We start from the raw sequence: 57,671 nt of genomic DNA on the forward strand, positions 1-57,671 counted from the left end.
AAATCATACCCACCGACCTGATCAAAGGGCGCAGCTAACTAATTCATAAATATCTGGAGTTGTCCCCTTGACAACTCCAGGTAACAGGTAATTATTTTTGATTATAGGGCATGTCGCTGATTAATCTCTGCACAATTTTTTCGTCTGAAATAAACGTGCGAAAGGCCCTGGAGGCAAGACTTTCTTTATCAGGGCGGTTCCAGGCCAGGTAAAACTCGTAGCTTAAATTTACCCCGTGCATTTTAATCTCTCCCAGGTCGCCTTTATTTAGTAATTCACCCGCCGCCCAGCTGGAAACAACCCCGATCCCGAGTCCCAGCCGCACTGCATTTATAACTGCCTGGGCGCTGCCCAATTCCAGGACGCTGGTGAACTGATCCAGCGTTATATTATGCTTCAAAAATTGTTGTTCCAGGGCCTGCCTGCTGCCCGCCCCCACTTCACGCACAACTATGGATTCGCTGGTCAGCGCAGTGATGGGAACCTCCTCCCCGCATAACGGGTGCCACGGAGGTGTTATCACCAGCATCCGGTCGGTCAGCCAGGGCTGGCACTCCACTCCGTCGGCTTTAACCGGATACCCGACAATGCCGATTTCAACATCCCTGTCTTTAATCCACCGGGTAACCTGAGCGCTGCCCCCTATCTGCAGGCTTACTGTCACAGCCGGGTGCTGTTCCCTGAAACCCCCGATAATCACGGGCAGCAGGCATTCTCCCGCCACGGGCACAGCGCCCAGCTGCAAATGACCCGCTTTGACTTCCCTTAAATCATCGATACCGGCCTTAATCTTGTTATATTGCCGGATCATCTGCATGGCCACCGGGAAAAGCAGCCTGCCCGCTTCAGTTAACACCACCTTCTTCTCCGCCCGTTCAAAAAGGGTGATATTTAATTCTTCTTCCAGGGATTTAATTTGAAAGCTTATGGCCGGCTGGCTCATATCCAGCTGGGCTGCAGCTCTGGTGAAATTTTTTAGCTGGGCGATAAGCAGAAAAGCCTCTAATTGTTTTATATTCAATATTGACCACCACTGTTTCGTTTATTTGCTAATATACTGCCTATAATACCATAGAAATAATAAAAAAACAGGCGAATGGAAGGGGATTACATCCATTCGCCGCTACACGGGATCATTTTCCGGCCGGTTTAATGTACTAATGTACCCCGGCCGGTTTATATTAATAGAGGTCAAGAGACCTGCCAAGGCAAATAATATTATGCGGTATACTTAATGGCCTTCTTTTCTTTAATCAACGGTTTTGCACCGGTTTGATGGCTGTGCACAATGTTAAAGTTTTCTACAATAAACAGGTACCCCAGCACACCGATCGCCACCAGCCCGATACTCACCGCCCATTCAATAAATGATGGGAAGTAAAAGCCGCCTGCAGCTTTAGCCATACCGGTGAAAACCACGTTCATCCGGTTGATGATGACACCGGCCACCACTAAAACGCTGAAGGTGGTTAAACCGGCTGATGTTTTGCGCAGGCTGGGAGTAAAGCAGATAATCAACGGTATGATGACGCCTGCCACCATTTCCAGCAGGAACATATTGCCTTCGAGATTACCGCTGAACATCAGGCCGGCTGCGCCGCGATAATATAAATCGACAATCTTGAGCACCAGATAAACCAGCATCAGGTAACCGGAAACTTTGATCAGAGACTGCAGCACTTCCGAGTCTACCTTATGTCCGTGAGCCCGTGAGCCCAATAGCGTTTCCACGGTAACCATAGCAGGGCCGACAAAAAAGGACGACATCAGGAAAAACACAGGCAGCAGCATCGACCACCAGAGGGGATACAGTTTGCCCACCTCGATCACATAAAGGGAACCGAGCGAAGACTGGTGCAGCGTGGGCAGCACAATCCCGATGATAAACAGCACCGGCATGATTTTTTTGAAAAAACCGTGCCAACGTTTTTGCACTTTTTCAGTGCCAATCTCGCCGAACTCCAACAATTGAATCATTGTATAAATGGAAACACACCAAAAAACTTCAAACAGGACGCTGGTATAGCCCCACGATACAAATGGGCGCCAGAAGTTGAACCAGCGGCCGATATCCATAAAAAGACCGGCCATGACCAAAAGATAACCGATTAATGAGGTAAGCATGGCGCTTCTGGCAATGGGGGTAAATTTCTTAACCCGCAATACATGCACCAGCAGACAGGTGCTGTAGCCGCCACCGGCGAGAGCCACACCGGTCAATACGTCAAATCCGATCCAAAGGCCCCACGGCCATTGGTCATTAAGGTTAGTGGCGCTGCCCAAGCCAAATGCCAGCCTGTACAGCATCAGCGCCGCTCCAAGTAGGCCAAGCGCGGCCAGTACATACCTGGTCGGTGTCATTTTAAAAGTCCATTTATTTTCCACGGTATTAACAGCGGACATCCATAAAACCTCCCCAGCAGTTTATCTTTTCCCTTTTTCTTCTCTGGCAATTTCATTTCTCCGCCTGTTGTACACGTAAAGGCCTGTAAGCACGGCACCCCAGCCCAAACCGACAGCGGGAGTCAGCCTTAGAATGCTTTCCGAGTACTGGGGCAGCGGCTTAGTTGTAATATTGGTTCTAAAGCCAAGCTGCTCAAAGGGCACGTCGGATAGATACAGCCATGAGGTACCGCCCGCTTCCTTTTCGCCAAAGATGTGGTTTATGTACCCACCTGCGCTGATTCTTTCCCTGGCCACTTTAATCATTTCTTCATGTTCACCGTAGGTTAATGCTCCAGCCGGGCATACTCCCACGCAGGCCGGTTGTTCACCTTTGGCGACCCGGCCGGCGCACATCTGGCACTTGCGTACCCGGGGAAAAGTTTTATCCCATTCATATTTGGGAATGCTGAAAGGGCAGGCCAGCATACAATAACGACAGCCTACACACAGTTTTTCATCATAGACAACGGGGCCTTCCTTGGTTTTTTTAATGGCCTTGGAAAAACAAGCCGAAGCACAGGCGGGCTCATCACAGTGTAAACACTGCTCTTTAACAAACCGCCATACTTTTTCGCTTTCTTTTTGGGATTCCACTTTTTTTACCGCAGTCCAGTTTTCCGCTGCCAGTACCGCTTCACTCCCGGTCGCCGGGGCATCCTCATCCTTACTGTACTCCAGTTTGTTCCACAGCTTACAGGCCACCACACAACTTCCACAACCCACACAGCGGGTAATATCCACTAAAACAGCTTTAGACACTGTACCTCACCTCCTAAACCCTTCCGGCTGCTTTGGCTGAAGCTGCCAGTTGATTATATGTTTTACTTCGGTCAACGTATTTTGTATGCAGCAATTCCTCGGCCAGTTCACTCATCGGATGTTGGAGGAAATTTTGATACAGCGCCAAAATTTCCGAATTTTCGTGACTTTCACGCCACTCCATTTTAGCGTCTGCCTGGTACAGGCTATTGATCCTTTGCATCCGCACTTGATCGGAAGGGGGCACTGCTGATCTGGGTTGTCCTCCCCCACTGATACAGCCGCCGGGACACGACATAAACTCAACAAAATGCCAGGGCGACTCGCCTTTGCGCACCGCTTCGAGTATCTGCCTGCCGTTGCTCATGCCATGGCAGACAGCGACTTTTACCGAACCGACACCAGGCACATCCACCGCAGCTTCTTTTACTCCGGTCAGACCGCGAACAGGTGTTAATTGAAGTAAATTGGCCGGCGGTTCTTTTTCCGTAATGAAGAAATACGCCGTGCGCACCGCAGCTTCCATTACCCCCCCGGTGGCTCCGAATATCACCGCCCCACCGGTGCTTTTGCCCAGCAGCGGGTCGTATTTTTCCTCAGGCAGACTGGTTAAATCAATATTTTGCTGTTTTATCATCCGGGCCAGTTCTCTGGTGGTCAGCACGGCGTCCATATCTATCAAAGCGGGATTTTCCCAATACCGGCCACTGCTGTTCATCTCCGGGCGGGTAACCTCGAATTTTTTGGCCGTACAGGGCATAATGGCCACGGAGAATATTTTCTCAGGCTTGATATTGGCAGCCTTGGCATAATACGTTTTAGCCAGCGCTCCCAGCATCTGCTGGGGAGACTTGCAGCTGGACATGTGGGGTAAGAGATCGGGGTAGAAATATTCGCAAAATTTAACCCAGCCCGGGCTGCAGGAAGTAAATTGAGGCAGTGGTTTTTTGATGTCCCCCTTAATCCGCTTAATTAATTCTGTGGCTTCTTCCATAATGGTCAGGTCGGCAGTGAAGTTTGTGTCAAAAACAGCGTTAAAACCCAACCGCCTGAGAGCCGCCACCTGCTGACCCATTACCCAGGTGCCGGGGGGCAAACCAAATTCCTCGCCCAGGGCAACTCTGGTAGCCGGGGCTGTCTGTACAACAACAAAGGTATCAGGGTCATCAAGAGCTTTTTTAACCCTTTGGGTATCGTCACGCTCGGTAATAGCCGCGGTCGGGCACCACAGGGCGCACTGGCCGCAATTAATGCACACGGTTTCATCCACCAGAGGGAAGCCGTAATAGCCAAAAACCGTCTGCGTATTTTTACATACCTCCAGGCACTGGCCACAGAGTACACATTTTTCGTCATCCCTGACTATAGAGGGATTATCCGGATCAATGGGCACCCTACCCCGCACCTGGGCCGGCCAGGTGCCCGGCACCTGGTATTGCTGCGGCAGCCAGCCTTCGCCACCGGCTTGTCCGGCAACGGAAACCGCACCGCAGCCTGCCAGGCTTGCTGTTACACCTGCGAGACCAAGTCCTCCCATCATGCGCAGAAAGGAACGCCTCGTCACTTTCTTGTCCATCTTAAGTTGGTCTTCCATTTTTGCTCCTCTCCCCGTAAACAACTATTTAGCTGGAACCATCAAGTCTCTGGCCCTCTTCATCAACCTTTTAATCGGGGCCAGTATGTTTAACGTCCTACCGGATTTTTTCAGTCCCATGGCCCATTCGGTAACGCGAACCACTGTGGCGCTGATTTCATACAACAGGTAAATAGGTGAAGCGAAAAGCAGCACGGTGAATATGTCAGGACTTGCAACTACCGCTGAAGCAATTATCACCGCTGCCAGGATAGCAAATTTTCTGCCTTTGATCATGGTCCGGTAGGAGATGATTCCCAACCTCGCCAGAAAATAGCTGGCCAGAGGCATCTCGAAAATTAAACCGAAAGGAAGTAAAAAATTAAGGGTAAAAGATACATAATTGCCTATGGTGAGCATTGGTATCAGCTGCGCACCGCCGTAGCGCATCAAAAAGGATACGCACATTTTAAACACAACCAAAAAACCAAAAGCTATACCACCAATAAAAAGAATGAATGAAGTAAAAACGAAAAAGGTAAAATACACTCGCTCAACTTTACGTAAGGCAGGTATAATGAAACCCCAAAACTGCCAAAGGGTCACGGGCAGGGAAGCCAAAAATCCAAGAAAAAATGCCAGTTTAATTTTTGTAAAAACAGCTTCCGTAACCCCGATATAAATTATCTTATTGCCTGTTCCAGTAACGGGTTCGAGCAGGATTTTTAGAAATGCGTCGCTGAAAAACCAGCAAACCACTGCCATGACAAAAGTCGAAACAATGGAAATGATCAGTAACCGGCGCAATTCTTCAAGATGCTCTACCACTGTCATTTCTTCATGTCCGGATATTTGGCTCTCCCCCTTCCCCCGTATAAGAAATTTAAGGTTTCTGTCTAACTAGTTGACTTGTTTTGATGTATTGATAGAAGCATTTGAAGCATCGGCAGCAGCGGCAGCGGTTGCAGCAGCAACTCCGTCAATCCCGTCGCTCTTCTTTTGGGCCTGTTCTTCACCCTCTTCTCCTGAAAAAGCGTTTTTCATATCCCGCGCCGCATTACCCAGAGCTTTACCAACTTCGGGTAATTTCCCGGGCCCAAAGATAATAAGAACCACTACCAGGATTAAAATCAGGTGAGTTGGCTGAAAAAGGCCGTTAAACATAATAACTTCCCTCCTTTAATAATTTTTTTAATATAGCTTTGAAGCGGGTCATAAATAAATTTAATTAAAAGCAACGCAACTTGATAAGTCATACTTATTAAATTCAATTAATTTTTTTTATTAATATTATTGCTTTTTTTCACAAAAATCAATATAATTTTAAAAAAAATACATTTAAGAACGCAGAAGCCTGACCGTCAGGGTTTAATGCCAACCGGAAGGGCTGATACTGCTCTAACCCTGCGGCAACAGGCACTCAGTTACTGTGGTCAAGGGGCAATGAGTCATTAGCATTGCCTTGTCACGACCTGTTTTGCTCAGCAGACAGGTCGTTATTTTTTAAGGAGTTGATGAATTTTGGCCAAGGAGCAGCGCATCGGGGTGATCGGCATTGTCATTGAAGACAGGTCCCAGGCCCAGCGGATTAACAGCATTTTAAGCGCCCACGGCGACGTTATAGTAGGGCGCATGGGCGTCCCCTACCGGGAAAGGGGGCTTTCGGTTATCTCACTGATTGTTGATGGGAATACTGACGAAATAGGGGCCTTAACCGGTAAACTGGGTACTGTTAACGGGGTTAAAGTTAAAAGTGCCCTGGTTACCAGGTAATCGGTTAATAAAGAAGACTTGGTTCAGGTGGGGTTTTGACTCCATCTGAACCTTAGTCGCACTTATTTCGAGCTTACAGCCTGTTAATCCCCGACCGATGAAGGCGGGGTCTTACAGGCTGTGCGAAGATAAAAGGGTGATTGCAATGACAGATACCAGAGTGGAAAAAGATTTACTGGGTGAGCTGCCGGTGCCTGCCCGTGCTTATTACGGCATACATACCATGCGGGCTTTGAAAAATTTTAACGTTAGCGGGTGTACTGTCCACCCCCAGCTGGTGCGGGCACTGGCCGAAGTAAAATGGGCCGCCGCCCGGGCCAACCACCGGGCCGGTCTGCTTTCCGCCGCTATTACCGAGGCTATTTGTACCGCCGCCAGGGAAGTGGCCGGGGGGAAACTCGCCGACCAAATCGTCGTAGACGCTTTTCAGGGCGGGGCCGGGACATCTACCAATATGAACATCAACGAAGTCCTGGCCAACCGGGCCATTGAACTGCTGGGCGGCCAAAAAGGCGATTATCAAATGGTCCACCCGCTCAATCACGTTAACCTTTCGCAGTCCACCAATGACACTTATCCCACCGCCCTCCGCGTCGCCGCCATCAGGTTGGTGCTGGACCTGAGCGAAGCGATGGCGGAACTGCAGACAGCCCTGCAGGAAAAAGAGGCGCAGTTTGCCGGAACGCTCAAGCTGGGGCGCACTGAATTACAGGACGCTCTGCCGGTGACACTGGGGCAGGAATTCAGTGCTTACGCCGAAGCCGTCGCCCGGGACAGGTGGCGGCTGTACAAGGTGGAAGAGCGCCTGCGACAGATAAACCTTGGCGGAACGGCTGTTGGCACGGGACTAAACGCCCCCCCCAAATATATTTATCAGGTAGTGGAGGAACTGCGTCAAATAACCGGCATGGGTTTGGCCAGGGCTGAAAACATGATTGATCTGACGCAGAATGCCGATGTTTTTGCCGAGGTGTCGGGACTGGTAAAAGCAGCCGCAGTGAACCTGAACAAAATTGCCGGAGATCTGATGCTGTTATCTTCCGGCCCGGCCGGGGGGCCTGCGGAAATCAATTTACCGCCACGGCAGGCAGGATCTTCTATTATGCCGGGCAAGGTAAATCCCGTTATTCCTGAAATGGTAAAACAGGTGGCCTGGCAGGCCATGGGAGCAGATCAGGTAATTTGCCAGGCCTGCGGGTCCGGCTGGTTGGAGTTGAACTCTTTTTTGCCGCTGGTGGCTCATAACCTTTTACATACCCTGGAGATGCTGGCCAAAACCGCCAGAATCTTTGCCTATGACTGCATTGCCGGCATCAGCGCCAACGAGCGGCGCTGCCTGCGCTGGCTGGATGAAAGTTTAACCATGGTAACAGCGCTGGTGCCTTACATCGGCTACGAGCAAGCCACGGATTTGGCTAAAAAAGCTCATCACAGCAGAAAAACATTAAAAGAATTGGTTATAGCAAAAGGACTTTGTTCCGAGGAAGAATGGCAGGAAATATTTAAGCCGCGCCACCTGACCCGGCCCGGCATTGCCGGGGCGCGCAAGCTGGCGGGCCGGCTGGAGAGAAAAAAATCGGGGGGAGATGAAAACTGATGCATGAAACACCTCGCAGCGGCAGGCTTCATATAGCCCTGTTCGGCAGGCGGAACGCCGGCAAATCAAGTTTAATCAATGCCCTTACCGGGCAGGAACTGGCCATTGTCTCGCCGGTGGCAGGAACCACCACCGACCCGGTATATAAATCAATGGAAATACTGCCCATCGGCCCCGTGGTCTTAATTGACACCGCCGGGCTTGACGATGAAGGCGAACTGGGAGCAAAGCGAATCGCCAAAAGCATGGCGGTGCTCGCCAAAACCGACCTGGCTCTGCTGGTAATAGATCCGCAGCAGGGAATTAATCAAACCGAGCTGGAACTGGTTGAAGCGATCAGACAAAAACAGCTGCCGGTAATAGGCGTTATTAATAAAACCGACCTTGGTGAGGCAGTTTCCGATTTTTCCCGGCAGCTGCCCGGTATCCCTGTTGTCAAGGTAAGCGCCCGAACGGGGCGCGGCCTGACTGAACTGAAGCAGGCGATAGTGCAGCTGGCCCCCAAAGACTGGACAGCGCCAACTATTGCCGGGGACCTGGTGCCCCCGGGGGAACTGGCGCTGCTGGTTGTCCCCATCGACCTGGCCGCGCCGAAAGGACGGCTGATATTGCCCCAGGTGCAGACAATCAGGGATATGCTGGACCACGACTGCCTGACCATGGTGGTAAAGGAACGAGAGTTAAAAGTCGCCTTAAACAAGCTGCAAAAGCCCCCGGCGCTGGTAATCACAGATTCGCAGGTTTTTTTAAAGGTGGATGCAGATACGCCGCCCGGCGTACCCATGACTTCCTTTTCCATCCTGTTCGCCCGCTATAAAGGGGACCTGGCCACTCTGGTCTCCGGCGCACTGGCTGTGGAAGACCTGGAACCGGGTGATAAAGTTTTAATTGCCGAGGCCTGCACCCACCACCGGGTGGCCGATGATATCGGCACAGTCAAGATCCCCCGCTGGCTGCGCCAGTCAGTGGGCGGTGAGCTTGATTTTCACTGGTCCAGCGGCATCGAACTGCCCTCCGACCTGGAGAGCTACAAACTGATTGTGCACTGCGGCGCCTGCATGATCAACCGGCGGGAAATGTTATCCAGAATGATGGCCGCCGGTGCCGCCAGGGTGCCGATTGTTAATTACGGGGTACTGATTGCCTATGTGCTGGGCATTTTGCGCAGGGCCCTGGAACCTTTTCCCGATGTGCTGGCACTGCTGAATGAGCGCAGTTAATAAAAAACGCGCGCTTAATCAGTTCCCTTAGCGCGCGCGTTTTAATACTTTATACCTTAGCCCTTGCCATATATATGGCAAGTATAATTTCCTAAAGTGTTAGAGAACGGAGCTAAGTTATTGATGCATAATTTCGCAAGCGCCCTGGCTAAAGCAAAAGCCGGGACAATACTTGACCGGCAGGCAATCGGTGCGTTGCTGGCAGCCGGTCCGGAAGAATCACAGGAACTATTTAACGCCGCCAACCAAATAAGGCACGACCATGTCGGCGACAAGGTGCACCTGCGGGCAATTATTGAGTTTTCCAATTACTGCCGCAAAAATTGCCTGTACTGCGGGCTGCGCCGGGATAATCATTCAATTCAACGTTACCGCTTAACTGAGCGGGAAATACTGAACGCTGTAAAAACGGCCCGGGAACTGGGTTTTCGCACCGTTGTGCTGCAATCCGGCGAAGACTTATACTATGATGCCCCAACTATAGCCAGGCTGGTGGAAACGATCAAAAAACGGCACGACCTGGCCGTGACACTATCCCTGGGGGAGCGCGGCAGGGACGATTACCGGGACTGGCGGGAGGCGGGCGCCGACCGCTACCTGTTAAAACAAGAAACCGCGGATGAACACCTGTTTAGCATCATCAAGCCGGACGGGAGTTTACAGCAGCGGGTTCAGTGCCTGCGGTGGCTCAAAGACCTGGGTTATCAAACCGGGTCCGGCAATATGGTGGGCCTGCCGGGGCAAAGCCTGGCAACACTGGCGGAAGACATTAGCCTTATGCGCGAGCTCGATGTGGAAATGGCGGGCATCGGCCCCTTCCTGCCCCACCATGCCACACCATTGAAAGCCGCAGCATCCGGGGACCTGGTCTTGACCTTAAAAACACTGGCTGTTACCAGACTATGCCTGCCGCAGGCACACCTGCCCGCCACAACTTCACTGTGCACACTGACACCGGACGGGCGCAAGCTGGCGCTAAATTGCGGAGCCAACGTGATTATGCCCAACCTTACCCCGGCCGGTGTGCGCGATAAATACCTGATCTACCCGCAAAAAGCGGACATAATTGAACAACCCGAAGCAGCGCTAAAATCCATTCAGGCGCTGCTGGCCGAACTGTCAAGGCCGCTGGCTCAAGATTACGGCCATGCTAAAAAAACACCCGGAAGGAGTTTTTAATCATGGAAACCAATCAGGAAAACATGCGTGCCGATTTCATCAACGAGGAACAAATTAATGCCTGGCTGTCCGAAGCCAGGGAAGCCGGGAAAGAAGAAGCCCGGGCGATTATCGAAAAAGCCGGCGGCGCCGAAGGACTGACACCCTATGAATGCGCCGTACTCCTTCATCTTGAGGACGAAGAGCTGCTGGAAGAGATGTACCGTACCGCATATAAAATTAAAGTAAAGATTTACGGTCGCAGACTGGTACTCTTTGCCCCCCTTTACATCAGCGACTATTGCGTTAATAACTGCGTCTACTGCGGGTACCGCACGGATAACAAGTTTACCCGGCGCCGGCTGAGCGCGGAGGAAGTGCGGGAGGAAGTTAAAATTTTGGAATCTTTGGGCCATAAACGGCTGGCGCTGGAAGCCGGTGAAGACCCCCAAAACTGCCCCATTGAATATGTTCTGAATACAATCAAAACAATCTACGAAGTCAAGGAAGCCAACGGCAGCATCAGGAGAGTCAACGTCAACATAGCCGCCACCACAGTGGGTAACTACCGGAAATTGAAAGAAGCCGGCATCGGCACCTATATTTTATTCCAGGAAACCTATCACCGGGGAACTTACGCCGCCGTGCACCCAACCGGCCCCAAAAGGGATTACGACTACCACACAACAGCCATGGACAGGGCCATGCAGGGCGGCATTGACGATGTTGGTATCGGCGTGCTGTTCGGACTGTATGACTATAAATATGAAGTGGTGGCTATGCTGCTGCATGCCTTGCACCTGGAAGAAGCTTTCGGCGTGGGGCCCCATACCATCTCCGTGCCCCGGATCAGGCCCGCTGAAGGCGTGGATTATCACCATTTGCCCAACCTGGTCAATGACAGGGATTTCAAAAAAATAATAGCGGTGCTGCGCCTGGCCGTACCATATACCGGTATGATCTTATCCACCAGGGAAAGACCGGAATTTAGAGACGAGCTGATTAATGTAGGCATATCACAAATCAGCGCGGGATCATGTACCGGGGTGGGCGGCTATAAGCAAGAACATGCTGATGTAGCAGCCTGTGACGCCGGCTGCGATGAGGCACCTCAGTTCCAGGTGGAAGACCACCGCAGTCCGGACGAAGTACTGCGCAGCGTCTGCAATTCAGGCTATATCCCAAGTTTTTGCACCGCCTGCTACCGCAAGGGGCGCACGGGCGACCGCTTTATGCCGCTGGCCAAAAGCGGCCAGATTCAAAATGTCTGCCAGCCCAATGCCATCCTGACTTTTAAAGAGTATCTGGAAGATTACGCCTCGCCGGAGACCAGGGAAGTAGGACACCGGACAATTGCCAACCATCTTAACGAGATCAGCAATCCCCAAACCCGTCAACTAACTGAGGAACGACTCAAACTAATCGAACAGGGGCAGCGGGATTTATATTTTTAAACATGCCGCAACTGATATAATTATCATCCAGGACGTAAAAAGAAGCCTCTCTAAACCAGAGGCTTCTTTTTAGTTGTCGGTAAATAAATCTTTTACATTAAAAATTTTGCCAGATAAAATAATAAATAGTAATATTATAAAAAGTACCCGGCAGTAAAATTAATGGGTTAAAATTAAAAGAGATGTAGTGACTACATCTCTTTGGATTGCAACAAAAAAGCTGGTTTTGAAGGTGTAACAGATGAAAAAAGCAGTTCTAATTTTTAGATACATTGTCATAGTACTGGTTTATTTAATTCTAGTATCTATCTTTTATAATAATTATCAAAATACTGTTCAAATTATTCGATCTGAAGATCAGGTCCAGCATCAGTTAATTGAGGAAAGTATCTATAATAACATTAAATATGCCAATATCAGCATTCAAGTTGTTGAGGAAGAACTTAATGCCCGGATGCAGGAATATTCTTTAGTGATGCTTAAAAAATATCAGCAGGAACCTGATATATTAAACTGGAACTTTGAAGAATTGAAAAACCGGTTTGGCAATTGTGAAATTTATATAATTGATCAAAATTTTAAGGTAGTCGATACAACTTTTGAACAGGACCGTGATTTGGATTTTAAAAATTTTCCTAGTTTCTGCAAATTACTAGCAGCACGTCTCCAAGGAAACACTTTTGAATCCGACCGTATGGACCTATCAACGAACACAGGTGAATTAATGAAATATAGCTATATACCCACACCTGACCATAAATACCTGTTAGAACTAAGTATTAACATAGGTCAACGGTTTCCAGCATTAAATAGTTTAGATACCTTTTCAGCCGTAGATATTTTAAAAAACCAGTACCCCTGTGTTAAAGATATTTCTATTTACAAAAGTGATCAAAATGGAAGTGTTGTCCTAAAGGTATCAAAAAATAAGCCTTTTTATAGTAAAGTTACAGATAAAAATAAGGTCACCCACATAGAAAAAGCCCTAAGGTTAAATCAGGTTCAAATAAGAGCTGAAAATGGTTCTTCTTTAGGGGTTACATATATCTATAAATATATTCCTTACCTTCCATCTCAAAGTGCCGGTAATTTAAGTTGGTGGAATTCGAATGTTATCGAAATAGTTTATGATAACGGATGGCTAATAAAAGACATTAATAATGAAAGAGAGTCATTTTATACAAATATTGCGATAATTACTGCAGTTTATTTTGCTTTTGTCTTTATTATCATTTTTTTACTTCATAGATCTGAATATATAGCCTACCATGATCACCTTACAGATTTACCAAATAGAAAATTATTTAACGAACTAATCAAAAACAATATATCCAGCATTAAAAAAAGTGGGGGTAAATTGGCAGTATTATATCTTGATCTTAATAACTTTAAATCGATTAACGACACGCTGGGACATCATGTAGGAGATAATTTGCTTCATAAAGTAGCTCAAATGTTTAAAGATAATTTACGAAAAAGTGATAACGCAGCAAGAGTAGGTGGTGATGAATTTATTATCCTATTGCCAGGGATCTATTCACAGGATACAGCTATTAACGTAGCTATGAAATTGAACAACATTTTTAAAATCCCCGTTAAAATTGATGAGCATGAGCTTACTGTTAAATTAAGCACCGGTATTAGTATTTATCCAGACCACGGCAGTGACCCGGAGGAACTTATTAAAAAAGCTGATATTGCTATGTATCACGCTAAGAAGCATAATCTTAACTATATGTTATATAGCGCTGATCTTGAATAGCTGCTGGTACTTGCAGCTACCTCAAGCAAAGCAAATACAACAAACGCCAGGCCTTTTTCCTGGCTTGTTGCTTATCTTGGCCATACTCTTTATACAGTTGCCTAACCTTTAGCCAACCTGCTGGTTTGAGAAGGTCCTGCACCCCAATTATGCTAATTTAAATTTCATAGACAGTGCTTCCAACTCTTCAGCTAAAACAGTCAAGTTTTGTGTAGTTGAAGAAACCTCATCCATTACGGCTGTTTGTTCTTCGGTTGTTGCTGCAACATTTTGTACGGAGGCTGACATTTGTTCGGTGGCAGCAGCTACTTGCTGGATTTCTTCCGCCAAATTTTGAACAGAATCAATAATTTGCTCAAACAAAGCTTTGACATTCTGTATTTTCGATGCCCCGGCTTCCACCCGGGCAGCATTTTCCTTAGTTCCCCGAACTGCTTTTTGTGACTCCTGCTGGACATTTACAATCAAGGCCTGTATTTCCTTAGCCGCATCGGCCGACTGCTCAGCTAACTGTCTAACCTCTTCGGCCACTACAGCAAAACCTCTGCCTTGCTCGCCTGCCCGGGCTGCTTCAATGGCGGCGTTTAATGCCAGCAGGTTGGTTTGATCTGCAATTTGAGTGATTAGTTCAACTATTTGAGTGATTTTACCAGTGGCAGAACTAAGGCCGCTAACTACATCACCGGCTGTAACAGCAGCCTCTTGGATCATTTCCATTTGTACGGCAACCTCTTGCAGACCTTCCCTGCCCGCTTTGGCCAAGCTTGCGCTTTCATTGGAAGCTTCCGATATATGCTGGGTGTTGCCGGTAATCTGTTCCACAGTTGCAGCCACTTCAGTCATTGCTGAAGCCGTCTCGGTTGCCCCCGCTAAGACGTTTTCAGCACTGGCTGAAAGTTCAGTGGCAGATGAAGCAACGTTTTGTGATTTTTCCTGAAGCTGTTTAACAATTTCTATCAGATTTTCCCGCATGCGATTAAAAGAATCCGCCAATCGCCCGGCTTCATCCCTGGACCTGACATTTATCATTTCTCCGGCCAGGTCCCCGGCAGCTATTTTTACCGCCTGATCATCTACCAACCGGATAGGATTGGCAATGATCCGGGCAATAACTATTGCTATTACCAAGCCAAGGATAATAGTAACAGCTATAATTATTATGGATACGCTAACCGCATTCGCTCCGGCAGCCATGGTTTGTTTTTTACTGTCAGCCAACAGCTGGTTTTGGAGTACTGCCAGCTCTTCGGCGCTAGTGGTCAGATTGTTAATAACATTGGTATTGGCTTTTTTGCATACCATTACACTTTCTTCCGCTGCAATTCTGTCTTTTTCATTTTGGACCATTTCACGGTTTTGCACCAAGGTTGTCATCTGTTTACCATAACCCTTAAAAACAGAAACCTGCTTCTTTAGCTCATCGTAAAGCTGCTTTTCCTTTTCTGAATCTATCGTGGGAGCAATTTGATTTAAACTGGCATCACCTTCACCCAAAGCCTGCTGAAATTGGTCGATATCAACTGAGTCACCCGTTATTATATAGTCATTAAGATAGGTTGCAGCTTTACTGTATTGTGCCAAAGCTCCCTGTATCGAGATGAAAGCGGCGGACTCGTTATTAATCATCGCGGTATAGCTATCGTCGATATTTTTCATATTTAATACTAGATATGCACAAACACCCAACAGCAATAGAATAACTATGCTAATACCGGCCAGGATTTTCCCCTTGATTTTCAACCCCATTGCCAACACTCTCCCCAATATTTTGTATATCCAACATAAAGCAGCTATTCGACAATAATCTTATAACACCTGCAAATTATGTAAAAATATCATATAATAGCCGTTTGAACCAGTCAGGCTGATTTAGTTTCCTAAACTGCAAAATAAGCAACAAGCCAGGCCTTTCGCCGGGCTTGTTGCTTATCTCTGACATACTTATTACACAGTTGCATAACCTTTAGCCAACTTGCCGGCTTTAGAAGGTCCTGCCTCCGGATCCTGCGCAATTTGGAACCGGTTCAATTCATAATAACCGTAAAATAATTCCCGCGAGTTTAATATACCATAAATTTTCCCGTCTTCCAGCACGGGAAGATAATTAAAACCGCACCGTGAAAACAGCCGCGCCGCCTTAAAGATTGAGCTATAGTAATCTATAGATATAGCTCCAATCGGCCTCATAATTTCCCTAACCGTCAAATAGCCGCCGCTTGACGCACGCTCAAGGAAATACCAGCTGTCAAATTCAGCTTTATAATAAGTGTTACTTACCAGCATTTTAACTTTTATCGCTTTTAAGATATTTCTGACGGTTAAAAGTCCAGTGGGTTCATTCATATCGTCAACTACCACTACCAGACGATGCCCTCGCCAGGCACCACCTTTTTCCGACCTGTGCAGGGATTCCTTAATTACACCCAACGCTCCGGTTAAAGTATCATTTTCTTTAACAGCTGTGTGTTTGGCAATTGGAGTCGCATAATAACCTACAAACTCCTCGTTCATACAAATCCCCCCACGGTATTAAATCATTTCATCCACAAACCATAAGAGGTCGATGGCCCTGATAACGCCCACAATTTTATCGCAGTCCACAACAACAACTGAATTAACCTGGTTATTAATAATCACATCCACTACCTGATTAAGATCATCAGCAATATTGATGATCCTGTTATCCAAAGACCGCATAAAATTCCGGACTTGTAATGAAACATTTTTACTCTTGATTAAAAACAGACCGGTTAAACTATTGATACTATCTTGGTCATTTAACCCCAGAGCTTTTAATAATGAACGTAAAGTAAACAGCCCCACTATTTCATTATAGTCATTTTTTACAAGCAGGGATTCATAGCCCCGCCAGGTGCCGTCTTTATTCCGAAAACTACTGACAAGAATATCTGCAGCTCTGTTAATGGATTCATTTTCGTGAACCACCGGATAGTCGCCGGCAGGCACCATTACCCCGGTAGGCGTCATGTTCATTACAGCACCGCCTCGCCATTATTTTAGCCAACAACATTCAACAATATTATTCGCAAAAATGGTGCCAATATATTGGGAAGAGGAGGTAGGTCCTCTTTTCTAATCAAGAAGACTTGGTTCAGGTGGGGTTTTGCCCCCACCTGAACCTTAGTCGCACTTATTTCGAGTTAACCGCATTTAACGGTGCGTGGCAATATTTATCAGGGAGGTTTTTGCCCTTAATATGGGCAGAAACCTCCCACAAAGCCCGCCGAAATGTTATAATAATAACAAACCCCCAAATAGTGAGGATAATATGATAGCTATAAATATTAAAAGAGGCTTTATCAACCAACTGCTTATTTTAATAGCTGTTTTGCTGCTGATCCCTATAATTCTGGCCATATACCTCTTTCATATGGTTAACGCCACCGAGTTGGGGATGATTCAAAGTCATCAAAAGGTGCTGGAAGAAGCTATGGATTATCTGGATGATTCTTTTGGCAATACGTCCTTTGAAGATACTGTGAAGCGTTTAAACATAGAAAATTTACAAAGGCGTGACCAGGAAAAGGCATTAAACCAGGCTTTAAAGCCCATCGTAGACGGAGCGAGGAAAAAATACCCCGAACTGGATATCGGGTTTTATTCAAAATCATTTGATGTTATCCTTGACGGCAATAACGACCATCTTCACGAAAACTTCTCCACCCGCCGCAAAAGGAATTTTGACGATGCCATGGAAAGCGAAAAACCTGTATTTGAGGTTTTGGGACAGCCCGGCAGCGGACAGCTGGAAACCTACCGGCCGCTGATGCGGGATGGAAAGATTATAGGCGCGGTATGGGCCAATGAAAACATCAACCAAATCTATAAAAGAATTGATGTCATTCAAAAGGATGTTTACGGCATTATCTTAGTTGGTGTTTTTCTGGGTTTTGGAGGAGCATTTAGCGTAATCAACAAATTTGTCCGCAGCGTAGACGACATCAAAGAAGGTCTGGAAACGCTCGGGAATGACCCCACCTACGTCCTTCCCAAAGCATCCGGCGAGTTGGGGCAAATCACCGATGCTGTCAATGCGATGTTTAAAAAGCTGATTGATGTGCAGCAATATAACGACCTGATCCTGACCAGTATTGACGATGGTACGGTTTCCATCGATATTAACGAAAACATCATTAATTTTAACCCGGCGGCAGCCAGAATACTAAGCCTTGACAATTCCTGCCTGGGACGGAAAGTTGACGAAGTTTTTAACGGCTCCACTCCTTTTGCCGGCCTGTTGAAAAGCACCCTCGACAGGAAACCGGTTAAGGATCTGGATGTCATTTACGATAACACTTCCGAAAGATCCAGACACCTGCTTATAAGCACTTCCCTGATGATTAACGTCAGACAGGAACTGGTGGGAGCACTGCTCCACTGCAGGGATATTACGGAAATAGTACGCCTGCAGGAAAGCGTCAGCCGCCAGGAAAGGCTCGCTTCACTGGGTAAACTGGTAGCTGGAGTAGCCCACGAAATAAGAAGCCCGCTCACTTCCGTAACCGGTTATATGCAGTTCTGGAATAAAGGCCACGCTCCTTCGGCAAAGTCCCTAAACATTGTCAACCGTGAATTGCGCAGGCTGGCCACCATGACAGACCAGTTGCTGGAATTTGCCCGCCCGTCCAAAGCTGTTTTTACCGAATGCGACCTTAACGGGTTAATCAATAGAAGTGTACAATTTTTCGCGGACGCCCACGGCGGGGATGTTCAGATATACTGCCAAATGCAGGACGACCTGCCCCCGGCGTACATTGACCCGCACCAGATTGAACAAGTACTTTCCAATATTATGTATAACGCCTACCAGGCCATGGAAAGCGGCCGGGGGATACTGGAGATAACTACCTGGCACGAGAAAGAAACAGGGATGCTCGGCACAGCCATAAAGGATAACGGCTGCGGCATGTCTAAAGAGGTGCTGGAACAGATATTTGAACCATTTTTTACCACGAAAGCCAAAGGAACGGGCCTGGGCATGGCCATAGCGCATGAAATTATAAAAGCACATAAGGGCTCAGTATTGGTCGAAAGCGAGCCCAATCGCGGCACTACCATCAAGTTCCTTTTACCGGAATACAGGAGAGGTGACAGTTGTGTGGAAGGTTTTAATTGTTGATGATGAAGAAGGAGTATGCGAACTGCTGCGAGATGTATTGGAGGATGCAGGCTTTGAAGCCTGGATTGCTTATAATGCCAGAGACGCTATTAACATATTGGAAAACAAAACCCCCGATACCATCCTGCTTGATATCAGGCTGCCGGATGCAGACGGCATTCAATTGATTAATGATTTTAAAGAAATGGGAGTAAATGTTCCCGTTATCTTGATGACGGCTTTCGGCACCACGGAAATTGCCATTCAGGCGATGAAACAGGGCGCGCATGATTATCTCAACAAGCCTTTGAACCTGGATGAATTGCTGCTGACAGTTCAAAAAGCGGTTAAAATGCAGCAGCTGGTATCAGAGGTAGCCACTCTCCGGGAAGAGCTCGACCAGGAAACCGATGCTGTTGATAACCTAATCGGCCAGTCAAGACATATGCAGGATGTTTTTAAACTTATAGGTAAAGTTGCGGACAGCGACATTACCGTTTTAATCCAGGGCGAAAGCGGCACCGGCAAAGAGGTTGTCGCCAGAGCCATTCACAATAACAGCAGGCGCAGCAACCGCCCTTTTATTAAAATTAACTGCGGCAGCATACCAGAGCATCTAATGGAAAGTGAGTTGTTCGGCCACGAAAAAGGCGCGTTTACCGGAGCAATTTACCAAAAGCCGGGCAAATTTGAGCTGGCCCACAGCGGCACCGTTTTTCTGGATGAAATCGGCGAGCTTCCCCTCCACACCCAGGTCAAGCTTTTGCGCGTACTGCAGGAAAAAGAATTCGAGCGGGTGGGCGGCACCAAGTGTATTAAAGTGGATGTAAGGATACTGGCCGCGACCAACAGAAATTTAAAAACAATGGTGGAAGAAGGAAATTTTCGGGAGGATCTTTACTACCGGATAAATGTTGTAAATATCAAGATCCCGCCACTGCGGGAACGCAAGGACGATATTTCCCTGCTGGTCAATCACTTTCTAAATAAGTACACTAAAAAATACAACAAGGAAATCTCCGGCATTTATCAAAATGCTATGACATCTTTGGTTAATTATAACTGGCCCGGCAACGTGCGCGAGCTGAAAAACATCTGCGAGCAGGCCGTGGTAATGAGCCGGAGTGCAGCGATTATGTTTGAAGATCTGCCGCTGCCTTTAAACGGTGATTTAATGCTTGGCAATAATCATTCAAACTCTTTGCCGCTGGTCATCAATAAAAACAAAACCTTAAAAGAAGTAGTCGCCGAAGTGGAGAAACAAATGATTCTGGCGGCTTTAAACGCCAACAACTGGAACCGCCAGGAGACAGCCAAAGCCCTTGGTTTAAACCGGAGATCACTATATTCCAAAATGAAAGAGTTCGATCTTGTGGATGGGTAATAATTACCCAGTACAATGAGCATATTTTACTCATCCTTCAAGTAATCAGGGTGTTAAATTAACCCTGATTACTTTTTTTCTCTGACAAACGCTGTAGATTGGGGCATGTGCCTGTACCCCCACCTCTGGCACACCCTTTGCTTTATTGAGTAACAAAGATAATTACAAAATTCACTTTCACAAACGGAGGTGGTACTTTACAAACTTATTGTTTAATAAGTAACGGTATTAAAAAAGGAGGTTTTTATAATGACCGAACAATCCAGAGCAAAATTAAATAAATTCAGTGTCTGGTTAAGTGTAGCTGCATTAATCTTTTCCATTGCCTTATTCTGGGCGGGTATGAGTTTTTTAAAAGCCGAGGTTTTTCCGCATTACTTTAACCCCCAAAAGCACCAAATTGTCAAACAGAATCCGGACACAAAAGAAGTATATGCCTGGCAGGATGCCAGCGGTGCTGTTTACACGCCTGAAGACACCCAGGTTAAAAACTTTACCTGGGGTATTACCGCACTGCTGCTGTTCGTTATGTTAAGCGGTATGGCTCTTTACAACAAAGCCACCAAGTATTACACCGGTGTTTTACTGGCCAGAGAACCAGCGAGGTCCAATCAAAACTATGTACCCCGGTTACAATAAGAAAGGGGGATTTCAGTGGAAATATTCTTCCCCATAGCTAGAATGCCCATCTCGATTTTTGCAATTCTCGGGCTTGGCGGAACAGTAGGATTACTGTCGGGATTATTTGGAGTGGGCGGCGGTTTCCTGATGACACCCCTGTTAATGATGATGGGAATTCCACCGGCTGTGGCAGTTGCCAGTGATACCAATCAAATTGTGGCCGCTTCTGCTTCAGGCACCCTGGCTCACAGTAAACAGAAGAACGTTGACTTTAAGCTTGGTTTTATCATCCTGGTAGGCAGCCTGATTGGTGGAAGTTTGGGCACCGTTCTGGTCAAAATATTAAGGTCCCTGGGTAATTTTGATTTTGTATTAAATATCTCATACGTGGTAATGCTGCTGTTAGTTGGTTCGTTTATGTTGGTTGAAAGCATTAGCTCATTGAAAAAATTACGCAAAAAAGATACTGCTGCGGATAATTTAACGATTAAAAAGACTTCGGCGGCAACCAAATTTATGCAAAGTTTGCCCATGAAAATGTATTTCGAGGTATCGGGAATAGAAAGCTCGCTGCTGGCGCTGCTGGTGCTGGGCCTGCTGATCGGTATACTGTCGGCTCTAATGGGTGTAGGCGGTGGCTTCATTATGCTGCCCATTATGATTTACCTCATCGGCATACCCACCCATAATGCCGTTGGCACCAGCATATTTGTAGTTATTTTCACTGCGATTAATGTCACCCTGGCTCAAAGCACCTTAAATCATACGGTAGACCTTATGCTCGCCATATTTCTACTAATTGGTTCATCCATCGGGGCGCAATTCGGAGCCATGCTGGGCAAAAAGCTGCAGGGTGAGCAGTTAAGGGTTGTATTCAGTTTAATCGTTCTTTTGGTCATGGCCAAAATGCTTGTCAGTTTACTTGCCACTCCTGCCAATTTAATCGGACTGGGGGGCGGTCACTGATGATATTGATGAGATTAAAGAAAATGATCAAATTAAGTTGTTTACTGATTACTGTGCTGTTGATTGTACTTATCTGCGCAATTCCCGCTGTGGCTGATACAGCACCGGCTGTATCGCCGCAGCAAGTAAACATCGGCTTAAATTTTAAAGGTGCGGATTTATCGGTTTCCGGTTCCGTTCCAGATGGAGCCGATGTTTATATTAAAGTTTCTTCGCCCAACGACTCGGTACTGGAACTCAATAAGAAGGGCCGGGTGGGGGGAATGTGGATGAACGTTGAAAATACTGAAGTCAGCAACGTTCCCAAACTATACCAAATTATATCTTCACAAAAAATAACGGTTTTACCGCAAGAACTTCAGGAGAAATTAGGACTTGCCCGGGATTTTGAGCCAATTTATCAAACCGCCAGCGTGAAGAAAAAAACCGCTGGCGGTTATGTACCACTTTCCGCTCAGGAGTCCAGAGATTTTGTAAGCTCATTAATTAACATTTACCAAAAAAGCGGTCTGTATGCTATCAATGAAAACGCGGTTAAAGTTGAAAACGGGCAATATCAGGCCACAGTTAAATTACCTCCCAATATACCTCAGGAAACTTGCAACATAACAGTTTACGTTATTAGAGAAGGCAGTCTATTGGAAACCGCCAGTACATCCCTTGAAGTTAATCCCGTGGGCTTAACCAGCTGGTTAAATCGCGAAGCCATATTTGACGGACCGACTTACGGTTTAATTGCAGTTTTAATCGCTCTGTTTTTCGGCACTGGAATTGCATTTTTATTCGGCTATATTGAAAAAATCCTCAGCGGCGGCAAAAGCGGGGGTTTTGACGCCAGTGCCGGTCATTAAGTCCCCAATCCACTATTAATATATATAACCTGCCCTGACGGGCAGGATTTTTTTTGCCAAGCTTATAATATAATTTACTAAAATAGGCCTTATGACTTGATTAACAGTATGTTAATTATGGAATGTTAAATATACCTTATTTTTATTTTACTTGTTTTTTTGTAAGTTGTTCCATTATAACGTGATTTAGTGAGCCTACTAAGGGGACAAGACAGCCGGCAAAAAACAATGCAATGCCTCTAAGATACTTATTTTTGAACATAATAAGTCACCTCTTAGTTACATTATATACAATTTGCTTAAATAAACTATAAATACTGCACATTACAAAGTTACTTTTTATTAAATATCCAAATAAAAATTCTTAAACGGAGTATCAAACACAAAAGCCGGGAATAGTGCTATTCCCGGCTTTTGTTTATTTTTGCAAAACAAGTATTTAGATCGCGTTTTCCCCTGTTTCACCGGTGCGAATTCGTATTGCATTTTCAATGTGATAAACGAATATTTTCCCGTCTCCTATTTCTCCGGTTCTGGCTACTTTAGATATGACCTCAATGATTTTATCGGCCAGGCTATCTTTAATGACCAGCTCAATTTTAACTTTTGGCAGCAAATTAATACTATATTCTGTTCCCCGGTAAACCTCGTTCCTGCCTTTTTGTAAACCGCAGCCCATTACCTGTGACACGGTCATGCCGTGAACACCGGATTTAGAAAGACCCTCTTTAATTTCTTCCAGCACCCCGGGTCTAACAATAGCTTCAATTTTAACCATCCAGTTTCCCTCCTATCTAAAAATGTATTTACACTGGTTTATTTAAACCCCATTAAGCCGGTCACATCTCCGGAACGCATCATGAAGTCTCCATAAGCTTCCATGCCGTGTTCACCAAGGTCCAAACCTTCCATTTCTTCCTCCGCGCTAACTCTGAGTCCTATTACCAGGTCAATTACTTTAAATACGATAAAGCCCAGTGCCAGGCACCACGCCGCCACGGCCACAACTCCCGTAGCCTGAACAGCCAGTTGGCTGAATCCGCCGCCGTAAAAGAGACCGCCGTCCACCGCAAACAACCCCACCGCCAGCGTACCGAAAAGACCGCAGATGCCGTGTACGGAGATAGCTCCTACCGGATCATCAACTTTAGCAACCCGGTCGAAAAATGCTACTGACAGGGGCAGCAACATACCGGAAATGAGTCCTATGGCTAAAGCTCCCGCCGGGCTAACCGCCGCGCATCCTGCGGTAATACCCACCAACCCGCCAAGCGCTCCGTTTAGTGTAAGCCCCAGATCAGGTTTACCGTACCGCACCCAGGTTACAATCATAGCACCGACAGTACCGGCCGATGCCGCCAGCATTGTTGTTGTAGCTATCAGAGCAATGTCCCCGGTGGTGCCGGAAAGCGTGCTGCCGGGGTTGAACCCGAACCATCCCAGCCAAAGCAACAGTGTGCCAAGGGTTCCCAGCGCAATATTATGACCGGGGATAGCCCGTATTTCACCGTTTTTGCCGTATTTGCCTATTCTCGCTCCAAGCAGCCAGGCGCCCACCAGAGCGGACCAACCGCCTACGCCATGCACCACAGTGGAACCGGCAAAGTCAATAAAACCCTTTTGAGCCAACCAGCCATCGCCGTTCCATACCCAGTGCACTACAACGGGGTAGATAAAAGCCGTGATGACAATAGTAAAAATAATATAGGCGATAAATTTAATCCGCTCAGCAACAGCCCCCGAAACTATGGTTGCAGCCGTTGCGCAAAACACTGCCTGAAAGAACCAAAAGCCTAAAGACGGTATGCCAAAATCCAGACCTTCTAAATTTCCCAGAAAGAATCCTTTGATTCCGATAAATCCACCGGTATCGCCACCAAAGGCCAGAGCGAAACCAACAACAAAAAACAAAATCATACCAAGAGAAACCGTTAATAAATTTTTCATCATTATGTTTACCGTATTTTTAGCCCTGGTGAAACCAGCCTCTACCAGGCTAAATCCGGCGTGCATCAGAAAAACAAGGTAACCGCAAATCAATACCCAAACCGTATCTATGGCTACAGCATTGGATTCGGGGGTGGGTCCGTCGGCAAAGGCCGCTGCCGGGAATAAGACCCCAATCAGCAAAAGAGCTAATATCATTGTTAATCTTCTATGCATAAGACTTTCCTCCTTAAAGCTGTTTGTAAATTGGTTTTTACAAAAAGAAAAGTCCCGGCACCTCTAATGCGGTGCTAGGACTTCTTTATCCAATTTGGATACTGCTCCGTACCCATTTTATATTTAGTTAATCTTTTAAAACATAGTCAGGTATTGGTCAATCTCCCACTGGTGTACTCTTACGCGGTAACTGTCATATTCCTTGGCTTTAGCTTCGGCCAGTTTTTCATAAATATGAGTACCAAGTGCACCTTTGATGACTTCATTTTTAGCAAGTTCGGCATAAGCTTCCTGCAAACTGCCGGGCAGCGATCCTATACCTAATTCGCTTAGCTCTGATTCAGTCATATGGTAAATGTTCCTGTCGCATGCCGGCGGTGGATCAATTTTATTGGCTATGCCGTCCAGTCCGGCGGTAAGACAAGCTGCCAGTGCCAGGTACGGGTTGCATGAAGGGTCGGGATTCCGCAATTCAACCCTTGTGCTGGCCCCGCGCTTGGCCGGTATCCTGATCAACGGACTGCGGTTCCGCCCGCTCCAGGCCATATATACCGGAGCCTCATAACCGGGCACAAGCCTTTTGTAAGAGTTTACAGTGGGGTTGGTAACTGCCGCAATCGCCCTGGCATGCTTCAGCAGCCCCCCGATATAGTAATACGCCTCTTTGCTTAACTGCATGGGATCGGCGGTATCATAGAACGCGTTAGCATCGTCCTTAAACAGTGATTGGTTGGTATGCATGCCGCTGCCGTTAATGCCGAAAACCGGCTTCGGCATGAAGGTGGCGTGCAGGCCATGCCGCTGGGCAATGGTTCGCACCACAAACTTAAACGTAACAATCTTGTCAGCGGTATCGAGCGCATCGGAATATTTAAAATCAATCTCATGCTGGCCGGGCGCAACCTCGTGGTGCGAAGCCTCAATTTCAAAACCCATTTGTTCCAGTGTTAAAACGATCTCTCTGCGTGCCTGTTCTCCCAAATCCACCGGTGAAAGATCAAAATAGCCGGCGTTGTCATGGGTGGTTAAAGTGGGAACACCATCCTCATCAAGGCGGAACAGGAAGAATTCCAACTCCGGCCCTACCTGCATGGTGTAACCCATCTCGGCGGCCTTGGCCAAAGTACGTTTCAGGATTACCCTGGGGCAGCCGTCAAAAGGAGTGCCGTCGGGGTTATAAATGTCACACATCAACCTGGCCACTCCACCTTCCCTTGGACGCCAGGGAAATACCACAAATGTATTCGGGTCGGGACGCAGGTACATGTCTGATTCCTCAATCCTGGTAAACCCGTAAATGGAGGAACCGTCAAACATTAATTCATTGTCCAGGGCTTTTTCCAGTTGATCAATGGTAATAGCAACGTTCTTCATGACCCCAAGAAGATCGGTAAACTGCAATCGGATAAACTTGACTCCCTTTTCCCTCGCCTCTGCAATCACGTCATTTTTGTTCATATTAGACCACCCTTCAGTTAATAAATTTGTTTTATAACTTTTATAACTATAAAAGCCGACACAAGGTCCTTAAAATACCTTCTGCCGGCTTCTTCGCCGTAATATTCCAACATCGTTGTTGGGCCGGTAAAATACAAAAGCCCACAAACAAATTTTTACAAATTTGTTTGTGGGCATCATCGCCGTTAAGTTAATACATCAATGTATTAAACAGTATATTAAATTTTAATGTCTAAATTATAAAGCATTGGTCATTTAAAAGCAATAGTTTTTTTAATAAAGAAGACTTGGTTCAAGTTTAGCGGCGGTTAACGAGATAAATTGAATCACACCCCGTTAGCGGGAGAAATTGGCAAAATGTCCCGTTATGCGAGATCAAAAGCAGACTGGTGACAACAAGTTTAATATATTTTATAATTGGCTCAAGCTATTCTCACTTGGGCAAAGACGCCCGGTATTTTATGAAAAAATACCGGGTATTATTTATTTCGAACGGAGTGATTACTGGATGAAAATAGCCCTGGCTCAAATAAACCCGGTTGTGGGTGACTTGCAGTACAACACCGAGAAAATTATTGCTTATACTGAAAAAGCCCGTAGACAGGGAGCCGATCTGGTGGTTTTCCCGGAGCTGTCCCTAACAGGCTACCCGCCCAGAGACCTGTTATTGTCCGGTCAGTTTATTAATGCTGCGGCAGATAAGTTAAAGAAAATAGCTGCCGTTTGTGAGAATACCGGCGTCCTGCTGGGAGCACCGCTGCGTCAAGACGACCGGCTTTATAATTCTGCCATTTTACTGGCTGGAGGCTGTATTTCAGGTATTCAGCATAAGACACTACTGCCTTTTTATGATGTGTTTGATGAAAAAAGATATTTTGCGCCGGCAGCCAGGCGGCAGTGTATTGATTTCAGGGGAATCAAACTGGGTGTAACAGTGTGCGAGGACATCTGGAACGATAAGGACTTCTGGCATCGGCAATTATATGATATCGATCCGGTGGAGGAATTAATCGCCGAAGGCGCGGATATAATCATTAACCTTTCGAGTTCACCCTACAGCTACGGGAAACACAGCCTGCGTGCCGAAATGCTGAGTAAAGCAGCCATAAGGCACCGTACTGGGGTTTTATATGTAAATCAGGTGGGTGGGAACGATCATCTGGTTTTTGACGGCTCCAGTTGCGCAGTAACTGATAACGGTGCGTTAATCGCCCAATTGCCAAGCTTTCAGGAGGAATTGGCTGTCTGTGATACTGAAACCTTAAAGAATAACCCCGCCCCACCCGTGGAAATCAACGAAAACATTGGTTGGGTTTACCGGGCGCTGACGCTGGGAACCAGGGACTATCTGTATAAAAACGGTTTTAGACGGGCTCTTGTTGGCCTGAGCGGCGGCATAGACTCATCGGTGACAGCTGCCCTGGCTGCCGACGCGCTTGGCCCCTCTAACGTAATCGGTATTTCCATGCCCTCCCGTTATTCATCTTCCGGAAGCAAGGACGACGCCCGCGCCCTGGCTGAAAATCTGGGCATAGAATACAGAGTTATACCTATAGAAAATATTTTCCAAGCTTATATCAGGGAACTTAATCCAACCGGCAAACCTGTAATTGATCTGGCTGAAGAAAATGTTCAGGCCAGAATACGGGGCAACATTTTAATGTTCGTTTCCAACCGGGAAGGTCCTATGGTTTTAACTACCGGTAATAAATCGGAGATGGCTATGGGGTACAGCACATTATACGGTGACATGTCAGGCGGGCTGAGCGTCCTGGCGGATGTCCCCAAAGTAATGGTTTATGAACTGGCTGAATTTATCAACAGGGACGGTGATATCATACCCCGCAGTGTTATAGACAAGCCCCCTTCAGCCGAACTGAGGCCTGACCAAAAGGATGAGGACAGTTTACCCCCTTATCCCGTGCTTGATCAAATTCTTAAAGCCTATATTGAAGACATTAAATCCGTAGACGAAATAGCAGCCATGGGTTATGGCAAACAGCTGGTAACAGACATTGCCCGCCGGGTTGATAACGCTGAATACAAGCGGCAGCAAGCACCTCCCGGCATCAGAGTAACTTCCCGAGCTTTCGGACCGGGCCGGCGCATACCCATTGCCCAGCGCTGGCGATCACACTAACAGCGGGAATTGCATCCGCATATTTGGCGCCTGCAGAGAGCATCATATGAATATACAGGAGGTGTCAAACGTGGTGCAGTTTTTCAATTTTCACATCGGGGCGGCAGAAACGGCCACAGCGCCGAAACTAAACTCCGGTGAGGCATATATAATATGGAACCAGCTTGCCTCCAGGTATGATTGCATAGAAAAGACTCAGATTTATCTTAATCTTGCACACGACCCCGACTTAAAAGTACTTTTAAGTAAAGGATTCAATATATTGCAGAACCAGACCCGGGAACTGGAAAATACTATGGCCAGGTATGAGTTACACTTACCATGCAGGCCTCCTAAAGAAATTAATTTTAAAAACAACACCGAAATTTTTAATGACAGGTTGATATTTAAAGATGTATTAACGGGGTGCGAAAACTTTTTAGGTTATCATTTAAACGCTATACGAAACTTTTACACTAACGATGTGTTAAGAAAAATGTTTATCAAGTTCCTGAATGTAGAGTTACAGGTTTTTGACGATGCCTGCAAATACGGCAAAATGAAGGGCTGGCTGCATATCCCCCCCCTTTACAACGCCTAAAAACCTACATATAGCGGTATTGTGATTACCCGTAAAAAAACGCGCGCTTAATCAGTTCCATTAGCGCGCGTTTTTTTTACTTTAAGCTGTAGCGCCAGAATTACCAGCCTCTGGTATAATCTTCGAAACAATCCAAGCAAACAAATTCACCATTTTTAACCCTGAGCCGCGGCTCCATTACCATTTCGCCGCAGCTTGCGCATTTATGCGAAGGGAAAATTTTTGCCTTTTGTGGAAACTTAAAATCAATTTCTTCTATTTTACAAAACTCATTTTCGTCCATATGAAGAATTTGTTCAATTCTTCTGCCCTGAGCCAATTGAAACCTCGCCCTGTCTTCCTGTGAAGCTGAGCCTCCGAAGACTTTTTGGCGCAGTTCCGTCATCTCCGGATCGGGACGCCGGGCATCGCCATTGACAGAGATCCTTAACGCCCGGTTACCGCTGCGGCTGCCAAAAGTGTAGACCTGTTTGCCCAGGTCGCGGTAAATTAAATTTCCCTTGCCCAGGGTGCAGCCGGTCATAACCTGCACGGCATCAATGCTGCAGGCATCATTTTCCACAACCGCTACCAGTTCTTCATCCTGTGAACGCATTTGCTGCAAATGCTTTAGCGCTATTTCAGATACTTTAAAGCCAATAGCCAAACCGGGACACGAATGGCCGTGAAAGTCCACAGCTTTTTCCCAAGGAGTTTTTTCCATACACACAGCTATCACCTCAATTTTTTTCAATTTTCATGCTATATGGTTTTTAATATTTTGTCAATGTGGTATGCTAACTTCAAAATTGCAAGGAGGTGCTTTAAAATATGAAGGCGCTTATAATTTTGGCCCACCCCAATCCCCAAAGTTTTAATGCGGCAGTTCTGGGAACTGTCAAGGAAGAACTCGGGAAAAAGGGCGCTGAAGTAAAAGTTAAAGATCTTTATGCTATGCAGTGGAACCCCGTTCTCAGCGCTTCCGACTTTCAGCAAATGCTTTCCGGCAAAACCCCCGACGATATCGCCCGCGAGCAGACTGATGTTGCCTGGGCCGACACCCTGGTCATAATCAGCCCGATTTGGTGGTATTCTTTTCCCGCAATCCTGAAGGGATACATCGACCGGGTGTTGGGCCAGGGCTTTGCTTATGAATATACCGCCAGTGGGCCCAGAGGGCTTTTAACCGGCAAACGGGCAGCAGTTATCACCACTACCGGTGCAGACGAAAACACAGCAAAACAAACCGGGATGATGGACGCCATTAATACATCCATTGTAAATGGGATTTTCAGCTTCTGCGGTTTTTCAGATATGAAATATCACAACAGTTATGCCGTACCGATGGTTTCAGACGAAGAGCGCCAAAAAATGCTTGAACAAGTTAGGGCATTTGTAAAGGCACTTTAATAGAAAGGAACCTCGTGTATAATCTAAAATACACGAGGTTCCTGGTTTCAATAATCAATTTGGTTGGGTCAACTTTCTATCCCGGGGCTTAACCTGCCCCGCTGTCGTGAAAGACGGGGTGGTTTTACCTTTATTAAAGAATACTTTCGCAACAAATACGAAGTTAACAAACACCATGAAAAGAGATAGTAAAATGATAATCAATAGTGGCGACGCGCCATCATCCATAGTAATGGATCCACTCTCCTTATATATAATTTAAAGCTATCTAGTTTATAATAACAGATTCTCTTTTTTTAATAAAACCCCCTTTTTGGTCCCTGGTAGTAAACTGGCGCTGCCTGTTTAATTATTTTGGCTTTTTCTGATGCTTATGTCCATTATCTTACCCGCGCGTAACCAAGGAATAATGTAACTGTATTCTATGTTTATGCATGGTCTGGTATAAATTTTACCTAGATAATTTTTAAAATTTCTCCTAAAATCTGCTGAACAGGCTTGTTAACATCCAGGGTAGCCAGCACTGCCCGCCAAATTTCTTCTTCGCAATCAGAGGGCCGCCATTCATGGTCTTGCTCCGGTAAAAAACCGTATTCTTCTTCCGCTTCTTCCTCCGGCAAAAATAAAACCTCCGGCGCCGCCTCATTAATAACCGTTAAAATAAAAGGCAGGCCGTCCAGATAGAGCTCCACCCAGTAGTAATTTGCCTGAATACCTTTAATACTTACCGTTCCTTTTTTAATGAAAACATCATTATCATTTAAAAGCAATAAACCAAAAATAACGGAGCTGGCTTTAAAACTTAATGTTGCAACATCGAAGACTCCTGCAGCATCCTTTGCCACAGCATCCTTTACCGCCCCGGCGATATTAAGGATTTCACCAACCTGATCCAATTGGCAATACATTGTTCCACCTCGTCGTCAATCTGATTAGGTCATCTTATACGGGCCGGCGGCACAAGGTCCCATGGCGCATTTGCCGCAGACATCGCATAACCCCAAATCTGCAAACTCCCTATCCACTTCCAGCAGACGCTGGTAGCAAATATGCTTTTCAATTCCACCGGTTTTTAGTGCTCCCGTGGGGCAACGTTTAACGCAATAAAGGCATTTGCCTTGACTATAATAACCTACAATATTCTTCCTGCGGTTTTGAACTGGGCGGTATGACCGCTGAAGTAACAATGCTGCCAAAGCGGCCGGCACAGCCTGCTTTGGTAATTAGCATCCTGTTGGCGCCAAAGGTGCCAAGCCCGGCAACAAAGGCGACGCTTTTATGAGACCACCCCGCAGTTAGATCCTCCTCGTTAAAATTATGGGTGGGTTTTTCAGCCAGCGCACTATAACCTTCTTTTTCAAGCAAATTGATAACCTGTCCACAAATTTTGGTGATCAGCTTGTTGGTTTCAATATACGCCTCCGCCCATTCCCGGGCTACACCGGACGCTTTCCGGTTGGCGTTGATGATGATATCACTAAACGGCAGGAAAAAAGCCACCACTGTTTTTGCCCCGGACAGAAATTCTTTGGGGTGCATGTGCTGAGGGCCAACTACTTGTTTAATTTGGGTAAACAAATGATCACTGGCGGAGGCAAAACCTACCAGAGGCTCCCTGTAATAGCTTACAATACCAAATTCCGGAATAGACTTCTTTATCTGCAAATCAATTAGTTCGCGCAAGCTCAAACTTAATCCACTCCTTATGTTACATTATAAATTAGTTTACCTTTAAATTAATCCAACCAGTTATTTTTCAGCCAGGCAATAGTGGGGCCCAGGTCATAATTATGGGCCAATTCAACCAGCATAGGAATTTTATTATAGCTATCCAGCCCAACAGGTCTGGACAGTGCCGGGTTGAGACGTTTATATCTATAACCAAGCATTTGATGGCTGAATAGGGCATAGGCATCTGAGACGCCATCGGTTATAACAGTGATAATCGGTGCTGGAGGGGAGGGACACAACAACCATTGCAGTTTACCCCACCCGGCGGTATTATAATTGATTCCGTAACAGTTAAATCCGGTTCCTATCGACAGCAAATAAATATCCTCAATTTTCCTGCCGCCCAGATACCTGTCCGTCGCTGCGGCAATAGCTGCCATACTGGGATTATTGGCGATAACCCCGCCATCAATGCGGTTTTCATAAGACGGGAAATACGTCGGCGCGGCGCTGCTGGAAAGCGCAACGTCAATAACAGTGGCATCTGTTGTCCCCGAACCCATAAAATTATTAAAAAAAACCGGGCTCCAAAATAATGTGGAACCGTAACCGTTAACCCTGAACGAGGGCACCAACACAAAACGGTCCAGATCTTTAATTTTCAATTCCGTGCCAAAAACTTCTTTAAGCAGCTTCTTTAAATGATAATTATTATATTTGGGCCTGTACAGGTCGCAATATCTTGGATTGAATATATACCTGCCGTTTTTAACAGAATACAGATCGACCAATTTTTCCGCTTTTAATCCAGCGGCAAGACCAAGAGCAATAAAGGCACCGGTTGATGTACCGGCAAACATATCCGCCTTATCGATAAAGTCCGGGAACAGGTCATTAATTTTCTTGACCAGACTTGCGGTTAACGCTCCGCGAATACCGCCTCCGTCAAATGAAATAATTCTAAATTTTGCCAAAATCAAACACTCCAAATGTTCATGCTTTTAGCATTTATCCATTATATGTCAGCAGTGTATGATTTGGCTCTAAAAAGTAAGTTTGTGATTAAAACATATTAATTCTGCTCATTTGCAGGCCAAAGGAGCGGGCTAATTACTCTTCTTTAGATGCAGTGAGAAAATCTTTTTCTAAATAAGCGGGGTTTGGATATGTATAAAAACCCTGCTTAGTTTTATAGCCCAGTTTACCCTTGTCCACATATTGCTTCAAAAAATCGGCGTTGGCCTGGGCCTGCCTGTCCCCTTTTTTCTTAGCCCAGTAGTCGGTGATATCCCATACTGTGGAAAGGCCTACCTGATCCATAATACCAAAGGGGCCAATTGGCATGCGCGTAACCCCCATCCAGGCCCGGTCTATGTCTTCTACAGAAGTGACATTCCTGGAGGCCAGGGTCAGGGCTGATAAAAACAGGCTGGAAAGCATAGTGTTAAAAACATAACCACTATTTTCCTTTTGAAGTGTAATAACGATCTGACCAATGCTTCCGGCAAAGTCATGTACAAGCTGCGCAACCTCCGGCGCGGTACCCGGGTGAGGCATGACGTCAACCACGTTGTTGGAGCGCAGATCATGGAAATGCAGAGCACAAAGCTTCTCCGGCCTTCCGCAGGCCTGGGCAAACATGGAGGGCAGCAATAAGGACGTATTGGTGGTAAAGATGGTGCGCTCCGGGCAAAGCTTGTTAAACCGGGCAAAGATTTTACCCTTGAGATCCGGGTCCTCGGGCACCGACTCGTTGATCAAATCAACTCCCCGGGCGGCCTCAGCCGCGTCAGGGGTCATGGAGATCCGCGCCAGGGTCTGCCGGAGCTGCTCTTCAGTAAGGCGGCCAGTGGATGCGTACCAGGAGGCAAGCTTGGTCACACTCTTCATCGCTTTGTCCAGAACCTCCCGGGACACATCATAGTACACCACCTCATAACCGTGCATAGCGCACTGCAAACCTATTTGCTGTCCCATCGTACCGGCACCCAGGATTAGAACACGCTTAATATCGGATAATTTCATAAACAATCCTCCTGTTATTATGTATTTATATGTTTTATGCACTTTAACAACATAATTGATCATATTTTACGAACGATCGACCAATTCCTCTTTTTATGTCTTTTTTATGGTTCCCCTCTCTTTTATCGCTGCAACTTCCAACAACCAGTGACCACCGCACATCAAAGTACGCACCCCAACCAGTTTCATTGGCACTATAAAGCTGCTCCCGCCGGGAAGCAGCTTTATGTCTAAAAAATATTATTTTATATTCTGCCGACCATATCCCATTCTTTGCGCAACCCCGGCTGACCGGGCAGCCAGCCGGCCGGTGCGTTCAGTCCAGTTGCTTCAGTGAATTGGAGTGCCTGGAGAACCCGGATAATTTCATTTACATTCCGGCCTACGCTGCCGGGATACTTACAGAAATATGTGATTAACCCTTTTGGAGATATTATCAACGTAGTGCGGGTAGCCACACCTTCCGATGGCTTGTAGGCGCCAAAGCACTCTGAAATTTCATGGGTGGGATCGGATAAAAGCGGATACTGCACTTTCCTGGCGGAAGGCGACACCTCGGCAAAAATTTTATGCGCATACACACTGTCGGTACTGATCCCCAGCACCTCAGCGCCCAGTTTCCTAAATTCCGCATAATGGTCAGCCACGGCTGCCAATTCGGTTGGTCAGACAAAAGTAAAGTCAGCTTTGTAAAAGAACAGCACCACCCACTGGTTTCGGAAATCCGACAGTCTGACATCAATTTTCTGTCCCCTGTAATAAGCTTCCGCTGTGAAATCAGGGGCGGTTTTATCCATCACAATGGGTTCAGAGACAAAACATTCCCCATCTAATATATGTCCCATTATAAATCCCCCTTATATTGTTTTAAATAAATTATGAAAGAAGCTTATATATAGTGTGCATTTATAAAAATAAGAGACTATACCCCTGAAAATAGGCAGTATCAATTCTATTAATTATTAATAATCGAGCATTAGCCGGAGAAAAATAAATATTGTCTGAGACGACACATTTTGAAATTGGAAGCGAGGTTTTAAGCTTGGTTAAAAAATATATAAAAAAGGAAACTCCCATTAATAAACTTGAAGCAAATACATTTGAGGTTCAAAATAGTGAAGGGCAAACTGCCGCGCCGGAGCATTACGGTCACGGGGCGGTATACGTGGATAACAGCATAAAAGAGGAATAGGGAGATGATAGCTTGTCCAACCAAGTTACAATGCCAGAGGTATATAAAATCGCTCTCAATAATGAACTGCGCGGCGCAGGCTTCTATTCCTCCATGGCCCGCCGCTCTAAAAACAGTGCAACCGCGGACATTTTTCATAAATTATCAGAGGAGGAAAAAGAACATCACCGTCTTTTTCAAATGCTGCTTGATAAAACCGGCGACACATCAAAAGATAGCATATTAGGCAGTGAAACAGCAGCTTTTCTGAAATCGTTGTTTAAAACCAGTGTTTTTCCAGCTGACGCGGAGGAATTGACCGACCGCATCACGCCGGAGGAAGCCTTGTCCATAGGTATTCAGGCGGAAAAAGATTCAATCTTGCTTTACCATGAGCTTTTTACACAAACTGAGAATAACGAAATTCAAGCTATGCTGAGCAAATTATTACTGGAAGAAAAAATGCATCTGGTTGAATTAAGGGAGCAGTTAGAGGAAATGCAAAGACCTAAATTAAACTGAAAAATACTATCTTTGTGCATTTTCCCCCTAACATGGGCAAATGAACCAATATTGTTAATTGACAATGTTTCATAATAGTTTTAAACTATTGTTAATTAATTATTCAATAAGGGGGAAAAACAGTGAGTGTAATCTTTGCTAACAAGCTTGACCCCAACTTTATGCATGAAGTCGTTTCCAAGGCTTGTACCACCAGCGATCGCGAACAATTCTATAATTGCCTGTCATGCGGTATGTGCAGCGCAGGGTGTCCTTATAACGGAGTTCACGAAAACGCCGACCCCAGAAAGTTTATTCGGATGCTGACCCTGGGCATGCGCGACGAGGTATTGAATTCTGAGTTTATCTGGGCCTGCACCCAGTGCGGGCGATGTACCTCAGAATGCCCCATGGGCGTGGAAGTGCTGACCCTGGTTAGGACAATCAGGGGCAATTTTGGCCTCAAGGCACCGGGCTTCTTACAGGATGTCGTTGATGCCCAGATTAAAACAGGCAACCAGATGGAGGTTTCCACCGAAGATTATCTGGATACGCTGGAATGGATGGAAGAAGAGCTGCAGGAAGAAGTCGGCGACCCCAACGCCAAAATACCAATCGACAAGGAAGGCGCTGATTTTCTGTTCCTTTGGGACCCGCGTGAAATTAAATATTATCCCAACGATGTCCAGAGCCTAGCTAAAATAATGTGGTACGTAGGCGCTGATTGGACCTGCAGCAGCAAGTGGTGGGACGCAACCCACTATGCGCTGTTTAACGGTAATGATGAAGAATCTCGCATAATCACCCAGAGATATGCCGATGAAGTTAAACGCCTTAAAGTAAAAGAGCTTGTTATAACCGAGTGCGGCCACGCCACCCATGCCAACAAGTGGGGCCCAAAGGTTTGGCTGGAAAAAGACAATACATACCCGGTGAAAAGTATTGTTGAAAAATACGTAGAATGGTTTGAAGCAGGACTGCTTCACGTAGATCCCAGTGTAAACACCGAGCCGATTACATTGCACGACCCCTGTAATTCCGTACGCAAACAGGGACTGGGTGACGCAATGCGCTACGTTTTAAATAAAACAGTAACTGAATTCAGGGAAATGAATCCCCACGGAGTGATGAATTACTGCTGCGGCGGTGGCGGCGGCCTGCTGGCCATGGGTAAAGATATTTATCCTTACCGGATGGCCAAGGGCAAGCTGAAGGCCGATCAGATCAAGGATACCGGCTGCAACCTGGTGGCCTGTCCCTGCCACAACTGTTTTGACCAGCTAACCGACATTATTAAGTACTACGAGCTTGACGCCAAGGTCATACACCTGCATCACTTAATCAGCCACGCTTTAATTATGGATAAAAAACCTCAAAAATAACTATTCCAAGCCCGTTCCCCCTTTTCACAGGGGGTAACGGGCTTGCATTTATAAAAATTAACGAACCGTTATAGTATTTGTCACTGGCAGGCCAACGCCATCCTGGTGATGCACTGTACTGTGGCCAACCCCTTTTAATGTACCCGTAACGAGGTCGGAATAAGCCGTTATCCCATGCTCGTTAAGGTCAAGCCCCTCAATTTCTTCCTGGCGGGTGACACGAATTCCCATAGTTGCTTTTAACAATGAGAAAGCAAGGTAAGTTATACCAAAAGCCCAAATGGATACGCTAATCACCCCCAGAGCCTGAACCATCAACTGTTGAACGCCTCCGCCAAACAGCAGCCCGCCATCCCTGGCAAACAAGCCAACAGCCAGCACCCCCCAGGAACCGCCGACACCATGCACTGCAATGGCGCCTACCGGGTCATCGGCCTTGATCCGGTCAAAAAATTCCACGGCCAAAACCACTAAAATTCCGGCTACTGTACCGATAATAGCTGCACTGACGGGGCCAACAGCAGCGGTTCCGGCTGTAATAGCAGCCAGACCGGCCAACGCGCCGTTAATTGCCATACTGGGGTCTGCTTTGCCGTAACGGCGCATGGTAAAGAGAATTCCGGTAGCGCCTCCGGCTGCCGCCGCCAGGTTGGTGGTCAGCGCTATATGGGCAATACTTGCATTCAAACCGGACAGGGAACTGCCGGGATTGAAACCGAACCAACCAAACCAAAGGATGAATGTGCCTAAAAAAGCCAGGTGCATATTGTGGGCCGGTAAAACATTTACGCTGCCGTCAGCATTATATTTGCCCGTACGGGGCCCCAGCACCATGACAGCCGCAAGTGACGCCCAGCCGCCAACGGCATGAACTGCCGCAGATCCCGCAAAATCAATCATGCCCAGCTTGCTTAGCCAGCCTCCATCACCCCAGATCCAGTGCCCGGCAATGGGATACATAAACGAAGTGCATAAAAAGGTAAATATGATATAGGTGCTGAACTTCATCCGCTCGGCCACCGCACCTGATATGATCGAAGCCACAACCATGGCGAAAGCAGCCTGGAAAATCCAGAATGCAGGTATGGGAATACTTAAATCAATATGCTGCAAATTACCCGTCAAAAAGAAACCGCTGCCGCCAAAAAGGCCGAAAACATTCGCCCCGTACATTAAGCCAAAGCCAATGGCCCAAAAACCGAGCATACCAAAAGTACAGTCAGTAAAAACCTTCATCACAATATTCAAAGAATTTTTAGCCCTGATAAAACCAGCTTCCAAAAAGGCAAAACCAGCTTCCATAAAGAGCACCAGTGCCGCACAAAGCAGCACCCACACCGTATCTATACCCGAGGCAAGTTCTTTAAAACCAATATCCATAATACCTACTCCTTTTCCACAAAAAATAAAAGGGCAGGTAACGGTAATATTCCGTTACGAGCGCCCTTGCCCTTTTTCCAACACTGGAGTTACGTTATTTACTTGTTAAATGGCGTCTTCGTGTTTTTCCCCGGTCCGAATGCGAACTGCGTCATCCATCGGGTAGATAAAAACCTTTCCGTCACCGACATCACCGGTTCGGGCAGCTTCACTGATAACCCGAACAATTTCGTCAACCCAATTATCCTTGGTAACTATTTCTAATTTTACCTTGGGCAGCAGGTTGATGCTGTACTCGTGTCCCCTGTACACGCCTACCCAACCACCCTGCAGACCGCACCCGAAAACCTGACTAACCGTCATACCGTGTATGCCGAAGCGTGAAAGAGCTTCTTTGACATCTTCCAGCTTGGCCGGGCGGATTATGGCTTCAATTTTTTTCACTAAGTAGTACCTCCCGAATAAAAAAGCCCTAAACCGCACACAACGGTATCAGGACCTTCTTTGGCCATGACTCGATACATCCTTGTATCTAAACAGTTATATTAATTATATGCTACAAGGACTTTCCTGGCAACCCAATAATATTAACTGAGCAACTATTGAGCAGCTGTCGGGAAATAGCAGAGGCGGGCGGACAGGTTCGTCCGCTCCTATACCTCTATTAATTCTCGCTAATGAACCACATTAGCTACATGGGTATCCGGATTGCAATGTTGCCGACTCGCATTGACATTTCTAATCAAATCATGCTCATGCTTAGCGTTATCATACGCCCGCAGCAAAATTGCCGCCAACTCCTCAATTAACGGCATCCTGGGATTAGCGGTGGTGGATTGGTCGTCAAAAGCCTTCTCTGCCAATTCCGGCACCTTCTGTTTAAATAATTCGGCATCAACTCCACATTCCGCTATTGTAGCAGGTACACCAACTGCGGAACGCAGTTTCTCCACCGCGTCGATCAGGCTGTTTACACCTTCCTGAACATTTGCCGCCGGCAGCCCTAATAAGGCAGCCATCTGCCGAAATTTTTCCGGGGCCTGGTAATATTCATACTGTGGAAAAGAGGCAAATTTACTGGGTATCTCCGAATTATATCTGATTACGTGCGGCAGCAGAATGGCATTGGCCCTGCCGTGCGGAATATGAAATTCACCGCCGATTTTATGGGCCAGGCTGTGACAAACACCCAGGAATGCGTTGGTAAAGGCCATCCCGGCAATACACGAAGCGTTATGCATTTTACCCCTGGCTTCGCGGTTATCCGCACTCTGATAGCTGGCAGGCAGGTACTTGAAAACGAGCTCAGTGGCTTTTAGCGCCATGGCATCTGTATAATCAGAAGCCAATACCGACACATATGCTTCCACGGCGTGAGTAAGGACATCCAAACCCGTATCGGCGGTTACCGCGGGCGGCATGGTGTTCACAAATTCAGGGTCAATTATGGCCACGTCGGGAGTCAGTTCGTAATCTGCCAGGGGGTATTTGATGTCCCGGCCCCGGTGCGTAATAACCGCAAAGGCACTGACTTCCGAACCGGTCCCGCTGGTGGTGGGTATGGCGACCAGTCTTGCTTTACGCCCTAATTTGGGATATTTATAGGTGCGTTTGCGGATATCAAGAAATTTCAATTTCAAAAATTCAAATTCGACTTCAGGGTGCTCATAGAAAAGCCACATGGCCTTGGCCGCATCTATCGGAGAACCGCCGCCCAAAGCAATAATGGTATCGGGCTGAAACTGCCTCATCACTGTACAGCCTTTTTGAACTGTATCCACCGAAGGATCGGGCTCCACTTCAGAAAAAACCTCCATCATAACCGGATTATTGCGTTTTCTGAGGTGATAAATAACTTTGTCTAAAAAACCCAGTTTAACAATCCCGGGGTCGGTAACAATGATAACTCTTTCCAGCCCTTGCATCTTTTCCAGATACTGCACCGAACCAGGTGCAAAATAAACTCTTTCGGGAACTCTGAACCACTGCAGCTTTTCCCTTCTGCTGGAGACCCGCTTGACGTTAATCAAATTATCAACACTGACATTGGAAGTGGTGGCATTATGACCCATGGAGCCGCACCCCAGGGTTAGAGAAGGAACGTTGACGTTATACAGGTCCCCTATGGCCCCGTGTGAAGCCGGAGAATTAATAATAATTCTCCCCACCCGCATGCGCCTGGAAAAAAGGTCAACAACTTCCTTGTTTTCGGAATGAAGCACCGCCGAATGGCCCAGCCCGCCAAAGCCAATGATTTCCTCACACCTTTTAATGCCGTCCCGGTATTCTTCAGATTGATAGCAGGCCAATACCGGGCTTAATTTTTCCATGGAAAGAGGGTACTGCGGGCCCACACCCTGCTGAGGAGCTACCAGTATTTTGGTGTTGGGAGGGACCTCGAAACCCGCCATTTTGGCAATATCATATGCTGATTGTCCCACTATGGCAGGATTCAGGCTGCAGTCCTCGCCCTTAACAGCCAGTTGTTCCAATTTGGCTGCTTCATCTTCCCCCAGGAAATAGCAGCCGTAATGCTGCATTAATGAAGTGACTTCTTGATAAATGTCCCTGTCAATAACTATGGATTGCTCAGAGGCACAGATCAGCCCGTTATCAAAAGTTTTGCTCAGGATCAGGTCGGTTACCGCGCGTTTAACTTTGGCCGACTTTTCAATATAACAGGGTACATTGCCCGGACCAACACCCAGGGCGGGCTTTCCGGTACTGTAAGCCGCACGGACCAGCCCGGCTCCACCTGTCGCCAGAATTAGCTGCACGCCGGGATGATTCATCAGGAAACCGGTAGCCTCGATGCTGGAATGCTCAATCCAGGTGATGCAATCCGCGGGGGCGCCGGCTTCCACCGCCGCGTCAAGCATGGTTTTGGCAGCCGCTGCGCTGCAGCGCCGGGCCCCGGGGTGAAAGCTGAAAATCACCGGGTTGGCCGTTTTCAGGCAAATTAATGATTTAAACATGGTAGTAGAAGTCGGGTTAGTGACCGGGATTACGGCGGCAATAACTCCGACAGGCTCTGCTACTTCCATAAAATCCTCTTCATCGTTGACACTGATAACGCCAACGGTTTTTTTATATTTGATGCTGTGGTACACCGACTCCGTGGCAAAAATGTTTTTAATCATTTTATCTTCATATACGCCCCGCTTGGTCTCTTCCACGGCCAGCCGGGCCAGTTCCATGTGTTTATCCAGGCCCGCCAGCGCCATAGCCCGGACAATGTGGTCTATCTGTTCCTGATTCAGCTTAGTCAACGCCTGGCGCGCTTTTTCCGCCTTTTCGACAAGTTTATCAACCATTAATTGTTTCTCGTCACCGATAAATTTCGGCTCCTTCCCACCCATCACAACTACCTCCATCCTTTAAAAAATCCTGGCTTCCCCTTCGTCTTCTTCGTCATTATTGACCTGGTGATGGAAAATAGCTTCCAGGCTCTCATCATCATACCCCCCGGGCCGAACTTTTAGCTGGCTGATAACATTTTTAACTCCCCGGGCCTTTTCAGCTGCTTTAACAGCCTCCCGCTCCTCGTCTTCGCTTTCTGTTGTGCCCATCAGAAAAACCGTCCCATCAACGGACCTGGCGCCAACATGTCGCAGGTTCACCAGAGGATTGGCATTTAATTCTTCAATTACTTCCGCGGTAACAGACTCATCATCTATAGCACCGTCGGTGCTGATAGCCAGGCCAAGCTCAATGCCCTTGACACCGTCCAAATCCTGCAGTTTTTTCCTGAGCCTGTTTTTTTCAGAAAGCGTATCGACTATTCCGGTTACTTCAACCTCACCGTCTATTACATTAGCTTTAAGGCTGTAACTCCTTAAATCTCTATCATTATCCAGCATTTCTTGGATTTGCCGCTGCAATTTCCGGTCTTTTTCAGACATAATGTCACCCCGCAATAAAATATTTTATGGGCTTATTATTACCTTGTTCCTAAATCTGTATTAAAAAAGTATTTTTTATTTAACTCTTACATAACTATCCTCATAATTAGAAAATATAAAACAAACCCTGTTTGAAAGGAGACTTAGGTCATGCTTAACCAATATCAGCAGCAACAGCAATTCGGACAAATCATGCCGGAACCGCCTAACGTTATCAGCACCAAGGACCATCTTTATTTAAAGGATGCGCTGTCCTGGGAATTAGTTTCCATGAAAATGATGCATCACGCCTCGCTGAACTGCCAAGACCCGGAAATAAAAAATTTTTTAAATCGTGTTGGCCAGATGCACCAGACCCATTACCAAATGCTGCTTAGACACACAGACCCCAACAACGTGGGGAATCAATAGGGAGGTGGCAAAAATGCCGTTTAACCAATATATGGGGGGAACCCAGGGGATGCAGCAAGGCAACCCGATGATGATGGGCCGGCAAAATATGCAGCAGAGCCAAAATCAAATAAAAAATCCGCAAACAGGCATGCTTCCGGAAATCAAAGGACCCCAAATCAACGACAGGGACTCGGTGAATTTGGCGCTGGCTCAGGAAAAGTACTTGACGGACAACTTGAATGTTTTCGTCCGTGAAGCCAGCCACCGGCAGCTGCATAACGATTTAATGCGCATATTTACTGAAACCCATGTCATGACCCGGGAGCTTTTTAACCTGATGTTCCGTAAGGGCTGGTATACGCTGGAGGCGGAGCAGGCCCGGAAACTCGCCCAGACTCACCAAAATTTCACCGGCTATAGCTCACAATTCCCTTATGCCAATTACCTGCAGTAACCACTTTAAAAGGCGTGTCCGCTTAACGGCACGGTTTAATAGGGAAACTTGCTGAACCATACCCTAAACCGATACGGAAAAAGAAGGAGGTTACAGAAAAATGTAGCTTCCTTCTTTTTTAGCTACTTTGCGGTTTCTGCCGAGCCGATGCCTGAAAAAACCACCGCATTGTAAGTCGGCGTGGCAGGAGTGCCGCCGCTGCTGCCGTCCAGCTTAAGGTCGTCCTTGTCTTTGTCGTGCCACTGGCCGTCAGAGTACTGCCCGCAGGCCAGGTTGGCGGGTTGCTGGTTGGTTGGGCAATCCCGCCCATAGGAAACAAGGGCGCAAAAAAGCACAGGGGTTTGTCTCTCCTGTGCCTTTTCCTGACGTTGTTTTGTCTTTTGCGGACGGCGGGGTGAAACCGGGCTTATCCAAACAGATCGTTGTGGGTTCCGGTACGAGTCAGAGTCAGAACAAGAATGTCGTTTTCCAGCTTGTAGATCAAGAGCCAATCTGGTGTGACGTGGCATTCCCTGTGTTTTGACCACACGCCACTCAAGGCGTGATCCTTATGTTTTTCCGCCAGAGGCGCCCCGGCAGCCAGCGTTTGGATAACCGCCGTGAGCAAGCGAAGGTCATAACCTCTGCGCTGGATATGCTTAAGATCACGCTTGAAACGGCTGGTTGGCCTTATCTCATACATCAGTCAAAAGCTCCTTCATCATTTGCTCGGCGTCGGTATAACCTTTGACCGAAGGATCGCGGCTGATGCGCTCGGCCTCCTCCATAGCGGCGATTGTCTCAGCGTTGGGAGCCTCCAGGGCGACGTCAAACGGGATTCGCTGCTGACGAACCGCCTGACGCAGAAAAATATTGAAAGCCGTCGTCATGTTCATGCCGAGTTCGGAAAAGAGCTGTTCCGCTTGTTTTTTTAGCTCCACGTCCAGGCGAATGCTTATATTCGTTGTATCGGCCATAATTATCATCTCCTTATGTTTTAGTATATTAAGTATAGTATAAAATATGTGCTATGTATATACTGCGCACGAATACAACAAATTTATATTGATAGTTTTAACCCATGCAGCGCCTTAACAGCTCCATGGTTTTCGCCCGCTCGCCGGATTCCCGGTAACTTTCCAGCAGGGTTTCCGCCGCCGCCAGAAAGGTATCCTCGCAGCGCAGCCGGGCGCTTTCGGCCCACAGGGGCCTCCATGTCGTCCAGATGCCGACCGGTGTAATGGTCAGTTACTTTTCTTTCAGAAACCCGTGCATGAATAATTCCACAAGCTGCTTAACCGCTTCGCCAAAGGTCAGGTCATTATCCAGTATAAAAACGGGATTGATCACTGCCTGGATGGAGGCTATAAAAGCAGCGGTAAAAATGCGCGGGTCAATGTCCCGCAGTTCTTCCTTGTTATTACCATTTACCATAAACTGAATGAATCCCTGTATTTTTTCAATTCTAAAACGATCAACTTTTTGCCAGAACTCCGGATAATGAACCTTTAAATCATTCAGCACCAGCGGGTTAATAAAGGTCGGAGCAGTTTGGGTGATGTAAAGGACAATGCCGGCGATGATATCTGCCGGTTTGTTTTCCTTTGCTATTACTTGTCCTATTCCACCGGCAACTTTATTCATAAATTCATCCAGGACTGCTTCAATTATTTCTTCCTTGCTGCGAAAATAGCGGTAAATCGTCCTTTTACTCATCCCCGCCCGGGAAGCCAGCTCATCCATGGTAACGTTGTAAAAACCCATGGTGGAAGATAAATCCATAAAAGCACCGATTATTCTTTCCTTCAATTTATATCAACTCCACCTGCTTATTTTAGGCGACTTTTTTCTTAAATTTGATCACACTCAAAAACAGCAACACCACAGAAAATACCAGCAGGGAGGCAACCTGCCCGACCAGGTATTGAAAGCCGATGCCTTTTAAAACTATGCCCCTGATGATGTCAAGATAATACGTCAGCGGTATCAGGTTGCTGATCAGATATATTACCTTGGGCATGGCATCCCTGGGAAACATAAAACCAGACAGCAGGATACTCGGCAGCAGGAAGAAAAACGACATTTGAAAAGCCTGCATCTGGGTTTTGGCGATATTGGAGATGAAGATCCCGACCCCCAGTGAAGCGGTAATAAAAAACAACGTCAATAAATAAAGCTCCAATAAACTGCCGCGGATGGGCACACCGAAAACAATTACCCCCACCAGCAGGGCCACGGTAATTTGCACATACCCCAGGGCAATATAAGGCAGTATTTTTCCGATCATCAATTCATAAGCCTTGACCGGCGTTACAATAAGCTGTTCCAGGGTGCCCCGCTCCCTTTCCCGCACTATGCCCATGGAAGTCATAATCACCATGGTCATGGTCACAATAATACCCAGGATGGCCGGCACCATGTAATAAGCTGTGATGCCGTCGGGATTATACCAGGGTCTGACTCTGATGTCATACGGCTGTCCACCGATATGCTTAAGCTTAGTTAATATCTCCTGCGATTTAATCAGTCCGATGGAAGTGGCTATCGCCACGGCCTGATTGGCTACCATATTATCACTGGCATCTACTATTACCTGGGCCTGGGCGGCTTCGCCCCTTTTAACACTACGGGAAAAATCGGGCGGAATAATTATCCCAACCTTGGCTCTGCCGCTGTCAATCATCCTGCTGACCTCATCATAGCTGCCGGCGACGTAATTGATGTCATAATAACCTGATGCACTAAATGCTTCCAATAAGTCCCGGCTTTCTGCTGTAAGCGATTGGTCAAAAACCACCGTTGATATATGCCTGACCTCGGTTTGTATGGCATACCCGAACAACAGTAATTGTACCAATGGCAGCATAAAAACCAGTCCCAGGGTCATCCGGTCTCTGCGCATTTGCAGAAATTCCTTGTGCAACACCGCCAGTATTCTGCTCATCTTCATGCACCTTCCCAGAAAAAGTTTTTAAGTTACTTGTATCTGGCGCTCCGGTGGTTCCCTCCGTGCGCTCCGCAATTTTCTTTGTATCTTTTATAGTTATTTGTAGCTAACGATTGCAACAGACAGCCCAGTGTCACTTTACGCCCTTCCGGGGTCAAGCTTTGGGGATTTGACGGGCTATGGACCGCATCCAGTGCTCCGCTTACTCGGGGAAGCCACCGGATCGCCTTGCCTACGATATCTTTTGTTCATCCTCTGTTGGTACCCCGTTCCGGGTTTTGCGCGCCAGCGCAATAAACACGTCCTCGAGTGACGGTGTCACGCGGTTTATTTCCGCATGTGTAAATTCAGCCAGATAAGCTATATTTTGTTCATGTTCGAGTAAAACGTGCAGCACCGGGCCATGGACCGAACATTCTTTGACGTATGGCAGTTCCTCAATTTTATTGATCCAGTCTATTGCATCCGGCAGCTCCGCTTCCACCAAACAACCTTCGATAACACTCTTTTTCAAGTTATCCGGAGTATCCACCGCCATCAGCCGGCCGGCGGAAATAAAAGCGATATTGTCGCAGTACTCGGCCTCGTCCATAAAATGAGTGGTCACCAAAACAGCCGCTCCCTCGCCCGCCAGCTTGCGGATAATATTAAAGAACAAGCGCCTGCTGGTTGGGCTGACGCCGCTGGTCGGCTCATCCAAAAAAATTATGGACGGCTTTGAGATAATGGCACAACCCAGGGCCAGCCTCTGTTTCCAGCCGCCGCTGAGATTGGCCGTGAGTTCGTTTTCCCTGCCCTGCAGACCGGCCATATCCACCATAGCCTGGACCCGGGTTTTCCGCAGCACCCCGTTTACACCGTAAAGGCCGGCATAAAAATTTAAATTTTCCCGTACGGAAAGATCATCATACAGGCTGAATTTTTGCGACATGTAGCCTATTTTTTGTTTTACTTTCTCCGCTTCCCTGACCAGATCATAGCCAAGCACCCTGCCGCTGCCTGAAGTAGGCTCCAATATGCCGCAGAGCATGCGGATGGCCGTGGATTTGCCGGCCCCGTTGGGCCCCAGAAAGCCATATATCTCACCGCGTCGAATATTCATCGTCAGGCTGTCGACGGCGGTAAAACTGCCGAAGACTTTGGTCAGCTTATCCGTGGTTACCACGTATTCTTCCATTTAAAGCACCTCTTTTTCCGCCAGGGAGACGAACACATCCTCCATTGACGGTGCAACTTCCTTGCAGGACATCATTTCCACGTTTTTGTCAGCCAGCCATGCCCCGATGGCCGGTACGGCCGCAGCAGGGTCATTTACCACCAGATGATACTTGTCACCGTAAAAAGACATATCCTGCAATATCTGCAGCCCGTTAAAAATTTCAGGGTCCCTGGTGCCGGCCCTGACTTCAAATACTTTAAACCCAAAGTCTTTTTTTAGGCTTGACGGTGATCCTATGGCAGTGATTTTGCCTTTGTCGATAAAGGCCACTTGTTTGCACAATTCCGCTTCATCCATATAGGGAGTTGAAACAAGGATAGTCATTCCTTCCTTGTTCAGCCGGTAAAGAATTTTCCAGAATTCTTTCCGGGACTCGGGATCAACCCCGTAAGTAGGTTCGTCCAGCACCAGCATGCCGGGTCTGGCCACCAGGGAACATGTAAGGGCCAGCTTTTGCTTCATCCCACCGGACAGGTTATCGGCAAACCGTTTTTTAAAGCTTGCCAGGCCCGTTACCGCAAGGATTTCGTCAGCCCGCTGGTTAATTGTAGCCCTGCCCAGCTTATAAAGAGAGCCGAAAAAAATGATATTTTCCATAACCGTAAGGTCGCCGTACAGGCTGAAGCGCTGGGGCATATAACCCATTGACTTTCTGGCCTTCTCAATTTCCGCAGCAGGATGACCCATCAGGGAAACCTCTCCTTGATCGGGAGTGATCAGCCCGCAGATCATTCTGATTAATGTGGTTTTGCCGGCCCCGTCGGGTCCCACCAAGCCAAAAATAGAACCTTTGGCCACCTGGAGGCCAACCCCGCCCACCGCGACATTTTGACCAAAAGCTTTAGTCAGGCCAACTGCTTTAATCACCGGCCGTCCCTCCGCTGATAAAGGTAACATCGGCCGGCATTCCCGGCTTTAACGTGCCATCGCTGTTATTAATCTTAATCTTAACCCCGTAAACAACATTGGTGCGTTCTTTCTTGGTAAGTATCGTTTTGGGAGTAAATTCTCCCTTTGAAGCTATTTCATCAATTACTCCGTTATATTCTGTTGTTATACCACTAACGGTAAATTTCACCATCTGGCCAAGCTTGATCAAGGGCAGGTCATCCGTGGGGATATATACTTTAATCCACAAGTCTTTTAAATTTGCCACCGTGGCCAGAGAAGCTCCCGCCTGGACGTACTCCCCTTCCTCGTAGTTTTTGGTCACAACCGTTCCCTCAATCGGGCTATATATCTTTAAATCCGCCAGCATTGTCTCAGTGGTTTTTAACACCGCCTTGCTTTGTTCAACCGCTGCCCTGGCCGTGGCCACCTGCTGGGGACGGCTGCCGGAATTAACCAGGCTCTGTTGGGACTCGGCAACTGACAGCTGGTTTTGGGCCAGATCCAATTTTGTTCGGGCATTATCATATTCGGCCAGGGGAATTGCTTCTTCATTGAAAAGAGCTTCCGCCCGGTCAAAATCATCTCTGGCCTTTTGGTAATTGGTCCTGGCAATATCTACGCCGGCAGCTGCCTCGTCTTTTTCCTGCTGCCTGGCTCCGGATGCAATGTCTTCCAGCTGCGATTCAGCCTTTACAACACCCAGCGCATCCCGCTCACGCTGGGCCAACAGATCATTGCGGGATAGTTCCGCCACCAGCTGCCCCCCGGTTACTTCATCACCGGCATTAATTTTCATCATTTTGATGGTTCCGGGCAGTTTCGCGATCAATTCAACCGTGGTGGCCTCCACGGTGCCGGTGGCCTGAATCAGCGATTCATCCCGGGTGTAATAATTTCGATAAACCCAATAGGAGACACAGGCAACGGCAACAACAAGTACGACAACAACCGGAATTTTTTTTCTGTCCATCTTAACTACTCCTTTCACGCTGACCAGTTAATTGATCTCGTTAACCGCCGCTAAGACTCCCGCCTCTAAAGGCGGGAGTCTTAGCGGCGATAAACTCGAAATAAGTGCGACTAAGGTTCAGATGGGGTCAAAACCCCACCTGAACCAAGTCTTCTTTATTAAATGGTAATTACCAGGTAAACTATTGCTACCGAATCAGTTTACCTGGTGCCATAATACCACCAGGCTTTGGCAAATGCAATAGTTTTTTATCCAAAAGTATCCTGTTTTAAAATTAAGGAAATAATTACAATAACCTAAAAAATCTGGAGGGATAAAATGTATCTCGAGCAGTACGTGAATAAACCGGACAGGGAAAATATTTGTTGGGATTTTGACCTTAACAGTGAATTCAGAGGGCAGAGAAAAATCGGGTTTGGTTTCGTTGTAGACGTATTGGACGGAGCACCCAAACTGGCGTTATATCATATGAAAGTTAACTACAGCACCAGCACAACACTGGACTCCCAGCCACCCCGGGACATGCTGGTAAGAGCAGTGCGCGAACAGGGCGGACATCTGGAAGAGGAAAACCTTTATCCCATTAATCAGGAGTTAAAAGACTGGGTGAGGCAGAGGATTTTATCCTGAAAATTATGCTTCAGGGGCTGGTGTTACGTAAATTCTCCTTGTGAGGAGCAAAGTGACGTTGCCAAACTCGGATCTCATAGCTACAACTCCAAAGTAATCTCAAGCAGAATGGCGGACTGACAGTGTCATCCGTACCACGCCAGCAGCATGGCTATCTCCATAATATGCAAAGCGTGTACGTTAAAGGAAAAGGGACATGCCTCTTCGAGGAATGTCCCCAAATTAAGTTCCGTTGATCGCGCAAAACTAAGCACTTGCCCTATTACATGACGTTTTCGCTTTCCGCATTGCCACCTTTAGTATTATAGAGATCCATCACATAACGGGTAGCCAGATCACTGTCCCGCATGATTACGCCAAAGGCAAAAGCGGTATACAAGTACCGTCGAAAAGCTTCTATCAGGTCCTCGGCCCCCATCTCCCTTTCCAGGTAGGGCAGCATAAAAAATGTTGTCAGTTGGGCGGTTAAAACGTGAACGAGGTTTTCCAGCCCCGGGTATTTTTCCAGCAATTCCGGTATAGCCGGTGCTTCTTTAAGCATATCAAAATATTGTTTGGCATCTGCTTCGTCAATTTCCCTAAAATTCACAGATAATCCCCTCCCGCTAGCTCTTTTTACAATCTTTTCCGGTTAAGGGGAATATTAAACCCTTTACAGTTCTACCACCGTACCCGCGTTATTAAAAAAGAACTTGTCCCCAAACTCCCGGGCCAGTACGGCGGCGGCAGCCAGTCCGGTGCAGTGGGATACACCTATTTTTTGAACACCGAATTTTTTTATGGCTGCAACGGTTTCATTCAATTGATCGTTTTTGGCGCTGATAAGATGGGTGCCGCCGACAACCGCGTAAATGTCATCAATGCCGGTCAGGTTTCTGGCATGAAGCATGGTATTCACCAGTCCCCGGTGTGCGCAGCCAAGCAGCAGCACCAGGCCTTTTTCCGTCTTGACGATGATACCCTGGTCATCCGCCAGGGCATCCGGCACAAAACCGCTATCCGTCTTAACAAACATATTATTGTCTACACCCTCGAATTGGGTGGTCAAAGGCACTTCACCGGTGGTAACAATGTTTTCAGTTAACCACACCGGTTCTTTGTTTAAAACAAATGATGCGCCGAGCGCTTCCAATTCCTCACGGCAAAACGGGATTCCGATAAAACGGTGCATACTGCCGCCTCCGGGAAGATTAACACGGATGTATTTTTTCTCCCAGATGTCGGGGTGCGCATATATCTCCACCCTTTTTCGCAGCATCTGGAGCAAGAGGCGCAGGCCACCGGTATGATCTGTATGTCCGTGGCTTAAAACAATTTTATTGACTTTACTTAAATTAAAACCACCTGCCAGGGTATTGCGCATTAAAGAATCAGTTAAACCCGTATCCAGTAATACCGTATCGTCTCCATATTCAATCAGTATGCTCAGTCCCCATTCACCGGTAAATCCAATCATACCGGCCGTGTTTTCGCACAAAGTTGTCAGCCGCAATGAACTCATAAATTTTCCCTCCTTTAAATAATGTTTGCCTTACTCAGGTTTTTAAATATGTAACTAACATTGGAGTTTTACCGTGCCCCACCTCAAAACCGCATGATTTGTAAAAATCAATCGTATCGTCATAGGAACTGAGAATCTTCCTGGCATATTCGCCGTATCTTGAAACTATTGGTACTAATTAAAATTTTATCATTTATTTTAGCTTATTCTAATTATAACTAATAGCATAATAAAGACAAACCCATTTTGAACAAATGCAAGTTACTTATCACGCATCAGCGGCAGGGTGATCAACCCATTATTTAGCAACAGCTGCCCTGCAATTACCCGGGTTAATAAATTTTAAAATAGCTCACACTAAAAGCAGGAGGTGAGCAATAATGCCAAAAAGTCAGGATTCATATATTGCCGACGCGGAAATGGATATCATAAATAAGGAAGCCAATGAAAACGCGGCCCAGGACTATATACGCATACACACCAGCCCGGAAGAACTGGTTGAAAGCCGCAGCACGAAGTATTAAATACAAAATAAAACACCGGTCAATTCCGGTGTTTTTGCTTTAAATGTTAATCATCCAAGTGTCCTGTTTTTTTATTCATACCCAATTTAACGTCCTTATCTGTACCAGGCCGGTGCCCGCTGTTAAGCTGGGCTTTTTGCGACTTTATTTCCCTGGGCCTGGGCGCTCCCACCGGCCGGTGCAGGTCTTGCTGCAATTCCGGTTCCCTGTAATGATGACCGGGGTGATCCGGCTTTTCCAATTTTCCACCCCCTTCATTTTTTTATATTGTTGCGCCGGCCACCAAAATTATCCCCGCAAGTTTAGGTTATAACATAGAAAACATTTGACAACTTAGTATAAATTTTAGGGATGTCTTTAAAAGTTAGTCTATTATATAATTCTGTGCGTAAAGAAAATTTTGTACTAGGAGGCTATAATGACATCAAGGTATAGACAACATGCGGCTATGATAATTACTTTCCTGGTTTTTTTTCTTGTCCTGAATGTCCAATCTTCCGGCGCCTATAGCAACTTAAAACAAGGCAACAGAGGTCCCGATGTGCTTGCCCTGCAGCAGCAGCTGCAGCAACTGGGCTATTTTTCTGCTCAACCAACAGGTTATTTCGGTACTGTGACAGCATCTTCCATAAAAAAATTTCAGCTTAATTACGGTTTAAAGCCGGATGGCATTGTCGGTGTGCAAACTAATTCGCAGATTAGCAAATTACTTGGTTTACGGAATAACAGCAATAGCAATAGCAACAGCAATAGCCACAGCCAAAAAGAGGTTCTGGGTTTTTATACCGGTGACGAACCTGCGCTACCATCTTCCATGGCCACAGTTAAAGCACAAAGCAGCCTTTTAACCTCGGTTTCTCCTTTCTGGTACCGGCTCAACAGGAATGACCCGAGCAGTCTGGAGCTATACGGCGGACAAACATGGCCGGAAGTAAACGAATTACTTAGTTTCAGCAAGAAAAATAATATTGGCAACTATGTACTGATACACAATCTTCTTTATGGCTCTTCCACAGTAAGCAAGGATGTAGTGCACAAAGCACTGGCAGATTCCAATACACGCTGGAAGCTGGTTACTAATATCTATGACCTGGTTAAAAATCAGGGTTACAGCGGAGTATGCATAGACATCGAAAATATCTATGCCAACGATCGTGGGCTATACATACAATTCTTAAAGGAATTATCATCGCAGTTCAAGCCCGCCGGACTCAAAATTATATCCTGCGTTCCATCTAAAACAACGGATAAATCCCTGGGTGGCTGGGGAGATAATTTTGATTATTCCCAAATAGGGCAATACGCTGATCAAATAGTTATCATGGCCTATGATGAACACAGCAGCGGCAGCAGCCCGGGGCCAATTGCATCCAGGCAGTATGTTGAAAATGTAGCCCAATACTCATTGACCAAACTGCCGCCGGAAAAGATTCTGATGGGGGTAGCAGGATTCGGGTTCGACTGGAACACCAATAATGGGACTTCCCGCTATATCTCATACCAAATGGCTGCAGATACGGCCAGGCAATACAACAGGCAGATCCAGTGGGATGCCAACAAACAGGTTCCCTACTACGGTTACACCGACAAAAATGGCTCCTGGCATAGTGTTTACTTTGAAAACGCCAGCAGCCTCGCTGCCAAGCTGGATATTGTAAATACTTACAACCTGGGAGGAATTGCCATCTGGCGCCTTGGCATGGAAGACCCCGCAAGCTGGAAAGTAATCAGAGATAAATTGTACTCGTAAGACTTTTGCAGCGCTAATAGGTTATTTAGAACTTTGGGTCCTTTATATGGCAGGCATTTAAGGACAGCGGCAAAATGATTAAAAAAAAGCAGACTAAGCTTTGGTCTGCTTTTTTTATACCATATTAAAAACGTTTATACGTATCCCGCAGTACTCTTTTGAGCACTTTACCCGAAGCGTTTCTTGGCAGCACTTCGGGAAACTTATAAATGCGAGGTATCTTGTAATCAGCCAGACGGCTTGAGCAAAATGCTTTTAATTCTTCTTCAGATATTACATTACCCGGCTTGGGACATATAACCGCGGCAACTGTTTCCCCCCAGACCGAGTGCTGCAGCCCGATTACCGCCGCCTCCAGTACTCCCGGATGCTGGTATAAAACCTGTTCAACTTCGGTGGAATAGACATTCTCTCCGCCGGTTATAATCATATCTTTTTTACGGTCGACCAGGGTAATGTAACCCTCATCATCAATGGTTGCAAAATCGCCGGTGTGCAGCCAGCCGTTGCGCAGCGTTTCTGCCGTGGCCTCCGGGTTTTTGTAATAGCATATCATCACGGTCTCACCGCGAATAATAAACTCACCCACCTGTCCCGGCAGGATATCTCCGCCCGCATCATTCACCACTCTGGCTTCAGTGCTGATAATGGCTTTACCACCGGCTCCGGGTTTGCGCAGCTGGTCTTCCGGCACAAGCATGATGCCTCCGGGACCACCTTCTGTCAAGCCGCATAAATTATAAAACCGGTCTGTAGAAAATTTGCTTATTGCCTGCCGCACCAATTCCACGGGCATTGGCGCGGCGCCATAGCCGAATCTGGTCACCGACGCAAGGTCATAGCTGTCAAAATTAGGCACCTGCAGCATAAAATTATACATGGTGGGCACGCCAAAGAACAAAGTAATTTTTTCTTTCCCCAAAGTCTCCAGTACCCTATGAGGCTCAAATGTCCGTAAAACCACGTGGGTTGCTCCCACATACATCCCGGAAACGAGGAACAGGTTCAACTGGGCCGAGTGGAAAAGCGGAGCCAGGTGCAGCAAACGGTCCCCGGGGTTAACCCCCATATGGACTACCATCACCATGCCCACGTGCAATATGCGGTGGTGATCAAAAAGCGCCCCTTTGGGTCTGCCGGTGGTACCGGAAGTGTATAGGATTTCGCAATCGTCCCATTCCTCCACCAGCACCCCGGGTTCCTCTCCTGCGATATTTGCCGTCAAAGCGTCCCAGTCCACTGCCCCCGCATTGTTTTCACTTTTCCCGGCACTGATTAACTGCCGCACTTTGGATATTTTCCCTTTTAACGAAGCCACCAACCCGTCGTATTCCGGGTCAAAGAAAAATACCACGCTGTCTGAATGGTTGACTATATATTCAACCTCAGGCGCAGCCAAGCGAAAATTAACCGGAACCGCCACAGCCCCAACCTTCATAATGGCCATAAAAGCTATCACGTAACGGTCTGAATTCTGCATCATCAGAGCCACTTTTTCACCTTTGTTCACCCCCAGCGCCAGTAAGGCATTGGCCAACTTGTTTACGTCCAGATTTAGCCCTTCGTAGGTGTAGCGCTTGTCGCCATAAACAAGGGCCTCTTTGTTTGGGTGCCGGCGGGCATTACGGGCCAGCATGCCACCAATATCCAAAATATCACCTCCAAATTTTTTTTATATTTGTTTGCTCCACTGCCACAAAGTATTTTTTAAAGGACTTCCTCCACCTCGGCCGAGTAGTCGTTTTCTACTCAGGAAATAATCAGCCTCCCTTTATCTAATGGATTATGCATCCTGCCGTTAATTTACGATTATAAAAATGATCAACGATTTATCAACGATGCTTTATCGGCTTGTAACGCAATAATCATGCCCAAAAGAACCTTCTTTATTTTAGTTAATTTTGAATTTTTGGAATATTAAACTCCGTCCTGTTTCCGGAACAATTGTCCTGTTTTCGATACGGACAAACCAGGCATCAAACCATACCTGCAGCTCTAAAACCCTTGTTTTAGTTTAAATCAGAGCTAGCTGACAGTTGGCACATACTTTGCGGATAGGAAGGATGGGCACACACACCTCCTCTTTTGGTTCAAAGCTTTTGGGTCGGAGGTATGTCCCCAATTTAAAGAAATTCAATCTATAGGAGGTAATTGCCTTATGGTGGGTATAACCGCTTTCGGTGCCTATATCCCCTTTAACCGCATGGAGCGCAAACGTCTGGCCGAAGCCTACGGCGAGCCGGCTCCCCCGGGGGAAAAAGCGGTTGCCAATTACGATGAAGACAGTGTAACTATGGCGGTTGAAGCGGCAAGGGACTGCCTTACCGGCAGCGGGCCCGCCGCCCTGGGCGGAGTGTTTTTCGCCACCACCACGCCACCCTACCGCGAAAAACAATCAGCCACTACCGTAGCCGCTGCCATTGATGCGCCGGACACAATTCGTACGGCAGACTATACGTCCACTTTACGGGCGGGCACCACCGCCCTTTTGGCTGCTGTTGACGCCGCCAAATCAGGGGCGGGCAGCGTACTGGTTACAGCAGCCGACTGCCGTCTAGGCGCGGCCAGGGGACAATTTGAGCAGCTCTTTGGTGACGGGGCGGCTGCGCTGGTCGTCGGAACCGAAAATGTGCTGGCGGAAATCGAAGCCACCTGCACCGTGGCCGGCGACGTGATTACCCAGTGGCGTGAAACCGATGACAAGTACGTGCGGGCCTGGGAAGACAGGTTTGTAACTACCAGGGGCTACGGCGCTATGGTTAAAAAGGTGCTGACCACTCTGGCCGGCAAACAAAAAATTATGCCCTCGGAGATCAATAAGCTGGTTTTATATGCTCCTTCACCACGGTACCAGGCGGGCACGGCCATGTCCATGGGCTTCCGGCAAGAACAGATCCAAGACGGGCTTTTTGCCACGGTTGGCCTGGCCGGCGCAGCCCACGCCCCTCTGATGCTGACCGCGGCCCTGGAACAAGCCGGGCCGGGGGACCGGATATTAATGGTAAGTTTCGGAGAAGGGGCCGATGCAGTTCTGTTTAAAGTCACGGAGAATATTAAAAACTTCGCCCCTCGGCTGGGAGCAGCCAGGTTACTGGCATCCAGGAAAAATACCATGAACTACCTGACCTATCTGCGCTGGAAAAATATGCTGGACTTTGAGCCGCCCAGGCGCCCGGACCCGGATCGCCCGTCCGCCCCGGCCATGTGGCGTAATGCAGCCAAGAACCTGGCCTTTTACGGCAGCCGCTGCACAAAATGCGGCACGCCTCAAATCCCGGCCCAGCGAGTCTGTGTGCACTGCCGGACCTTTGACGAGATGACTCCCTACCGCTTTGCCGACACCAATGCCAGGATTGCAACCTATACCATAGATCACCTGACGATTTCCCAGGATCCCCCCACTGTCTTTGCAGTTGTGGACTACGAGGGGGGCGGCAGACTGCTTTGCGAGATGACGGACTGCGAGCCCGCCAAAGTGGCCATAGGGATGGAAGTCGAAATGACTTTCCGCAAGCTCTACCAGGCCGGCGGCATTCACAACTATTACTGGAAAGCCAGGCCCAAGAGGTAAAGGAGGGATAATGATATGAGCATCAGAGATAAAGTTGCCATCATAGGTATGGGCTGCATCCGTTTTGGCGAACATTGGGATAAGGGCATTAACGACATGCTGGTGGAGGCGGCCTATGAAGCGTACAACGACGCAGGACTAAGCCCCGATGACATTCAGGCTTACTGGCTGGGCACCTGCGCTTCGGGCTGGGCGGGCATCAGCCTGTCGGAGCCGTTAAAAATACAATACAAGCCGGTGACCAGGGTGGAAAACTTTTGCGCCACCGGCACCGACGCATTTAGAAACGCCTGTTACGCCGTAGCCTCGGGGGCTTATGACATAGCTATGGCCATAGGTGTTGAAAAATTAAAGGATTCGGGATACAGCGGTCTGGTTATCACCCCTCCCCCCGGTGA

General features: G+C 47.1%; 59 protein-coding genes (2 of these 59 cut by a window edge). 25 read left to right on the forward strand and 34 right to left on the reverse strand.

Features of this window, described 5'->3' with window-relative positions; translation table 11 throughout:
• Window positions 1-49 carry the 3' end of a helix-turn-helix transcriptional regulator gene (locus BM056_RS11790; protein WP_092471618.1) on the forward strand. The gene continues 1,334 nt to the left of window position 1, outside the view, so 49 of the gene's 1,383 nt are visible here — the last part of the coding sequence; the start codon falls outside the window, past its left edge; the stop codon is at window positions 47-49.
• A 42-nt stretch (window positions 50-91) separates the two neighbouring features.
• On the opposite strand, the gene BM056_RS11795 is transcribed toward BM056_RS11790, so the two are convergent.
• The 6 genes from BM056_RS11795 to tatA all read right to left on the reverse strand — a co-directional run bounded on the left by BM056_RS11795 (window position 92) and on the right by tatA (window position 5,941).
• A complete protein-coding gene (locus BM056_RS11795; protein ID WP_092471619.1) occupies window positions 92-1,021 on the reverse strand; it encodes a selenium metabolism-associated LysR family transcriptional regulator in 930 nt (309 codons plus the stop codon).
• A 197-nt stretch (window positions 1,022-1,218) separates the two neighbouring features.
• Window positions 1,219-2,403 carry an NrfD/PsrC family molybdoenzyme membrane anchor subunit gene (gene nrfD / locus BM056_RS11800; protein WP_092471620.1) on the reverse strand — a complete coding sequence of 395 codons (1,185 nt, stop codon included), beginning with the start codon at window positions 2,401-2,403 and terminating at the stop codon, window positions 1,219-1,221.
• Between the two features lie 21 nt (window positions 2,404-2,424).
• On the reverse strand, window positions 2,425-3,204 hold the full coding sequence (locus tag BM056_RS11805; RefSeq protein WP_092471621.1) for a 4Fe-4S dicluster domain-containing protein: 780 nt from the start codon (window positions 3,202-3,204) through the stop codon (window positions 2,425-2,427).
• Window positions 3,205-3,217: 13 nt separating this feature from the next.
• Window positions 3,218-4,798: a [FeFe] hydrogenase, group A gene (locus tag BM056_RS11810; protein ID WP_092471622.1), complete on the reverse strand. Its 1,581-nt coding sequence runs from the start codon at window positions 4,796-4,798 to the stop codon at window positions 3,218-3,220.
• Between the two features lie 24 nt (window positions 4,799-4,822).
• Window positions 4,823-5,611 (reverse strand): twin-arginine translocase subunit TatC, encoded by a 789-nt coding sequence (gene tatC, locus BM056_RS11815; protein WP_092471623.1) that lies wholly within the window; start codon window positions 5,609-5,611, stop codon window positions 4,823-4,825.
• A gap of 66 nt (window positions 5,612-5,677) precedes the next feature.
• Window positions 5,678-5,941, reverse strand: a complete 264-nt coding sequence (tatA, locus tag BM056_RS11820) for a twin-arginine translocase TatA/TatE family subunit (protein WP_092471624.1) — start codon at window positions 5,939-5,941, stop codon at window positions 5,678-5,680.
• Window positions 5,942-6,298: 357 nt separating this feature from the next.
• Between tatA and BM056_RS11825 the strand changes: the two genes are divergently transcribed.
• From BM056_RS11825 to BM056_RS11850, 6 genes are all read left to right on the forward strand, one after another.
• Window positions 6,299-6,550 (forward strand): TM1266 family iron-only hydrogenase system putative regulator, encoded by a 252-nt coding sequence (locus BM056_RS11825; RefSeq protein WP_092471625.1) that lies wholly within the window; start codon window positions 6,299-6,301, stop codon window positions 6,548-6,550.
• Between the two features lie 145 nt (window positions 6,551-6,695).
• Window positions 6,696-8,147 carry an aspartate ammonia-lyase gene (locus BM056_RS11830; protein ID WP_092471626.1) on the forward strand — a complete coding sequence of 484 codons (1,452 nt, stop codon included), beginning with the start codon at window positions 6,696-6,698 and terminating at the stop codon, window positions 8,145-8,147.
• Window positions 8,147-9,367, forward strand: a complete 1,221-nt coding sequence (gene hydF / locus BM056_RS11835; protein ID WP_092471627.1) for a [FeFe] hydrogenase H-cluster maturation GTPase HydF — start codon at window positions 8,147-8,149, stop codon at window positions 9,365-9,367. The genes BM056_RS11830 and hydF overlap by 1 nt, the downstream gene beginning before the upstream one ends.
• Window positions 9,368-9,463: 96 nt before the next feature.
• Window positions 9,464-10,546 carry a [FeFe] hydrogenase H-cluster radical SAM maturase HydE gene (gene hydE / locus BM056_RS11840; RefSeq protein WP_337833503.1) on the forward strand — a complete coding sequence of 361 codons (1,083 nt, stop codon included), beginning with the start codon at window positions 9,464-9,466 and terminating at the stop codon, window positions 10,544-10,546.
• 2 nt (window positions 10,547-10,548) lie between these two features.
• A complete protein-coding gene (hydG, locus tag BM056_RS11845; protein ID WP_092471628.1) occupies window positions 10,549-11,979 on the forward strand; it encodes a [FeFe] hydrogenase H-cluster radical SAM maturase HydG in 1,431 nt (476 codons plus the stop codon).
• Window positions 11,980-12,220: 241 nt separating this feature from the next.
• Window positions 12,221-13,741 carry a GGDEF domain-containing protein gene (locus tag BM056_RS11850; RefSeq protein ID WP_092471629.1) on the forward strand — a complete coding sequence of 507 codons (1,521 nt, stop codon included), beginning with the start codon at window positions 12,221-12,223 and terminating at the stop codon, window positions 13,739-13,741.
• 147 nt (window positions 13,742-13,888) lie between these two features.
• On the opposite strand, the gene BM056_RS11855 is transcribed toward BM056_RS11850, so the two are convergent.
• From BM056_RS11855 to BM056_RS11865, 3 genes are all read right to left on the reverse strand, one after another.
• The gene (locus BM056_RS11855; RefSeq protein WP_092471630.1) at window positions 13,889-15,487 is read right to left on the reverse strand and encodes a methyl-accepting chemotaxis protein; all 1,599 of its coding nucleotides are present in this window, start codon (window positions 15,485-15,487) and stop codon (window positions 13,889-13,891) included.
• Between the two features lie 198 nt (window positions 15,488-15,685).
• On the reverse strand, window positions 15,686-16,252 hold the full coding sequence (locus tag BM056_RS11860) for a CBS domain-containing protein (protein ID WP_092471631.1): 567 nt from the start codon (window positions 16,250-16,252) through the stop codon (window positions 15,686-15,688).
• 18 nt (window positions 16,253-16,270) lie between these two features.
• A complete protein-coding gene (locus BM056_RS11865; protein WP_092471632.1) occupies window positions 16,271-16,735 on the reverse strand; it encodes a CBS domain-containing protein in 465 nt (154 codons plus the stop codon).
• Between the two features lie 295 nt (window positions 16,736-17,030).
• Here BM056_RS11865 and atoS point away from each other — a divergent pair, with 295 nt between their 5' ends.
• From atoS to BM056_RS11890, 5 genes are all read left to right on the forward strand, one after another.
• Entirely contained in the window at window positions 17,031-18,881 is a 1,851-nt protein-coding gene (gene atoS / locus BM056_RS11870; protein WP_092471762.1) for a two-component system sensor histidine kinase AtoS, read from the forward strand.
• The gene (locus tag BM056_RS11875; RefSeq protein ID WP_092471633.1) at window positions 18,859-20,244 is read left to right on the forward strand and encodes a sigma-54-dependent transcriptional regulator; all 1,386 of its coding nucleotides are present in this window, start codon (window positions 18,859-18,861) and stop codon (window positions 20,242-20,244) included. The genes atoS and BM056_RS11875 overlap by 23 nt, the downstream gene beginning before the upstream one ends.
• 249 nt (window positions 20,245-20,493) lie before the next feature.
• Window positions 20,494-20,883 carry a hypothetical protein gene (locus tag BM056_RS11880; protein WP_092471634.1) on the forward strand — a complete coding sequence of 130 codons (390 nt, stop codon included), beginning with the start codon at window positions 20,494-20,496 and terminating at the stop codon, window positions 20,881-20,883.
• A gap of 15 nt (window positions 20,884-20,898) precedes the next feature.
• Window positions 20,899-21,831 (forward strand): sulfite exporter TauE/SafE family protein, encoded by a 933-nt coding sequence (locus BM056_RS11885; RefSeq protein ID WP_174549952.1) that lies wholly within the window; start codon window positions 20,899-20,901, stop codon window positions 21,829-21,831.
• Window positions 21,831-22,682 (forward strand): TIGR02186 family protein, encoded by an 852-nt coding sequence (locus BM056_RS11890; protein WP_092471635.1) that lies wholly within the window; start codon window positions 21,831-21,833, stop codon window positions 22,680-22,682. Before BM056_RS11885 ends, BM056_RS11890 begins: the two co-directional genes overlap by 1 nt.
• Window positions 22,683-23,121: 439 nt before the next feature.
• Here the strand turns inward: BM056_RS11890 and BM056_RS11895 are convergent, their stop codons facing one another.
• The 3 genes from BM056_RS11895 to glnA form a co-directional block, all read right to left on the reverse strand.
• Window positions 23,122-23,460: a P-II family nitrogen regulator gene (locus BM056_RS11895; RefSeq protein ID WP_092471636.1), complete on the reverse strand. Its 339-nt coding sequence runs from the start codon at window positions 23,458-23,460 to the stop codon at window positions 23,122-23,124.
• Between the two features lie 38 nt (window positions 23,461-23,498).
• Window positions 23,499-24,845: an ammonium transporter gene (locus BM056_RS11900; protein ID WP_092471637.1), complete on the reverse strand. Its 1,347-nt coding sequence runs from the start codon at window positions 24,843-24,845 to the stop codon at window positions 23,499-23,501.
• 135 nt (window positions 24,846-24,980) lie between these two features.
• The gene (glnA, locus tag BM056_RS11905) at window positions 24,981-26,303 is read right to left on the reverse strand and encodes a type I glutamate--ammonia ligase (RefSeq protein WP_092471638.1); all 1,323 of its coding nucleotides are present in this window, start codon (window positions 26,301-26,303) and stop codon (window positions 24,981-24,983) included.
• A 367-nt stretch (window positions 26,304-26,670) separates the two neighbouring features.
• Here glnA and BM056_RS11910 point away from each other — a divergent pair, with 367 nt between their 5' ends.
• Together BM056_RS11910 and BM056_RS11915 are read left to right on the forward strand one after the other, a co-directional pair.
• Complete coding sequence (locus BM056_RS11910) at window positions 26,671-28,443, forward strand: NAD+ synthase (RefSeq protein WP_337833504.1); 1,773 nt, start codon at window positions 26,671-26,673, stop codon at window positions 28,441-28,443.
• 70 nt (window positions 28,444-28,513) lie between these two features.
• A complete protein-coding gene (locus tag BM056_RS11915; RefSeq protein ID WP_165613494.1) occupies window positions 28,514-29,023 on the forward strand; it encodes a DUF3231 family protein in 510 nt (169 codons plus the stop codon).
• 100 nt (window positions 29,024-29,123) lie between these two features.
• Here the strand turns inward: BM056_RS11915 and BM056_RS11920 are convergent, their stop codons facing one another.
• Complete coding sequence (locus tag BM056_RS11920) at window positions 29,124-29,726, reverse strand: FmdE family protein (protein WP_337833505.1); 603 nt, start codon at window positions 29,724-29,726, stop codon at window positions 29,124-29,126.
• Window positions 29,727-29,833: 107 nt separating this feature from the next.
• Between BM056_RS11920 and BM056_RS11925 the strand changes: the two genes are divergently transcribed.
• On the forward strand, window positions 29,834-30,412 hold the full coding sequence (locus BM056_RS11925; protein ID WP_092471641.1) for an NAD(P)H-dependent oxidoreductase: 579 nt from the start codon (window positions 29,834-29,836) through the stop codon (window positions 30,410-30,412).
• 455 nt (window positions 30,413-30,867) lie between these two features.
• Here the strand turns inward: BM056_RS11925 and BM056_RS11930 are convergent, their stop codons facing one another.
• The 5 genes from BM056_RS11930 to BM056_RS11950 form a co-directional block, all read right to left on the reverse strand.
• On the reverse strand, window positions 30,868-31,320 hold the full coding sequence (locus tag BM056_RS11930) for a hypothetical protein (protein WP_092471642.1): 453 nt from the start codon (window positions 31,318-31,320) through the stop codon (window positions 30,868-30,870).
• A gap of 214 nt (window positions 31,321-31,534) precedes the next feature.
• Complete coding sequence (locus BM056_RS11935; RefSeq protein ID WP_238456437.1) at window positions 31,535-32,101, reverse strand: epoxyqueuosine reductase; 567 nt, start codon at window positions 32,099-32,101, stop codon at window positions 31,535-31,537.
• 47 nt (window positions 32,102-32,148) lie between these two features.
• Window positions 32,149-33,057, reverse strand: a complete 909-nt coding sequence (locus BM056_RS11940; protein WP_165613495.1) for a patatin-like phospholipase family protein — start codon at window positions 33,055-33,057, stop codon at window positions 32,149-32,151.
• Between the two features lie 136 nt (window positions 33,058-33,193).
• On the reverse strand, window positions 33,194-34,108 hold the full coding sequence (locus BM056_RS11945; RefSeq protein ID WP_092471644.1) for a 3-hydroxyacyl-CoA dehydrogenase: 915 nt from the start codon (window positions 34,106-34,108) through the stop codon (window positions 33,194-33,196).
• A 245-nt stretch (window positions 34,109-34,353) separates the two neighbouring features.
• Entirely contained in the window at window positions 34,354-34,953 is a 600-nt protein-coding gene (locus BM056_RS11950; protein WP_165613496.1) for a peroxiredoxin, read from the reverse strand.
• A gap of 152 nt (window positions 34,954-35,105) precedes the next feature.
• Between BM056_RS11950 and BM056_RS11960 the strand changes: the two genes are divergently transcribed.
• The 3 genes from BM056_RS11960 (at window position 35,106) to BM056_RS11970 (ending at window position 37,162) form a co-directional block, all read left to right on the forward strand.
• Window positions 35,106-35,300 (forward strand): hypothetical protein, encoded by a 195-nt coding sequence (locus BM056_RS11960; protein ID WP_092471647.1) that lies wholly within the window; start codon window positions 35,106-35,108, stop codon window positions 35,298-35,300.
• A gap of 12 nt (window positions 35,301-35,312) precedes the next feature.
• Window positions 35,313-35,801: a ferritin family protein gene (locus tag BM056_RS11965; protein WP_092471648.1), complete on the forward strand. Its 489-nt coding sequence runs from the start codon at window positions 35,313-35,315 to the stop codon at window positions 35,799-35,801.
• Window positions 35,802-35,923: 122 nt separating this feature from the next.
• A complete protein-coding gene (locus tag BM056_RS11970; protein ID WP_092471649.1) occupies window positions 35,924-37,162 on the forward strand; it encodes a (Fe-S)-binding protein in 1,239 nt (412 codons plus the stop codon).
• A gap of 57 nt (window positions 37,163-37,219) precedes the next feature.
• Here BM056_RS11970 and BM056_RS11975 read toward each other — a convergent pair whose 3' ends face one another.
• The 4 genes from BM056_RS11975 to BM056_RS11990 form a co-directional block, all read right to left on the reverse strand.
• The gene (locus BM056_RS11975; RefSeq protein ID WP_092471650.1) at window positions 37,220-38,542 is read right to left on the reverse strand and encodes an ammonium transporter; all 1,323 of its coding nucleotides are present in this window, start codon (window positions 38,540-38,542) and stop codon (window positions 37,220-37,222) included.
• Window positions 38,543-38,647: 105 nt separating this feature from the next.
• Window positions 38,648-38,986: a P-II family nitrogen regulator gene (locus tag BM056_RS11980; RefSeq protein ID WP_092471651.1), complete on the reverse strand. Its 339-nt coding sequence runs from the start codon at window positions 38,984-38,986 to the stop codon at window positions 38,648-38,650.
• Window positions 38,987-39,216: 230 nt separating this feature from the next.
• Window positions 39,217-41,901 (reverse strand): bifunctional acetaldehyde-CoA/alcohol dehydrogenase, encoded by a 2,685-nt coding sequence (adhE, locus tag BM056_RS11985; RefSeq protein WP_092471652.1) that lies wholly within the window; start codon window positions 41,899-41,901, stop codon window positions 39,217-39,219.
• A gap of 18 nt (window positions 41,902-41,919) precedes the next feature.
• Window positions 41,920-42,444, reverse strand: a complete 525-nt coding sequence (locus BM056_RS11990) for a BON domain-containing protein (protein WP_092471653.1) — start codon at window positions 42,442-42,444, stop codon at window positions 41,920-41,922.
• A 150-nt stretch (window positions 42,445-42,594) separates the two neighbouring features.
• Between BM056_RS11990 and BM056_RS11995 the strand changes: the two genes are divergently transcribed.
• On the forward strand, window positions 42,595-42,855 hold the full coding sequence (locus BM056_RS11995) for a hypothetical protein (protein ID WP_092471654.1): 261 nt from the start codon (window positions 42,595-42,597) through the stop codon (window positions 42,853-42,855).
• 13 nt (window positions 42,856-42,868) lie between these two features.
• The gene (locus BM056_RS12000) at window positions 42,869-43,291 is read left to right on the forward strand and encodes a spore coat protein (RefSeq protein ID WP_238456438.1); all 423 of its coding nucleotides are present in this window, start codon (window positions 42,869-42,871) and stop codon (window positions 43,289-43,291) included.
• A 122-nt stretch (window positions 43,292-43,413) separates the two neighbouring features.
• Here the strand turns inward: BM056_RS12000 and BM056_RS12005 are convergent, their stop codons facing one another.
• From BM056_RS12005 to BM056_RS12045, 8 genes are all read right to left on the reverse strand, one after another.
• Window positions 43,414-43,626 (reverse strand): hypothetical protein, encoded by a 213-nt coding sequence (locus BM056_RS12005; protein ID WP_092471655.1) that lies wholly within the window; start codon window positions 43,624-43,626, stop codon window positions 43,414-43,416.
• Window positions 43,627-43,697: 71 nt separating this feature from the next.
• Window positions 43,698-43,973, reverse strand: coding sequence for a type II toxin-antitoxin system YafQ family toxin (locus tag BM056_RS12010; RefSeq protein WP_165613498.1), 276 nt, complete (start codon window positions 43,971-43,973; stop codon window positions 43,698-43,700).
• Entirely contained in the window at window positions 43,966-44,247 is a 282-nt protein-coding gene (locus BM056_RS12015) for a type II toxin-antitoxin system RelB/DinJ family antitoxin (RefSeq protein ID WP_435050963.1), read from the reverse strand. The genes BM056_RS12010 and BM056_RS12015 overlap by 8 nt, the downstream gene beginning before the upstream one ends.
• A 271-nt stretch (window positions 44,248-44,518) precedes the next feature.
• Window positions 44,519-45,079 carry a TetR/AcrR family transcriptional regulator gene (locus tag BM056_RS12025; RefSeq protein ID WP_092471657.1) on the reverse strand — a complete coding sequence of 187 codons (561 nt, stop codon included), beginning with the start codon at window positions 45,077-45,079 and terminating at the stop codon, window positions 44,519-44,521.
• A 25-nt stretch (window positions 45,080-45,104) separates the two neighbouring features.
• Complete coding sequence (locus BM056_RS12030) at window positions 45,105-46,214, reverse strand: ABC transporter permease (RefSeq protein ID WP_092471658.1); 1,110 nt, start codon at window positions 46,212-46,214, stop codon at window positions 45,105-45,107.
• Window positions 46,215-46,449: 235 nt separating this feature from the next.
• Entirely contained in the window at window positions 46,450-47,394 is a 945-nt protein-coding gene (locus BM056_RS12035; protein ID WP_092471659.1) for an ABC transporter ATP-binding protein, read from the reverse strand.
• Window positions 47,395-48,303 (reverse strand): ABC transporter ATP-binding protein, encoded by a 909-nt coding sequence (locus tag BM056_RS12040; RefSeq protein ID WP_092471660.1) that lies wholly within the window; start codon window positions 48,301-48,303, stop codon window positions 47,395-47,397. It lies immediately after the preceding gene.
• Window positions 48,296-49,297, reverse strand: coding sequence for an HlyD family secretion protein (locus BM056_RS12045; RefSeq protein ID WP_092471661.1), 1,002 nt, complete (start codon window positions 49,295-49,297; stop codon window positions 48,296-48,298). The genes BM056_RS12040 and BM056_RS12045 overlap by 8 nt, the downstream gene beginning before the upstream one ends.
• 318 nt (window positions 49,298-49,615) lie before the next feature.
• Here BM056_RS12045 and BM056_RS12050 point away from each other — a divergent pair, with 318 nt between their 5' ends.
• On the forward strand, window positions 49,616-49,927 hold the full coding sequence (locus BM056_RS12050) for a DVU0772 family protein (RefSeq protein ID WP_092471662.1): 312 nt from the start codon (window positions 49,616-49,618) through the stop codon (window positions 49,925-49,927).
• A gap of 262 nt (window positions 49,928-50,189) precedes the next feature.
• Here BM056_RS12050 and BM056_RS12055 read toward each other — a convergent pair whose 3' ends face one another.
• A complete protein-coding gene (locus BM056_RS12055) occupies window positions 50,190-50,516 on the reverse strand; it encodes a hypothetical protein (RefSeq protein WP_092471663.1) in 327 nt (108 codons plus the stop codon).
• Between the two features lie 63 nt (window positions 50,517-50,579).
• On the reverse strand, window positions 50,580-51,428 hold the full coding sequence (locus BM056_RS12060; RefSeq protein WP_092471664.1) for an MBL fold metallo-hydrolase: 849 nt from the start codon (window positions 51,426-51,428) through the stop codon (window positions 50,580-50,582).
• 380 nt (window positions 51,429-51,808) lie between these two features.
• Between BM056_RS12060 and BM056_RS26225 the strand changes: the two genes are divergently transcribed.
• The gene (locus tag BM056_RS26225; protein ID WP_165613499.1) at window positions 51,809-51,952 is read left to right on the forward strand and encodes a hypothetical protein; all 144 of its coding nucleotides are present in this window, start codon (window positions 51,809-51,811) and stop codon (window positions 51,950-51,952) included.
• A 46-nt stretch (window positions 51,953-51,998) separates the two neighbouring features.
• Here the strand turns inward: BM056_RS26225 and BM056_RS12065 are convergent, their stop codons facing one another.
• Complete coding sequence (locus tag BM056_RS12065; protein ID WP_092471665.1) at window positions 51,999-52,193, reverse strand: hypothetical protein; 195 nt, start codon at window positions 52,191-52,193, stop codon at window positions 51,999-52,001.
• Window positions 52,194-52,370: 177 nt separating this feature from the next.
• Here BM056_RS12065 and BM056_RS12070 point away from each other — a divergent pair, with 177 nt between their 5' ends.
• A complete protein-coding gene (locus BM056_RS12070) occupies window positions 52,371-53,702 on the forward strand; it encodes a glycosyl hydrolase family 18 protein (RefSeq protein ID WP_092471666.1) in 1,332 nt (443 codons plus the stop codon).
• 124 nt (window positions 53,703-53,826) lie between these two features.
• Here the strand turns inward: BM056_RS12070 and BM056_RS12075 are convergent, their stop codons facing one another.
• Complete coding sequence (locus BM056_RS12075) at window positions 53,827-55,353, reverse strand: long-chain-fatty-acid--CoA ligase (protein WP_092471667.1); 1,527 nt, start codon at window positions 55,351-55,353, stop codon at window positions 53,827-53,829.
• Window positions 55,354-55,860: 507 nt separating this feature from the next.
• Between BM056_RS12075 and BM056_RS12080 the strand changes: the two genes are divergently transcribed.
• Entirely contained in the window at window positions 55,861-57,273 is a 1,413-nt protein-coding gene (locus tag BM056_RS12080) for an OB-fold domain-containing protein (RefSeq protein ID WP_092471668.1), read from the forward strand.
• A gap of 15 nt (window positions 57,274-57,288) precedes the next feature.
• Window positions 57,289-57,671, forward strand: the beginning of a protein-coding gene (locus BM056_RS12085) for an acetyl-CoA acetyltransferase (RefSeq protein ID WP_092471669.1). It continues 793 nt past the right edge of the window; 383 of the gene's 1,176 nt are visible here — the first part of the coding sequence; it begins with the start codon at window positions 57,289-57,291; its stop codon lies off the right edge, out of view.

The sequence above is a fragment of the Desulfotruncus arcticus DSM 17038 genome (genome assembly GCF_900113335.1).
Classification (GTDB): domain Bacteria; phylum Bacillota; class Desulfotomaculia; order Desulfotomaculales; family Desulfallaceae; genus Desulfotruncus; species Desulfotruncus arcticus.

What these genes read in the sequence shown, in the direction of transcription:
- nrfD (WP_092471620.1), bottom strand. Translation starts at nt 2,403, where the DNA reads ATGTCCGCTGTTAATACCGTGGAAAATAAATGGACTTTTAAAATGACA.
- BM056_RS11810 (WP_092471622.1), bottom strand. Translation starts at nt 4,798, where the DNA reads ATGGAAGACCAACTTAAGATGGACAAGAAAGTGACGAGGCGTTCCTTT.
- tatC (WP_092471623.1), bottom strand. Translation starts at nt 5,611, where the DNA reads ATGACAGTGGTAGAGCATCTTGAAGAATTGCGCCGGTTACTGATCATT.
- tatA (WP_092471624.1), bottom strand. Translation starts at nt 5,941, where the DNA reads ATGTTTAACGGCCTTTTTCAGCCAACTCACCTGATTTTAATCCTGGTA.
- BM056_RS11830 (WP_092471626.1), top strand. Translation starts at nt 6,696, where the DNA reads ATGACAGATACCAGAGTGGAAAAAGATTTACTGGGTGAGCTGCCGGTG.
- hydF (WP_092471627.1), top strand. Translation starts at nt 8,147, where the DNA reads ATGCATGAAACACCTCGCAGCGGCAGGCTTCATATAGCCCTGTTCGGC.
- hydG (WP_092471628.1), top strand. Translation starts at nt 10,549, where the DNA reads ATGGAAACCAATCAGGAAAACATGCGTGCCGATTTCATCAACGAGGAA.
- BM056_RS11850 (WP_092471629.1), top strand. Translation starts at nt 12,221, where the DNA reads ATGAAAAAAGCAGTTCTAATTTTTAGATACATTGTCATAGTACTGGTT.
- BM056_RS11855 (WP_092471630.1), bottom strand. Translation starts at nt 15,487, where the DNA reads ATGGGGTTGAAAATCAAGGGGAAAATCCTGGCCGGTATTAGCATAGTT.
- BM056_RS11860 (WP_092471631.1), bottom strand. Translation starts at nt 16,252, where the DNA reads ATGAACGAGGAGTTTGTAGGTTATTATGCGACTCCAATTGCCAAACAC.
- BM056_RS11865 (WP_092471632.1), bottom strand. Translation starts at nt 16,735, where the DNA reads ATGAACATGACGCCTACCGGGGTAATGGTGCCTGCCGGCGACTATCCG.
- atoS (WP_092471762.1), top strand. Translation starts at nt 17,031, where the DNA reads ATGATAGCTATAAATATTAAAAGAGGCTTTATCAACCAACTGCTTATT.
- BM056_RS11880 (WP_092471634.1), top strand. Translation starts at nt 20,494, where the DNA reads ATGACCGAACAATCCAGAGCAAAATTAAATAAATTCAGTGTCTGGTTA.
- BM056_RS11890 (WP_092471635.1), top strand. Translation starts at nt 21,831, where the DNA reads ATGATATTGATGAGATTAAAGAAAATGATCAAATTAAGTTGTTTACTG.
- BM056_RS11895 (WP_092471636.1), bottom strand. Translation starts at nt 23,460, where the DNA reads ATGGTTAAAATTGAAGCTATTGTTAGACCCGGGGTGCTGGAAGAAATT.
- BM056_RS11900 (WP_092471637.1), bottom strand. Translation starts at nt 24,845, where the DNA reads ATGCATAGAAGATTAACAATGATATTAGCTCTTTTGCTGATTGGGGTC.
- glnA (WP_092471638.1), bottom strand. Translation starts at nt 26,303, where the DNA reads ATGAACAAAAATGACGTGATTGCAGAGGCGAGGGAAAAGGGAGTCAAG.
- BM056_RS11910 (WP_337833504.1), top strand. Translation starts at nt 26,671, where the DNA reads ATGCGAGATCAAAAGCAGACTGGTGACAACAAGTTTAATATATTTTAT.
- BM056_RS11920 (WP_337833505.1), bottom strand. Translation starts at nt 29,726, where the DNA reads ATGGAAAAAACTCCTTGGGAAAAAGCTGTGGACTTTCACGGCCATTCG.
- BM056_RS11925 (WP_092471641.1), top strand. Translation starts at nt 29,834, where the DNA reads ATGAAGGCGCTTATAATTTTGGCCCACCCCAATCCCCAAAGTTTTAAT.
- BM056_RS11930 (WP_092471642.1), bottom strand. Translation starts at nt 31,320, where the DNA reads ATGTATTGCCAATTGGATCAGGTTGGTGAAATCCTTAATATCGCCGGG.
- BM056_RS11945 (WP_092471644.1), bottom strand. Translation starts at nt 34,108, where the DNA reads ATGAAATTATCCGATATTAAGCGTGTTCTAATCCTGGGTGCCGGTACG.
- BM056_RS11975 (WP_092471650.1), bottom strand. Translation starts at nt 38,542, where the DNA reads ATGGATATTGGTTTTAAAGAACTTGCCTCGGGTATAGATACGGTGTGG.
- adhE (WP_092471652.1), bottom strand. Translation starts at nt 41,901, where the DNA reads ATGGGTGGGAAGGAGCCGAAATTTATCGGTGACGAGAAACAATTAATG.
- BM056_RS11990 (WP_092471653.1), bottom strand. Translation starts at nt 42,444, where the DNA reads ATGTCTGAAAAAGACCGGAAATTGCAGCGGCAAATCCAAGAAATGCTG.
- BM056_RS11995 (WP_092471654.1), top strand. Translation starts at nt 42,595, where the DNA reads ATGCTTAACCAATATCAGCAGCAACAGCAATTCGGACAAATCATGCCG.
- BM056_RS12000 (WP_238456438.1), top strand. Translation starts at nt 42,869, where the DNA reads ATGCCGTTTAACCAATATATGGGGGGAACCCAGGGGATGCAGCAAGGC.
- BM056_RS12010 (WP_165613498.1), bottom strand. Translation starts at nt 43,973, where the DNA reads ATGTATGAGATAAGGCCAACCAGCCGTTTCAAGCGTGATCTTAAGCAT.
- BM056_RS12015 (WP_435050963.1), bottom strand. Translation starts at nt 44,247, where the DNA reads ATGGCCGATACAACGAATATAAGCATTCGCCTGGACGTGGAGCTAAAA.
- BM056_RS12030 (WP_092471658.1), bottom strand. Translation starts at nt 46,214, where the DNA reads ATGAGCAGAATACTGGCGGTGTTGCACAAGGAATTTCTGCAAATGCGC.
- BM056_RS12035 (WP_092471659.1), bottom strand. Translation starts at nt 47,394, where the DNA reads ATGGAAGAATACGTGGTAACCACGGATAAGCTGACCAAAGTCTTCGGC.
- BM056_RS12045 (WP_092471661.1), bottom strand. Translation starts at nt 49,297, where the DNA reads ATGGACAGAAAAAAAATTCCGGTTGTTGTCGTACTTGTTGTTGCCGTT.
- BM056_RS12050 (WP_092471662.1), top strand. Translation starts at nt 49,616, where the DNA reads ATGTATCTCGAGCAGTACGTGAATAAACCGGACAGGGAAAATATTTGT.
- BM056_RS12060 (WP_092471664.1), bottom strand. Translation starts at nt 51,428, where the DNA reads ATGAGTTCATTGCGGCTGACAACTTTGTGCGAAAACACGGCCGGTATG.
- BM056_RS26225 (WP_165613499.1), top strand. Translation starts at nt 51,809, where the DNA reads ATGCCAAAAAGTCAGGATTCATATATTGCCGACGCGGAAATGGATATC.
- BM056_RS12070 (WP_092471666.1), top strand. Translation starts at nt 52,371, where the DNA reads ATGACATCAAGGTATAGACAACATGCGGCTATGATAATTACTTTCCTG.
- BM056_RS12080 (WP_092471668.1), top strand. Translation starts at nt 55,861, where the DNA reads ATGGTGGGTATAACCGCTTTCGGTGCCTATATCCCCTTTAACCGCATG.